At 61.3% G+C, this 56,222-nt stretch carries 51 protein-coding genes and 3 tRNA genes (1 of these 54 only partly in view); 36 read left to right on the top strand and 18 right to left on the bottom strand.

Annotated features, from left to right (window positions below):
• The first annotated feature begins 30 nt into the window (after positions 1 to 30).
• The 7 genes from thrS to ihfA all read left to right on the top strand — a co-directional run bounded on the left by thrS (position 31) and on the right by ihfA (position 7,399).
• Positions 31 to 1,929, top strand: coding sequence for a threonine--tRNA ligase (thrS, locus tag F8A90_RS12265; RefSeq protein ID WP_166018713.1), 1,899 nt, complete (start codon positions 31 to 33; stop codon positions 1,927 to 1,929).
• A gap of 34 nt (positions 1,930 to 1,963) precedes the next feature.
• Complete coding sequence (gene infC / locus F8A90_RS12260; RefSeq protein ID WP_082388253.1) at positions 1,964 to 2,503, top strand: translation initiation factor IF-3; 540 nt, start codon at positions 1,964 to 1,966, stop codon at positions 2,501 to 2,503.
• A 100-nt stretch (positions 2,504 to 2,603) separates the two neighbouring features.
• Positions 2,604 to 2,798: a 50S ribosomal protein L35 gene (gene rpmI, locus F8A90_RS12255; protein WP_043335648.1), complete on the top strand. Its 195-nt coding sequence runs from the start codon at positions 2,604 to 2,606 to the stop codon at positions 2,796 to 2,798.
• A gap of 45 nt (positions 2,799 to 2,843) precedes the next feature.
• On the top strand, positions 2,844 to 3,197 hold the full coding sequence (rplT, locus tag F8A90_RS12250) for a 50S ribosomal protein L20 (protein ID WP_043335644.1): 354 nt from the start codon (positions 2,844 to 2,846) through the stop codon (positions 3,195 to 3,197).
• A 358-nt stretch (positions 3,198 to 3,555) separates the two neighbouring features.
• Entirely contained in the window at positions 3,556 to 4,575 is a 1,020-nt protein-coding gene (gene pheS, locus F8A90_RS12245) for a phenylalanine--tRNA ligase subunit alpha (RefSeq protein WP_166018712.1), read from the top strand.
• Between the two features lie 56 nt (positions 4,576 to 4,631).
• Positions 4,632 to 7,016: a phenylalanine--tRNA ligase subunit beta gene (gene pheT, locus F8A90_RS12240; protein ID WP_200017325.1), complete on the top strand. Its 2,385-nt coding sequence runs from the start codon at positions 4,632 to 4,634 to the stop codon at positions 7,014 to 7,016.
• Positions 7,017 to 7,042: 26 nt separating this feature from the next.
• Entirely contained in the window at positions 7,043 to 7,399 is a 357-nt protein-coding gene (ihfA, locus tag F8A90_RS12235) for an integration host factor subunit alpha (RefSeq protein ID WP_107336300.1), read from the top strand.
• A gap of 113 nt (positions 7,400 to 7,512) precedes the next feature.
• Here the strand turns inward: ihfA and F8A90_RS12230 are convergent, their stop codons facing one another.
• The gene (locus tag F8A90_RS12230; RefSeq protein WP_200017324.1) at positions 7,513 to 8,907 is read right to left on the bottom strand and encodes a TrkH family potassium uptake protein; all 1,395 of its coding nucleotides are present in this window, start codon (positions 8,905 to 8,907) and stop codon (positions 7,513 to 7,515) included.
• A complete protein-coding gene (locus tag F8A90_RS12225; protein ID WP_200017323.1) occupies positions 8,904 to 9,557 on the bottom strand; it encodes a potassium channel family protein in 654 nt (217 codons plus the stop codon). The genes F8A90_RS12230 and F8A90_RS12225 overlap by 4 nt, the downstream gene beginning before the upstream one ends.
• A gap of 448 nt (positions 9,558 to 10,005) precedes the next feature.
• Between F8A90_RS12225 and F8A90_RS12220 the strand changes: the two genes are divergently transcribed.
• Complete coding sequence (locus F8A90_RS12220) at positions 10,006 to 11,469, top strand: sodium-dependent transporter (RefSeq protein ID WP_200017322.1); 1,464 nt, start codon at positions 10,006 to 10,008, stop codon at positions 11,467 to 11,469.
• A 146-nt stretch (positions 11,470 to 11,615) separates the two neighbouring features.
• On the opposite strand, the gene lapB is transcribed toward F8A90_RS12220, so the two are convergent.
• The 3 genes from lapB to F8A90_RS12205 form a co-directional block, all read right to left on the bottom strand.
• The gene (gene lapB / locus F8A90_RS12215) at positions 11,616 to 12,794 is read right to left on the bottom strand and encodes a lipopolysaccharide assembly protein LapB (protein WP_043335632.1); all 1,179 of its coding nucleotides are present in this window, start codon (positions 12,792 to 12,794) and stop codon (positions 11,616 to 11,618) included.
• Positions 12,795 to 13,100 carry a lipopolysaccharide assembly protein LapA domain-containing protein gene (locus F8A90_RS12210; protein WP_054555462.1) on the bottom strand — a complete coding sequence of 102 codons (306 nt, stop codon included), beginning with the start codon at positions 13,098 to 13,100 and terminating at the stop codon, positions 12,795 to 12,797. It lies immediately after the preceding gene.
• A gap of 254 nt (positions 13,101 to 13,354) precedes the next feature.
• Entirely contained in the window at positions 13,355 to 13,651 is a 297-nt protein-coding gene (locus F8A90_RS12205) for an integration host factor subunit beta (protein ID WP_043335630.1), read from the bottom strand.
• Between the two features lie 269 nt (positions 13,652 to 13,920).
• Here F8A90_RS12205 and F8A90_RS12200 point away from each other — a divergent pair, with 269 nt between their 5' ends.
• Together F8A90_RS12200 and F8A90_RS12195 are read left to right on the top strand one after the other, a co-directional pair.
• Positions 13,921 to 14,196, top strand: a complete 276-nt coding sequence (locus F8A90_RS12200; RefSeq protein WP_043335628.1) for an FAD assembly factor SdhE — start codon at positions 13,921 to 13,923, stop codon at positions 14,194 to 14,196.
• A complete protein-coding gene (locus tag F8A90_RS12195) occupies positions 14,156 to 15,031 on the top strand; it encodes a hypothetical protein (RefSeq protein WP_200017321.1) in 876 nt (291 codons plus the stop codon). The genes F8A90_RS12200 and F8A90_RS12195 overlap by 41 nt, the downstream gene beginning before the upstream one ends.
• A 41-nt stretch (positions 15,032 to 15,072) precedes the next feature.
• Here F8A90_RS12195 and nadB read toward each other — a convergent pair whose 3' ends face one another.
• The 3 genes from nadB to F8A90_RS12180 form a co-directional block, all read right to left on the bottom strand.
• Positions 15,073 to 16,782 (bottom strand): L-aspartate oxidase, encoded by a 1,710-nt coding sequence (gene nadB / locus F8A90_RS12190; protein ID WP_200017320.1) that lies wholly within the window; start codon positions 16,780 to 16,782, stop codon positions 15,073 to 15,075.
• Positions 16,779 to 18,086 carry an FUSC family protein gene (locus F8A90_RS12185; RefSeq protein ID WP_166018705.1) on the bottom strand — a complete coding sequence of 436 codons (1,308 nt, stop codon included), beginning with the start codon at positions 18,084 to 18,086 and terminating at the stop codon, positions 16,779 to 16,781. The genes nadB and F8A90_RS12185 overlap by 4 nt, the downstream gene beginning before the upstream one ends.
• Positions 18,087 to 18,485: 399 nt before the next feature.
• Entirely contained in the window at positions 18,486 to 19,418 is a 933-nt protein-coding gene (locus F8A90_RS12180; RefSeq protein WP_200017319.1) for a peroxiredoxin-like family protein, read from the bottom strand.
• Positions 19,419 to 19,488: 70 nt separating this feature from the next.
• Here F8A90_RS12180 and F8A90_RS12175 point away from each other — a divergent pair, with 70 nt between their 5' ends.
• The gene (locus F8A90_RS12175; protein WP_200017318.1) at positions 19,489 to 20,880 is read left to right on the top strand and encodes a class II fumarate hydratase; all 1,392 of its coding nucleotides are present in this window, start codon (positions 19,489 to 19,491) and stop codon (positions 20,878 to 20,880) included.
• A 104-nt stretch (positions 20,881 to 20,984) separates the two neighbouring features.
• Here F8A90_RS12175 and glpD read toward each other — a convergent pair whose 3' ends face one another.
• A complete protein-coding gene (gene glpD, locus F8A90_RS12170; protein WP_200017317.1) occupies positions 20,985 to 22,487 on the bottom strand; it encodes a glycerol-3-phosphate dehydrogenase in 1,503 nt (500 codons plus the stop codon).
• A 645-nt stretch (positions 22,488 to 23,132) separates the two neighbouring features.
• The gene (locus F8A90_RS12165; RefSeq protein WP_200017316.1) at positions 23,133 to 23,924 is read right to left on the bottom strand and encodes a DeoR/GlpR family transcriptional regulator; all 792 of its coding nucleotides are present in this window, start codon (positions 23,922 to 23,924) and stop codon (positions 23,133 to 23,135) included.
• A 471-nt stretch (positions 23,925 to 24,395) separates the two neighbouring features.
• Between F8A90_RS12165 and glpK the strand changes: the two genes are divergently transcribed.
• From glpK to F8A90_RS12135, 6 genes are all read left to right on the top strand, one after another.
• Positions 24,396 to 25,928 (top strand): glycerol kinase GlpK, encoded by a 1,533-nt coding sequence (glpK, locus tag F8A90_RS12160; RefSeq protein ID WP_200017315.1) that lies wholly within the window; start codon positions 24,396 to 24,398, stop codon positions 25,926 to 25,928.
• A 2-nt stretch (positions 25,929 to 25,930) separates the two neighbouring features.
• Positions 25,931 to 26,653, top strand: a complete 723-nt coding sequence (locus F8A90_RS12155) for an MIP/aquaporin family protein (protein WP_052384798.1) — start codon at positions 25,931 to 25,933, stop codon at positions 26,651 to 26,653.
• Positions 26,654 to 26,869: 216 nt separating this feature from the next.
• Positions 26,870 to 27,592, top strand: coding sequence for an MIP/aquaporin family protein (locus tag F8A90_RS12150; protein ID WP_166018589.1), 723 nt, complete (start codon positions 26,870 to 26,872; stop codon positions 27,590 to 27,592).
• Positions 27,593 to 27,930: 338 nt separating this feature from the next.
• Positions 27,931 to 28,007: transfer RNA gene (locus F8A90_RS12145), tRNA-Val, on the top strand.
• A gap of 37 nt (positions 28,008 to 28,044) precedes the next feature.
• A tRNA-Val gene (locus F8A90_RS12140) sits at positions 28,045 to 28,121 on the top strand.
• A gap of 50 nt (positions 28,122 to 28,171) precedes the next feature.
• Positions 28,172 to 28,248 (top strand) — tRNA-Val (locus F8A90_RS12135).
• An 84-nt stretch (positions 28,249 to 28,332) separates the two neighbouring features.
• On the opposite strand, the gene F8A90_RS12130 is transcribed toward F8A90_RS12135, so the two are convergent.
• From F8A90_RS12130 to F8A90_RS12110, 5 genes are all read right to left on the bottom strand, one after another.
• Positions 28,333 to 29,307, bottom strand: a complete 975-nt coding sequence (locus F8A90_RS12130) for an alpha/beta hydrolase (RefSeq protein WP_200017314.1) — start codon at positions 29,305 to 29,307, stop codon at positions 28,333 to 28,335.
• A 164-nt stretch (positions 29,308 to 29,471) separates the two neighbouring features.
• Positions 29,472 to 29,960, bottom strand: coding sequence for a GAF domain-containing protein (locus tag F8A90_RS12125; protein WP_200017313.1), 489 nt, complete (start codon positions 29,958 to 29,960; stop codon positions 29,472 to 29,474).
• A 202-nt stretch (positions 29,961 to 30,162) separates the two neighbouring features.
• Complete coding sequence (locus F8A90_RS12120; RefSeq protein WP_200020017.1) at positions 30,163 to 30,981, bottom strand: MetQ/NlpA family ABC transporter substrate-binding protein; 819 nt, start codon at positions 30,979 to 30,981, stop codon at positions 30,163 to 30,165.
• A 160-nt stretch (positions 30,982 to 31,141) separates the two neighbouring features.
• Complete coding sequence (locus tag F8A90_RS12115) at positions 31,142 to 31,795, bottom strand: methionine ABC transporter permease (protein ID WP_200017312.1); 654 nt, start codon at positions 31,793 to 31,795, stop codon at positions 31,142 to 31,144.
• Entirely contained in the window at positions 31,776 to 32,819 is a 1,044-nt protein-coding gene (locus tag F8A90_RS12110) for a methionine ABC transporter ATP-binding protein (RefSeq protein WP_200017311.1), read from the bottom strand. Before F8A90_RS12110 ends, F8A90_RS12115 begins: the two co-directional genes overlap by 20 nt.
• Before the next feature lie 623 nt (positions 32,820 to 33,442).
• On the opposite strand from F8A90_RS12110, the gene F8A90_RS12105 reads away from it, so the two are divergent.
• From F8A90_RS12105 to F8A90_RS12045, 13 genes are all read left to right on the top strand, one after another.
• Positions 33,443 to 34,054, top strand: coding sequence for a riboflavin synthase (locus F8A90_RS12105; protein ID WP_054557313.1), 612 nt, complete (start codon positions 33,443 to 33,445; stop codon positions 34,052 to 34,054).
• Positions 34,055 to 34,353: 299 nt separating this feature from the next.
• Entirely contained in the window at positions 34,354 to 35,655 is a 1,302-nt protein-coding gene (locus F8A90_RS12100) for an NCS2 family permease (protein WP_107336316.1), read from the top strand.
• Positions 35,655 to 36,200, top strand: coding sequence for an adenine phosphoribosyltransferase (locus tag F8A90_RS12095; protein ID WP_166018584.1), 546 nt, complete (start codon positions 35,655 to 35,657; stop codon positions 36,198 to 36,200). The genes F8A90_RS12100 and F8A90_RS12095 overlap by 1 nt, the downstream gene beginning before the upstream one ends.
• A gap of 171 nt (positions 36,201 to 36,371) precedes the next feature.
• Positions 36,372 to 36,869 (top strand): xanthine phosphoribosyltransferase, encoded by a 498-nt coding sequence (gpt, locus tag F8A90_RS12090; protein ID WP_043335607.1) that lies wholly within the window; start codon positions 36,372 to 36,374, stop codon positions 36,867 to 36,869.
• 1 nt (position 36,870) lies between these two features.
• On the top strand, positions 36,871 to 37,569 hold the full coding sequence (gene ung, locus F8A90_RS12085; RefSeq protein WP_200017310.1) for a uracil-DNA glycosylase: 699 nt from the start codon (positions 36,871 to 36,873) through the stop codon (positions 37,567 to 37,569).
• Between the two features lie 39 nt (positions 37,570 to 37,608).
• On the top strand, positions 37,609 to 38,292 hold the full coding sequence (locus F8A90_RS12080; protein ID WP_166018582.1) for a glycosyltransferase family 25 protein: 684 nt from the start codon (positions 37,609 to 37,611) through the stop codon (positions 38,290 to 38,292).
• Positions 38,293 to 38,311: 19 nt separating this feature from the next.
• Positions 38,312 to 39,151 (top strand): polysaccharide pyruvyl transferase family protein, encoded by an 840-nt coding sequence (locus tag F8A90_RS12075; protein WP_233593314.1) that lies wholly within the window; start codon positions 38,312 to 38,314, stop codon positions 39,149 to 39,151.
• 127 nt (positions 39,152 to 39,278) lie between these two features.
• Positions 39,279 to 39,887, top strand: coding sequence for a sulfotransferase family 2 domain-containing protein (locus F8A90_RS12070; RefSeq protein WP_200017308.1), 609 nt, complete (start codon positions 39,279 to 39,281; stop codon positions 39,885 to 39,887).
• Positions 39,888 to 39,958: 71 nt separating this feature from the next.
• Positions 39,959 to 41,173 (top strand): glycosyltransferase family 4 protein, encoded by a 1,215-nt coding sequence (locus F8A90_RS12065; RefSeq protein ID WP_200017307.1) that lies wholly within the window; start codon positions 39,959 to 39,961, stop codon positions 41,171 to 41,173.
• Positions 41,174 to 41,349: 176 nt separating this feature from the next.
• Positions 41,350 to 41,979, top strand: coding sequence for a sulfotransferase family 2 domain-containing protein (locus tag F8A90_RS12060; protein ID WP_200017306.1), 630 nt, complete (start codon positions 41,350 to 41,352; stop codon positions 41,977 to 41,979).
• Between the two features lie 196 nt (positions 41,980 to 42,175).
• The gene (gene upp / locus F8A90_RS12055) at positions 42,176 to 42,805 is read left to right on the top strand and encodes a uracil phosphoribosyltransferase (protein WP_043335602.1); all 630 of its coding nucleotides are present in this window, start codon (positions 42,176 to 42,178) and stop codon (positions 42,803 to 42,805) included.
• 121 nt (positions 42,806 to 42,926) lie between these two features.
• Complete coding sequence (locus tag F8A90_RS12050; protein ID WP_200017305.1) at positions 42,927 to 44,213, top strand: uracil-xanthine permease family protein; 1,287 nt, start codon at positions 42,927 to 42,929, stop codon at positions 44,211 to 44,213.
• 189 nt (positions 44,214 to 44,402) lie between these two features.
• Positions 44,403 to 45,626 carry a glycosyltransferase gene (locus F8A90_RS12045; RefSeq protein ID WP_233593313.1) on the top strand — a complete coding sequence of 408 codons (1,224 nt, stop codon included), beginning with the start codon at positions 44,403 to 44,405 and terminating at the stop codon, positions 45,624 to 45,626.
• 138 nt (positions 45,627 to 45,764) lie between these two features.
• Here F8A90_RS12045 and F8A90_RS17750 read toward each other — a convergent pair whose 3' ends face one another.
• From F8A90_RS17750 to F8A90_RS12030, 3 genes are all read right to left on the bottom strand, one after another.
• Positions 45,765 to 46,496: a helix-turn-helix domain-containing protein gene (locus F8A90_RS17750; protein WP_442778868.1), complete on the bottom strand. Its 732-nt coding sequence runs from the start codon at positions 46,494 to 46,496 to the stop codon at positions 45,765 to 45,767.
• 105 nt (positions 46,497 to 46,601) lie between these two features.
• Positions 46,602 to 48,878, bottom strand: coding sequence for a sensor histidine kinase (locus tag F8A90_RS12035; protein WP_166018576.1), 2,277 nt, complete (start codon positions 48,876 to 48,878; stop codon positions 46,602 to 46,604).
• On the bottom strand, positions 48,875 to 50,452 hold the full coding sequence (locus tag F8A90_RS12030) for a sigma-54-dependent transcriptional regulator (RefSeq protein WP_200017304.1): 1,578 nt from the start codon (positions 50,450 to 50,452) through the stop codon (positions 48,875 to 48,877). The genes F8A90_RS12035 and F8A90_RS12030 overlap by 4 nt, the downstream gene beginning before the upstream one ends.
• Positions 50,453 to 51,060: 608 nt before the next feature.
• Between F8A90_RS12030 and F8A90_RS12025 the strand changes: the two genes are divergently transcribed.
• From F8A90_RS12025 to F8A90_RS12000, 6 genes are all read left to right on the top strand, one after another.
• The gene (locus F8A90_RS12025) at positions 51,061 to 51,984 is read left to right on the top strand and encodes a substrate-binding domain-containing protein (RefSeq protein ID WP_200017303.1); all 924 of its coding nucleotides are present in this window, start codon (positions 51,061 to 51,063) and stop codon (positions 51,982 to 51,984) included.
• A gap of 26 nt (positions 51,985 to 52,010) precedes the next feature.
• Positions 52,011 to 52,685, top strand: coding sequence for an ABC transporter permease (locus tag F8A90_RS12020; RefSeq protein WP_233593312.1), 675 nt, complete (start codon positions 52,011 to 52,013; stop codon positions 52,683 to 52,685).
• 120 nt (positions 52,686 to 52,805) lie between these two features.
• Positions 52,806 to 53,618: an ABC transporter ATP-binding protein gene (locus tag F8A90_RS12015; RefSeq protein WP_200017302.1), complete on the top strand. Its 813-nt coding sequence runs from the start codon at positions 52,806 to 52,808 to the stop codon at positions 53,616 to 53,618.
• Between the two features lie 152 nt (positions 53,619 to 53,770).
• A complete protein-coding gene (mobA, locus tag F8A90_RS12010) occupies positions 53,771 to 54,487 on the top strand; it encodes a molybdenum cofactor guanylyltransferase (RefSeq protein WP_233593311.1) in 717 nt (238 codons plus the stop codon).
• 516 nt (positions 54,488 to 55,003) lie between these two features.
• Positions 55,004 to 55,603, top strand: coding sequence for a molybdopterin-guanine dinucleotide biosynthesis protein B (gene mobB / locus F8A90_RS12005; protein ID WP_200020012.1), 600 nt, complete (start codon positions 55,004 to 55,006; stop codon positions 55,601 to 55,603).
• Positions 55,600 to 56,222, top strand: the beginning of a protein-coding gene (locus F8A90_RS12000) for a molybdopterin molybdotransferase MoeA (RefSeq protein ID WP_200017301.1). 829 nt of this gene lie beyond the right edge of the window; the window shows 623 of its 1,452 coding nt (coding positions 1–623); its start codon is at positions 55,600 to 55,602; the stop codon falls past the right edge of the window. Before mobB ends, F8A90_RS12000 begins: the two co-directional genes overlap by 4 nt.

Genomic DNA, 56,222 nt, shown 5'->3' with positions numbered 1-56,222 from the left:
AGGGCCACCACTGAACGCAAGGAATTCTTCATGCCTATCGTTACTCTGCCTGACGGCAGCCAGCGTACCTTCGATACCCCGATTTCCGTGATGCAGCTGGCCGAGTCCATCGGCCCCGGTCTTGCCAAGGCCTGTGTGGCCGGCAAGATCAATGGCGTCGAGGTCGATGCCGCTGACATGATCACCGAAGACGCCAACGTCGCCATTCTCACGGCGCGTGATGCGGAAGGCCTGGACGTGATTCGTCACTCCTGCGCGCACCTGATCGGTCATGCCGTCAAGCAGCTCTACCCGGAGGCCAAGATGGCCATCGGCCCGGTCATCGATGACGGTTTCTATTACGACATCGATTTCGGCCGTTCGATCACCCCGGAAGATCTCGAGACCATCGAGAAACGCATGAAGCAGCTGATCGACAGCGAGTACGATGTGGTGCGTGAGTATGTCTCGCGTGACCAGGCCATGGCCGCCTTTGATAAGCGCGATGAGCCGTACAAGCAGGAGATCATCGAGGGCATCGGCGAAGGTGACACCATCCGCCTTTACCACCACGAAGAATACACCGACATGTGCCGCGGCCCGCACGTGCCGAATACCCGCCACCTCAAGCACTTCCAGCTGCTCAAGCTGGCCGGTGCCTACTGGCGTGGTGATTCCACCAAGCCGATGCTGACCCGTATCTATGGCACCGCCTGGCCGGACAAGAAGCAGCTCAAGGCCTACCTCAAGCGTCTCGAGGAAGCCGAGAAGCGCGATCACCGCAAGCTGGCCAAGAAGCTGGATCTCTTCCATATGCAGGAAGAAGCGCCGGGCATGGTGTTCTGGCACCCGAATGGCTGGACCATGTACCAGGTGCTCGAGCAGTACATGCGCCGTATCCAGCGTGCCAACGGCTACCAGGAGATCAAGACGCCGCAGGTGGTCGACCTTTCGCTGTGGAAGAAGTCCGGGCACTGGGGGCATTACAACGAGCTGATGTTCACCACCGAGTCCGAGAAGCGCGAATACGCGGTCAAGCCGATGAACTGCCCGTGTCACGTCCAGGTCTTCAATCAAGGCCTGAAGAGCTACCGTGATCTGCCGCTGCGTCTGGCCGAGTTCGGCTCCTGCCATCGCAACGAGCCGTCCGGTTCTCTGCATGGCCTGATGCGTGTGCGTGGCTTCACCCAGGATGACGCCCACATCTTCTGTACCGAGAATCAGGTCGAGTCCGAGGCCGAGGACTTCATCCGTCTGACGCTGGAAGTCTATCGTCAGTTCGGCTTCGAAGATGTCGAGCTGAAGCTCTCCACCCGTCCGGAATCCTTCATCGGTGAGCCGGAAGCGTGGGACAAGGCCGAAGCCGGTCTGCAGGCAGCACTGGATGCGACTGGCCTGCCGTGGGAGCTGCAGCCGGGTGAGGGCGCTTTCTATGGACCAAAGATTGAATTCTCTCTGCGAGATTGTCTGAATCGTGTCTGGCAGTGTGGTACTCTACAGCTCGACTTCAATCTGCCTGAGCGTCTCAGTGCCCAGTTTGTCGATGAAAGTGGAGAGCGTCGCATGCCGGTCATGTTGCACCGCGCGATTCTCGGCTCCTTCGAGCGCTTCCTCGGCATCCTGATCGAGCACCACGCAGGCGCGATGCCATTCTGGCTCGCCCCGGAGCAGGTTGTCGTAATGAATATCACGGATTCCCAGGCAGAATATGCCAAGGATCTGGTCTCCCGCCTCGAGAAACATGACATCCGTGTCAAAGCAGACTTGAGGAACGAGAAGATCGGCTTTAAAATCCGTGAGCATACTCTGCAGAAGGTTCCTTACCTCATCGTCGTTGGCGACAAGGAAGTGGAAGCTGATGCAGTAGCTGTCAGAACCCGTTCCGGTGAAGACCTCGGCACCATGAAAGTTTCAGAGTTCATGGAACGCCTGAAGGAAGAACAGGTCTGACAGTAACGAATTTCAGCCAAACGGAGACGCAACGATCAAGCGGAATAATCAGCGCGGACGCCCCCAGGAAAAGCGGGCTCCCATCAATGACCGTATTCGTGCGGACGAAGTCCGCCTCATCGACGCAGATGGCGAGCAGGTTGGCGTAGTGTCAACCAAAGATGCGCTTGTCAAGGCCGAAGAGGCAGGGCTCGACCTCGTCCAGATTTCCAATGCCGATCCCATCGTCTGCAAGATCATGGATTACGGCAAGTTTCTTTTCGACGAGAAGAAACAGAAGAATCTGCAGAAGAAGAAGCAGAAACAGATCCAGGTCAAGGAAGTCAAATTCCGTCCTGGTACCGATGAGGGCGATTATCAGGTCAAGCTGCGCAACCTGACTCGCTTCATCGAAGGCGGAGACAAGGGTAAGGTTACCTTGCGCTTCCGTGGTCGCGAAATGGCGCACCAGGACATCGGCCGTAAGCTGATGGAACGGATCGCCGGCGATCTCTCGGAGCTCGTGACCGTCGAGTCCTTCCCGAAAATGGAAGGCCGTCAGATGATCATGATTCTCGCGCCGAAAAAGAAGTGATCCATAGGCAGTAAAACGGACATTTCAGGGTCACGCCTGCGGGCGTGGCTCTTTTTGTCGGCCCTGGATTTTCTCAAGAAACCGAGCGGAGTTAATACTCATGCCGAAGATCAAGACTAACCGCGGCGCTGCCAAGCGCTTCAAGAAGACTGCCAACGGCTTCAAGCACAAGCAGTCCTTCCGTAGCCACATCCTGACCAAGAAGTCGACCAAGCGTAAGCGTCAGCTGCGTGGCATGAAGCAGGTTCACGCTGCAGACAAGGCGCTGATCCAGCGCATGCTGCCGAACCTGTAAGCCGTCCTTACCTCGGTCCAACTTTCTTAATATCAGGAGTACGCTATGTCCCGCGTCAAGCGTGGCGTCGTCGCACGTCGCCGTCACAAGAAGATCATGAAGCAGGCCAAGGGTTACTACGGAGCGCGTTCACGCGTCTTCCGCGTAGCCAAGCAGGCTGTCATCAAGGCCGGCCAGTACGCTTACCGTGACCGTCGTGTCCGCAAGCGTCAGTTCCGTGCCCTGTGGATCGCGCGTATCAACGCTGCGGCCCGCATCAATGGCATGTCCTACAGCCGCTTCATCGCTGGCCTGAAGAAGGCCAATATCGAGATCGACCGCAAGGTCCTCGCCGATATCGCGGTTCACGAAAAAGCTGCCTTTGCTGCCATCGTCGAGAAGGCCAAGGCTGCTCAGTAAGTGACCGGATCAGATATCGCCCAGACCCGGCGAGCCGCTCAGGCGGCGAATCGGGCAGTGACTGTCGAATGCTTGCATTGGGCAACTCAGGCGGTATCGAGATGACGTGTTACGTCACAGGGGAAGAGCAGCCGCTCTTCCCCTGTTTTTGTTTGGCCTGCCGTCAGAGAATCGGCGGTGGGTCAGCAGTGACATGAACGGGATTGGCCGCGTTGTGGGCCGGTCTCTGGCAAGGGCGCGATCGTCTGTGTGACTCACCGCAGGCGGAGCGCTCTCCCTGCCGACCCTCGGGTCGGCGCGACTTCCATTGGTGGCGGACATTGCCGCGCCAGTGACTCAAGCGATCGGAGCTGAACGGATGGAACATCTTTCCACCCTGGTGGACGAAGCACGCACCGCGATCCAGGCGGCCGAAGACGTCCAGACCCTCGACGAGGTACGGGTACGTTTTCTCGGCAAGAAGGGCGAGATCACCGCACTGCTCAAGGGCCTCGGCAAGCTGTCCCCCGAAGAGCGTCCCAAGGCCGGTGAGACCATCAACGAAGCCAAGCAGCTGCTGAGTGGCGAGTTGGATGCACGTCGCAATACGCTGGAAACGGCGGCGCTCAATGCGCGTCTTGCCGCTGAGCGCGTCGATGTGACCCTGCCGGGCCGTGGTGAGCCGGTAGGCGGCCTGCACCCGGTCACCCGCACGCTTGAGCGTATCGAAAGCTTCTTCTCGCACATCGGCTACGGTGTGGCCGAAGGGCCGGAAATCGAAGATGACCATCACAACTTCGAAGCGCTGAACATTCCGTCGCACCACCCGGCGCGCGCGATGCATGACACCTTCTATTTCGATGCCACGCGTCTTCTGCGCACCCATACCTCACCGGTGCAGGTGCGCAGCATGAAGGCCAGCGAGCCGCCGCTGCGTATCGTCTGCCCGGGTCGCGTCTATCGCTGCGATTCCGATCTGACCCACACCCCGATGTTCCATCAGGTCGAGGGGCTGCTGGTCGACGAGAATGTCAGCTTCGCTGACCTCAAGGGTACCGTCGAAGAATTCCTGCATGCCTTCTTCGAGCGTGATGACCTGGAAGTCCGTTTCCGTCCGTCCTACTTCCCGTTCACCGAGCCATCCGCCGAAGTCGATATCCAGTGCGTGATGTGTGCCGGTGACGGCTGTCGTGTCTGCTCCCACACCGGCTGGCTTGAGGTGATGGGGTGCGGCATGGTGCATCCGGAAGTCTTCCGTCACTCCGGTATCGATAGCGAGCGCTTCCGCGGCTTCGCCTTCGGCATGGGCGCGGAGCGTCTGGCGATGTTGCGTTACGGCGTCAACGACCTGCGGTTGTTCTTCGAGAACGACCTGCGTTTCCTTCGCCAGTTCAGCTAGGCACTCATTCACGTATCGCGCCTTGAGGGCGTGAACTTACGGAACAGGACAGCAAGATGAAATTTTCCGAACAGTGGCTGCGTGAGTGGGTGTCGCCGGAACTGAGCACCCAGCAGCTGGCCGATCAGGTCACCATGGCTGGTCTGGAAGTCGATGGTATCGAACCGGTCGCCGGTGAGTTCACCGGTGTGGTCGTGGCCGAGGTCAAGGACAAGCAACCGCATCCGGAGGCCGATCGCCTCAATGTTTGCCAGGTGGATGATGGCAGCGGTGCGCTGGTGCAGGTCGTGTGTGGTGCGCCGAATGTCGCCGCTGGCCAGAAGGTGCTCTTCGCTCAAGTCGGCGCGAAGCTTCCGGGCGACTTCAAGATTCGCAAGGCCAAACTGCGCGGTGTCGAATCCCGCGGCATGATCTGTGGTGCCTCCGAGCTGGGCCTGGAAGCCGAGGCCTCCGACGGCATCATGGTGCTGGCCGCGGACGCGCCGGTGGGCCGTGATGCCCGCGAATTCCTGAATCTTGATGACAATGCCATCGAGGTCGATCTGACCCCGAACCGTGGCGACTGCCTGAGCGTCAAGGGGCTGGCGCGCGAAGTCGGCGTGCTCAACCGTCTTGCCGTCACGGCGCCGAGCATCGCGCCGGTCGCCGCCCAGATCGATGACACCTTCCCTGTCACCGTCAGCGCGCCAGAGGCCTGCCCGCGCTATCTGGGGCGTGTGGTGCGTGACGTCAACGTCGCCGCGACCTCTCCGCTGTGGCTTGAAGAGCGTCTGCGTCGCAGTGGTATCCGCAGCATCGACCCCGTCGTCGATGTCACCAACTACGTGCTGCTCGAGCTCGGCCAACCGATGCACGCCTTTGATCTGGCACGCCTGAACGGTGGTATCGAGGTGCGTATGGCAGCGGCTGAAGAGCCACTGACGCTGCTCGACGGTCAGGAAGTCGCGCTGCGTGACGACACCCTGGTCATCGCCGACGAGAAGGGCCCGCTGGCCATCGCTGGCGTGATGGGCGGCGAAGGCAGTGGCGTGAACGCCGAGACGCGCGACATCTTCTTCGAAGCGGCCTTCTTCGCGCCGTTGAGCGTCGCTGGCAAGGCGCGCAGCTACGGCCTGCACACCGACAGCTCGCATCGTTTCGAGCGTGGTGTGGACGCACAGCTGCAGCGTGACGCCATCGAGCGCGCGACAGCCCTGCTGCTCGAGATCACCGGTGGCAAGCCGGGCCCGATCATCGAGGTCGCCAGCGATGCAGAGCTGCCCAAGGCCGCTGTCGTCAGCCTGAGCGGCGCCAGTGTCGAGCGCACGCTGGGCATGGCACTGCCGGATGCCGAGATCGTCGAGATTCTCGAGCGTCTGGGCATGCAGGTTGCGGCCGATGGCGACAGCCAATGGCAGGTAACGGTGCCGAGCTGGCGCTTTGATGTCAGCATCGAGGCTGACCTGATCGAAGAGCTGGCGCGCATTCATGGTTACAACAATCTGCCGGTCAGCCGCCCGAACGCGCGCCTGGCACCGGCCGTGGCCAATGAGACCACCCAGCCGTTGACCAGCCTGCGCCGTCAGCTGGTGGCGCGGGGCTATCAGGAAGCGATCAGCTACAGCTTCGTCGCCCCTGAGCTGCAGAAGACGCTGGACCCGCACGGCGTGGCGCCGGCACTGGCCAACCCGATTTCCAGCGACATGGCCGTCATGCGCAGCTCGTTGCTGCCGGGGTTGGTCAAGGCGCTGAGCCACAACCTCAATCGTCAGCAGTCGCGCGTGCGCTTGTTCGAGACCGGTCTGGTGTTCCGTGGTGAGCTGGACTCCCTCGAGCAGACGCCGATGATCGGCGGTCTGATCACCGGCGCCCGTCTGCCGGAAGGCTGGAATGGCGGTCGTGACAAGGTCGATTTCTTCGATCTCAAGGGCGATGTCGAGGCACTGCTGGCACTGGGCGGCAATCTGGGTGCCTGGCGCTTCGAAGCCGCCGAGCATCCGGCACTGCACCCGGGCCAGTGCGCTCAGCTGTTCTTCAATGGCGAGCCGGCGGGCTGGATGGGTGCCCTGCACCCGGCGGCGCGCGCTGAGCTTGGCCTGAAGGTCGAGGTGTTCGTGTTCGAGATCACGCTGGCCGCTGCCTGTGCGGGTCGTCTGCCGCGCTTCGCACCGCTCTCCAAGTATCCGGAAGTACGTCGTGATCTGGCCTTCGTGGTCGAGGAGGGCGTGCACGTGCAGTCGCTGCTCGACGCCATCCGTTCGCAAGCCGGTGAATGGCTGACGGACCTGCGCCTGTTTGACGTCTATCAGGGCCAGGGGGTAGCCGATGGTCACAAGTCGCTCGCCCTGGGCTTGACCTGGCAGCATCCTTCGCGCACGCTGAATGATGAGGAAATCAATCAGTTAGTCGATGCGATCGTCACCGATGGCCACACACGTTTCGGGGCGGCGCTGAGAGCATGAGTCGCCACTTGAACGAGGGAGCGGACATGGGAGCGTTGACCAAGGCGGAACTTGCCGAGCATCTGCACGCAGAACTCGGCATGTCCAAGCGCGAAGCCAAGTCGATGGTAGAGGTATTCTTCGACGAGATTCGCGGTTGCCTGCGGGAAAATGAACAGGTGAAGCTGTCCGGTTTCGGCAACTTCGATCTGCGTGACAAGCGCGAACGTCCGGGGCGCAATCCCAAGACAGGCGAGGAGATTCCGATCTCCGCGCGTCGCGTGGTGACATTCCGCCCAGGTCAGAAGCTCAAGGCCCGAGTGGATGAGTACGACGGCGAGACGCACGCACATCAGCGTCTTGAAGAGCATGATGACCACGATGATCATGATGATGATCACTGAGGCCATTGCCTGATATCACCCGCCGCTCCCTGAGCGGGTGACCATGCTCACGAAAGCCCCGACGTCCTGCGTCGGGGCTTTCGTCGTTCTGAGGCGTCGTTTGTCGTATGTCATCAGCCGATCGAGAGCTCGGTGCGCGCATAGCTGATACCGGGACGGCTGCGGGTCGCCAGCAGATAGCCGAGGGCGAGTGGTCCGGTGCGGCCCAGCAGCATGGTCGCGATGATCAGCAATTGTCCGCCGGGCGAGAGCTCGGGTGTCAGTCCGTGACTCAGGCCGACAGTGCCGAAGGCCGAGACGGTCTCGAAGGCCAGCGTCAGGAAGGCGTGGTCCGGGTCGGTGATGGTCAGGCCGAACAGCATGCTGAAGATAAGCAGCATCGCCGCCAGCGCCACGGCGATCGACTTGAATACGGTGTCATCCCCGATGCGGCGGCCATGCAGGGTGGGGGAGGGCGCACGGCGCAGGAAGGCGCGTGTGGTCAGCAGCAGCACCACGAAGGTGGTCAGCTTGATGCCGCTGGCCGTCGAGCCGCTGCCGCCGCCGATGAACATCAGCGCCATGGTCCACAGGGTCGAGGCTTGTGTCATCTCGCTGGAATCGATGACGCTGAAACCGGCAGTGCGCGGTGTGATGGCCATGAAGGCGGCGGCGAGCAGGCGTTCGCCATGACTGGCCATGGCGCCCAGCGTGCCGGGGTTGCGCCACTCGAGCGCCAGTATCACCACCAGACTCAGCAGGTTGAGCGCCACGGTGGCCTCGATCACCAGACGGGTCTGCACCGAGAAGCGCGATGGTCGCAGCAGCACCCGCCAGCCATGTTCGCGGCGTCGCTCGCGCAGCTCGCCGATGACGGCAAAGCCGATGCCGCCGGTCATGAACAGAATGCCGATCACGCCACTGGTCAGGGGATTGGCCGCCTCGCGCATCAGGCTGTCCGGCCATAGGGTGAAGCCGGCATTGTTGAAGGCCGAGACCGAGTGGAAGAGGCTGAGCCAGAGTCCCTCCTGCCAGCCGTACTCGGGCACCCAATCCAATGCCAGCAAGGAGGCGCCTGCCAGCTCGAGCGTCACCGCAAAGGTGGTGATGATCTTGAGCAGGCGGCCTATCTCGCGTGAGCTGCTGCGATTGAGCGCCTCGCGCAGCAGGCTGGTCTGATGCATCGGCAGGCGCTGGCCCAGCATCACCAGCGACAGGGCGGCGATGGTCATGAAGCCGAGGCCACCGAGCTGGATCAGTATCAGCACGACGGCCTGCCCCGCGAGGGTGAAGTCGCTGAGTGGCGTGACGGAGAGGCCGGTGACCGTGACGGCAGAGGTGGCGGTGAACAGCGCCGACAGCCAGCTCAAGCCTTCCTGATGCATGCCGGGCAGTTTCAGCAGGCAGGCACCCAGCATGCCGAGGCCCAGAAAGCCGCTCAGCAGAATCTCCGGCGGCGACAGATGGATGATGGGCCCGCGTGGGCTGCGGGTCAGGGGGCGGAGATAGCGCCGGTAGCGCTGCCTCATAGATGCGCTCCCAGTTTGCGCAACGCGCTCAGCTCGCCGATCAGGACCAGGTGGTCGCCGGCGGAGAGTCGCGTGTTGCCGGAGGGTTGGCGATCGAGGGTCTTGCCCTTGCGCAGCGCGATCACGCTGATGTCGTCATCGATGGGCAGCTGATCGAGCTGCTGGCAGTCATCGCCCAGTCGTGCACTGACCTCCAGCTCGACCACGAACTGGTGATCGCCGAGATGGATGAAGTCGACCATGGCATGGTAGGCGAGGCTTTCCGCCACGCGCACGCCCAGGTCGTACTCCGGATGCACGATGTGATCGACACCCAGGCGGCTGAGCAGCTTGTGGTGCGCGTCCGAGGTGGCCTTGACCCACAGCTCCCTCGCGCCGAGCTCCTTGGCCAGCAGCGCGCAGATCAGGCTCTGTTCCATCGAGTCGGCCAGATCGATCAAGACGGCGTCGTACTGCTCAAGCCCCAGCTCCTGCAGGGCATGTTCATCGGTGGGGTCCGCGATCACGGCTTGAGTGAGCAGGTCTGCCACGGCATTGAGGCGCTTCTCATCGGCGTCCACGCCGAGCACTTCATGGTCATGGCGCCTGAGTTCCCGCGCGACGGTGCTGCCGAAATAGCCCAGTCCGATAACCGCGAATTGACGATGCATGACGACTCCTTGTCTGCGCTGCTGGGTGAGGCCAGACGTTCTTTGTCCAGGCATTCTTCGACCAGGCATTCTCCGACCAGATGTTCTTCGACCAGATATGCGTTGGCCGGGTCGTCTTGGTCGGCGTCTCTTGAAAGAGCCTACTCCAGTGATGTGGTGATGTCGGGTTCTTTTGCGGCACCGTACATCTCAGACGAGGTGACTTGTCAGATCTGGGAGGCAGGTATCGTTTCAAATGTTACCAACTTCAAGTATCTAATGTAGAGTAACTGCCGTCGTGTGGTGATGGTGTCTCCCCAGAGGATTTGTGAAGGAATCGCGGTGATTCTCGATGGGAATCGCGGACGAACATGCTTCACATCAGTAAAATGGTCTGTGTGAGCACCCAAGACGGCCAGGCGTTGCGTCGATCACCACTGGCTCACAACAATAACTCGTAAGGTATTCCATGACGGCAAGACAGCAACCCAAGAATCTCTGGATCAGTCGCTGGGGCTTCATCCTTGCAGCAACCGGTTCCGCGGTAGGGCTGGGCAATATCTGGAAGTTTCCCTATATCACCGGTGAGTACGGCGGTGGCGCCTTCGTGCTGGTGTATCTGGCCTGCATTCTCGCCGTAGGCGTGCCCGTGATGATGGCCGAGATCGCCTTCGGGCGGCGCGGGCGCGGCAGCCCCATCGAGGCGATTGCCAATCTGGCGCGTGAAGCGGGAGCCAGTCCCCTGTGGAAGGTCTTCGGCTGGATCGCGATGCTGGCCGGCTTCATGATCCTGTCGTTCTATGTCGTGGTGGCGGGGTGGTCGTTCAGTTACCTGTGGAAAATGGCCAGTGGCGCGCTGTCCGGACACAGCGTCGCGGAGCTGGGTGCCATCTTCGAGGCCGGCAACGCCAACCCCTGGGCGCTGGGTGGCTGGGCCACGCTGGTGACGGTGGTGACGATGCTGATCGTCGGGCGCGGGGTGCAGGAAGGTGTCGAGAAGAGCGTGCGCTGGATGATGCCGGGCATGGTGATCATGCTGCTGATCATGATCGGCTATGCCCTGACCTCGGGCAACTTCTCGAAAGGCTTCCACTTCCTGTTCGATTTCGATGTCACCCGCTTGAGCAGTGAAGGGGTGCTGGCCGCGCTGGGACATGCCTTCTTTACCCTGTCGCTGGCCTCCGGCGCCATCCTCACCTACGGCTCCTACCTGCCGTCGGGCACTTCCATCGCCCGTACCACCTTCACGGTGGCGATTGCCGATACCCTGGTGGCGCTGATGGCGGGTCTGGCGATCTTCCCGATCATCTTCGCCAATGGCATGGACCCGTCCTCCGGGCCGGGGCTGATCTTCATGAGTCTGCCGGTGGCCTTCAACCAGATGCCCTTCGGGCAGCTGTTCGGGGTGCTGTTCTTCGCCATGCTCTCGATCGCCGCCCTGACCTCCGCCATCTCGATGATCGAGGCGACCGTCGCCTGGCTGAGCGAGAACCGCAACATGAGCCGCACCAAGGCCTCATGGCTGGCCGGTAGCGTGCTGTGGCTGGTGGCGATGTTCGCCATGTTGTCGTTCAATCTCGGCGCGGACTGGACGCTGGCCGACAAGCACTTCTTCGACTGGCTCGATTACCTTACCTCACGCTGGATGATGCCGATCGGTGGCATCGCCATGGCACTGCTGGCCGGCTTCGTCTTCAAGAGCAGCATGCTGCGTGATGAGTTGAACCTGAGCGACGCCGGCTATCGTCTGTGGCTGTTCATGATCCGCTATGTCAGCCCGGTCTGTATCCTGGCCATCTTCGTCGATGCTCTGGGTGTTGCAACGCTGTCATTCGGCGACTGGCCGTATTTCGTGGCCGTCATCCTGGTGGCCTGTCTCGTGGGCGAGCTGCTCTCGCCGCGCCTGCGCGAGCGTGCCACCGAACAGGGCTGATGTGATCGGTAGCGTCAGCTCGATGGCGCTGCCCGGAAGTCATCAAAGCGGCATGAAAAAGCCCCCTGCAGCATGCTGCAGGGGGCTTTTCGTTCTAGTGTCTATGCGCTGTCTGTCTGCTGGTAGCTGTGTGCCAGTTGGCGCCGTTACTCGCCTTCCAGACCGGTGATCGGCTTGACCGTGCCCCAGTGGCGGCACTTCGGGCATTGCCAGAGTAGCATCGAGGCTTCGAAGCCACAGCGATGACAACGATGGCGAGGGCGTGCCTGGATCAGTTGCTGGGTGTGGCGCTTGAGCAGATTGAAACGCTCGGTCTCGCGCTCGTCAGCATCCAGCAGGTAGAGATCGAGCAGGTAATCGACGCCACGCAGGCTGGGGTGGCGATGCAGCTGCTCACTGGCGAAGCTGGCGGCGGCCTCGACACCCTCGCGGCGCTCGATCAATTGCGCAAGGCTGATGACCGTCGTGGTGTAGGGTGCGCGCTCGACTTCCTGATGCAGCAGGCGTACCAGGCCACTCTCATCATCTAGCATGCGAAAGGCGTTGCCCAGTGGCTCGAGGATGATGGGGGTGAAGCCGGTATCCTGACGTGGAATGCGTTGCAGCAGGCGGATGCACTGCTTGTAGTTGGCATGATCGAATTCGATCTCGGCCAGCATCCAGTTGGCGCGTACGCATTTCTCATCGGTGGAGAGCGCCTGCTTGAGGCGCTTGCGGGCCATCGCCTGGCTACCTTCGGCGATATCCAGCGCGGCCAGTTCGCAGTGCCAATGGGCTGCTGCGCGCCGGATACCGCCTTCCTGACGCAGGATGGCGTGGGCGACTTCGAGTGCGGCCTCCCATTCGCGTTCCCGTTCGAGTAGGTCGATCAACAGGCGGCGGCCGGCACGCCGATGGCTGTCGTGCTGCGCCTGCTTGAGGAGGGTTTCCAGCAGCTTCTCGGCGCGGTCATAGACACCGCTGCGCATGAAGTCGCGGGCCAGTTCCAGCTGGACACGCTCGCCCTGTTCGCTATCCAGGGCAGGGCGGGCCAGCAGGTTCTGGTGAATCTTGACGGCACGATCGACTTCGCCGCGACTGCGATAGAGATTGCCCAACGCGATGTGGGTATCGACGGTGTCGCTGTTGACTTCCAAGGCCTGAACGAAGGTTTCGATGGCGCGATCAGGCTGCTCGTTGAGCAGATGATTGAGGCCGACGAAGTAGTCGCGGGACAGGGTGGCAGGAGCCGGTGCTTGTTCATCGGGGCGACGATCACGCCGCCCCAGCCAGAATCCGATGGCGATGGCCGCCATCAGCAATCCCAGCAATATCAGATCAGGCATTTATGCCACTTCCTTGATCTCCTGGATGCGCAGTTGGTCCAGTTCCTTGCGTTGCTGCTGGTTGCGACGCTGGGCACGGGTCAACAGCGTGCGCAGGCGCAGGTACATGCCTGTCATCGCGACCATGCCAAGCACGACGCCGACGGCCAGCGAGAACAGCAGCCACATGGAAAGGGACGCAGCAGGCAGCTCTACCCAGATGAGGTCGAGGGGCACGGCTTGCTGGTTGTGAACGGCGAAGAGAATACCGACCAGCAGGACGATCAGCAGGATCACGGCCAGAACGAGACCTTTTAGCCAACGCATAACGGTTTCCTTGTCATGAAATGCAGTCGTGAATCATCTGGGAGCGAGTGTATCACTGCCCATCGTGCGAGTCTTGGCGGCGACGCCGTGAGGTGGGTGGCTGTCGTCTCTGGCATGACGGCTTGGGCAGATGTCGGCCGGCGCTGAGACAGCCGGCCCCGTCACGCCGGGTCTTCATCTGCGGGCAGCGCTGTCAGTCAGCTGCGCCGTCTGTAGTGCTGTCGCCTCAAGCACTGTCAGTCAGTCGCCTATCGTCAATACCCCAGGGCGCGACTGGCATCGACCTGTTCGCGCAGCTCCTTGCCGGGCTTGAAGTGGGGGACGAACTTGCCATCCAGATCCACCGGCTCACCGGTCTTGGGGTTGCGCCCCAGTCGTGGCTCACGGTAGTGCAGCGAGAAGCTGCCGAAACCGCGAATCTCCACGCGACCGCCGTGGGCCAGGGCGTCTGTCACATCATCGAGGATGATGCGAACCGCGGCCTCTACATCCTTGAGCGACAACTCAGGCTGTCGCATGGCTATCTGTTCGATCAGCTCGGACTTGGTCATCGGATCTCTCCATGCCTGCGCCTTTCTCGCGAAAGGCGTTCGTGATGCGGCAGCCGGGCGACCTCTTGTCACCGGACAGGCACACGCATCCTTGTGATTGTTATCTCCTCAGCATAATGGGCAAATCCTGAGAAAACAACGCACTAGGGACATCATTGCCGATCACGGCACGGATTGCCAATTCCTGCCCGAGCAACGGGTCAACGGATGCCGCTGACGCCCCCCTCGGGTATACTGCGCGCATTGATGTGACGACTGAGGTTCAGGCAATGGAAGATGTGATTCGCAAGCGGCTTCATTGGCATTCGCGTCGCGGCATGTGGGAGCTCGATCTGCTGCTGTTGCCGTTTCTGGAGCAGCGTTTCGACGCCTTGAGCGAAGACGACAAGGCGCTCTATGTGCAGCTGCTGGCCGAAGAGGACCAGGACCTCTTCGTGTGGCTGATGAAGCGCGACCCGTGCGGCAATGCCGAGTACCAGCGCCTGATCAATATGGTGATCGCCAATGCCGAGAATGGCGAGCGCGATCAGTTCAAGGGCCTCTAGACAGGCGTTCGCGACCCACGCCAGCCTGCGTGTCGGGCTGTTGGCGGCGAGTCTCGCCTTGTGGGTCTGGCTTGCCGAGCTGGCGACTGGCCAGTTCATTGTCAGTACGTGGTGGACCTGTCAGTGGCAATATCTTCGCAATGCCCTGCCTTTCGAGGCGGGGCATTGTGCGTTTGAGGGGGGCGCTCAGCTGCCGGATGGCATCATGGCGCTGCTGAGCGTGATGGGGCTGGGCTGGCTGTTGCAGGCTGGCGAGCTGGTGTCGTGGTGGCGCCAGGCTCGGCGGCGTCTCAAGGACCCCGAGGCGCGAGTCTGGCTGGCCCTGGGGGGCAGCCTCTGCGCCGATGCGGCGCTTGCCAGCGGTGGCCAGCCACCGGAGAACGAGGCTGAAGCCGAGACCGAAGCAGAGAGCGAAGCCAGCGACATCGCGCCTGCGTCAGAGGCGCGCCATCGTCACCCGGAGATGCAGCTCTGCTGGTGGTGGGCCGATGGTGCCTCACGCAGCTGGCAGCCCGTCAATGTGCGCTGCCTATGGTGCTCACCGCGCCTGATCGGGCTCGAGATCTCGCCGCGGGGTGTTGGGCCACCGGGGATGGGGGCTCAGGGTTTGAGGCAACCGGGCTTGAGTCAGCCGGGCTTGAGACAGCAGGGCGCGGACCAGCAGCCCCTGAAAACGCAGCGGGTATGGCTGTGGCCGGATAGTGCTTCCAGCGAAGACCTGCACCAGCTGCGCCTGTGGCTGCTGTGGCCACCCTTGCCACATGGCTTGCCGCGTCAGCCGCCGTCGTTGGAGACCCTGCGGCGCGTCGCTGCCCAGGGCTCCCGCCCAGGCTGAGCTTGCTCATGGTTCTTCTCATGGCGTTTCGCATGAGCCGCTCAGGTCGCGGCCGCAAAGGCCGAGAGGCGAATGACGCTATCGCGGGCGCGCGGCGCTGGCATCGGGAAGTCGCGAATGAAGTGCAGGCCACGTGACTCATGGCGCTGATGGGCGCAGAGCAGCAGCAGCGGTGCCAGCGTCAAGGCCTGATAGAGCGCTAGATGATCGAGCCCTGCACGCGGCGCTGAAGCTTGCCTGTGCGGCTCGATGGTCTGCGCCGTTTGCCCCGCCTCGAGCGAGACCCACTGTGCTATCTGCTTCAACGCCTCCCTCAGGCCGTGCTGGCTGCGCTCGATGCCCGCCTGCAGACTCATCAGCTGGCGCAAGCTGTGCAGGCGCGTGCGCGCCTCATCGGCACTCAGACGCATCACGCAGCGCCAGACCTGACCATTGTCTGCAAGCTGCGTGAGCAGGGCGGCGTGTTGCGGCATCAGCGAGTCGAGCGTGCTCATCAGGCGTGGCTCGTCGGCGCGGCGCGGCTGCCCCAGTGCTTCACCACAGGCTCGCGCCTGCACAAGGCACTCGAGAAGCGAGTTGCTGGCCATGCGATTGGCGCCGTGCAGGCCCGTGCAGGCGACTTCGCCGATGGCCCACAGGCCGGGCAGGTCGCTGGCACCATCCAGCCCGGTGGCGATGCCGCCGCAGCTGTAGTGGGCAGCAGGAACGACGGGAATCGGTGCATGACGAATATCGATCCCGCGCGCCAGGCAGTGCTCGGCGATGGTCGGGAAGTGATGCTCGATCGCCTCGGCCCCCAGCGCGCTGATATCCAGACAGACATGCTCGAGGTCATGCGTACGCATCTCGGCGAGGATGGCACGTGCCACGACATCACGCGGCGCAAGCTCCAGGCGCGGATCATGATCGGCCATGAAGCGATGCCCATCCGGGCGCAGCAGCAGTCCCCCTTCGCCCCGCACCGCCTCGGAGATCAGGAAGGGCGTCCCATCAGGGTCATACAGGCAGGTGGGATGAAACTGCTGGAACTCCAGGTTCATCAGGCTGGCCCCGGCGCGGGTCGCCATCGCCATGCCATCACCGACGCTGGCGCTCGGGCTGGTGGCGTGAGCGAACAGGCCGCTGGCACCGCCGGTGGCCAGTACCAGATCATTGGCCGCCAGCCACTGACGCTGGCCCGTGCCGTCCATCACCCACAGGCCACTGGCGTGGCCAGCGTTGACCGCGATGTCCACGGCCAACAGGTCCTCGAGAATTTCGATGTCCGGGTGAGCTTCGACATGGGCACTGAGCGTATCGAGCAGCGCCCGCCCGGTGGCGTCGGCGGCGTGAATGATGCGGCGGCGACCATGCCCCCCTTCACGGGTGAGGTGGAAGGGGTAGCTGGCGTTGGCATCGGCCGGGGTGAAGGGCACGCCAAGCGCGATCAACCATTCGATGGCTTCCCGCGAGTGACCGACGGTGAAGCGCACCGCACGCTCGTTGCACAGGCCATCGCCGGCAATCAGGGTGTCGGCGACATGGGACTCCACATCGTCCTCGGGCGCCAGTACCGCCGCGATACCGCCCTGCGCCCAGCGGCTGGCACCCTGTGCCTCACGCGCCGGACGCAACAGCGTGACGCGGCGGGTGCGCGGGCCGGGGGGCAGGCGATTGGCGAGGCTGAGTGCCAGGGTCAAACCTGCCGCGCCGCCACCGACGATCAGCACGTCGTGCCGGCTTGCGGGAGTCACTCCGGATACTGAGTTCATGTGTCTTTCCTGGCAGTCTCATCGCCGGTCGAGTCCGGCTGGCGCCTGTCGTGGTGGTCTGGCTCATCACGGCTGCTGTCGTCACTGATGCTGTCATCACCCGCCGGCGCTCTGCCGACCGAAGAGTGTTGCTCGCCAGCACTGTTCTCGCGTCTGGTGGGAGCTGCCGTATCGCCCGGTGTCGGGTCTTCCGGCAGGAACAGACGGCGCGCATCACTGATTAGGCCATGGCCCGGCAGACGGCGCTGAAGGCGCTGACTCGGCAGACGCTCCAGCAAGGCCAGGCGCTCGCCCAGGGCTTCGGTCAGGCGTGCCAGCTCGCGGTTGAGCCACAGATAGCCTGCCGGGCTGAACAGCGCGCGGCCTTTGCGGCTCTCGACATTGCGGACATCGGCATAGCGTTGCAGGTCGAAGGGCGTCACCGTCAGTTCGATGCTCTGGCCGGTGCGCACCTGGAAGGCCAGGGTCCCCAGGGCGCGGGCCAGACGGTGCTGAGCATCGCGCAGGCCATCCAGCCCCTCGATGAATTCATGTCCTTCGCGGGTATTCCAGTGGGTTTCCTGCAGCAGTTCGATGGTCGAGATCATACGGCGCTCGAAGGACAGGATTTCCTCGATGTCGGCACGATTGATGCGGCCTTCCTGAGCGACGGCATCGACCAGCCCGCGCTGTTTGACCAGTTGTGCCGAGGTGGCACGCACCAGCGCAAGCCCCTCATTGACGCCTTCACGCTCGGCCTTGGTATGGCCGTGGTAGAGGCGTGCCAGCTTGTCGAGATTGTCGGCCAGCAGGAAGCGGAACACGTCTGTCGCCTTCTGGGGCAGCAGCACCATGCTGACCACGATGCTGATCAGGGTCCCCAGCACCACATTGAAGACACGCCACAGCCCGATGCCGAGATCATGATTGCCATCACCGATCACCATCAGCAGGGTGACGCAGAACAGCAACGAGCTGTAGCCATAGCGGTTGCTGAAGGTGGCATTCAGCGCCAGGGCGATGCCGACGATGCTCCAGAAGGGCACCACGCCCGGCAGCGGCTCGGCGACCAGAATCAATATCAGGCCCCACAGGCCGCCAAGCAGAGTGCCGACCAGTCGTTGCCAGCCCTTGTCGATGACACCGCCGACGTGAGGCAGATTGCCCATGACCATCACGGTGCTGACCAATGCCCAGGAACTGTGCGGCAGGCTGAACAGCTCGATGATGGAAAAGCACAGCGTCAGGGCGACGGTCACGCGCAGGATGTGCAGGCGCTGGCGGTGCAGGTAGGTGAAGTAAGGGTTGTGCGAGAACCATTTCATCGGGCGTATCTCACTGTGCTTGTCATGAGGAAGAGGCTACCCGAGGGCGAAAGGGGTCAGTCATCGTGACCGAGAATGAGGTGAACATCTGGAGCGACAGGGTCCCGTTGCTGGAGAAGATGAGGTGATGGTCGACATTGATGGAGATGCAGTGGAGGCGTGGTATCTCCACTGCGCTGCTGATCCAGTCTCGAGGTGCTTCAAGGCTGCGGTGGCGCAGGACCACGGTGGTTCAAGACTGTAGTGATTCAAGACTGCCGTGGTTCAAGACTGCCACGGTTCAAGACTGAAGTGGTTCAAGACTGCCGTGGTTCAAGGCTGCTGCCTCTCACGCGGCAGATATTACCCCAGACGCCGGCGATGGCAGGCGTCTGGTAGCCTCAAGTGCCTGTGAGGGTGTCAGGCGAGCTCTTTCAAGGCATTGACGATATCTTCGGGTTCCGAGCGTATCCGGTAATCGACATCGACGTAACGCCAGCTCACGGTTCTGTCTTGTGCGATGACGAACGTCGCCGGGATAGGCAATACACTGCCATCACCGTTGTTGATGGCATCCAGATCAAGTTCACGGTCCACGCGCATATGTTCCATCAGATAGTCCGGCACCTTCCACGCGACGCCATAGCGAGAGGCGACCTCTGCGTCCTGGTCTGACAACACGTGGAACTGCATCTCATCGATCTCGGTGGCGGAGAGCGAGTCATCCGGCACCTGTGGGCTGATGGCGACCAACTGTGCGCCGTGAGCGCGAATGTCATCGAGTCGCTCATTCAGGGCTCTCAGTTGCAAGCTGCAGTAGGGGCACCAGTCACCACGATAGAAGGTGACCACGACCGGGCCTGATTCGAGCAATTCCTCGAGAGACACTGACTGGCCTGCGGCGTCGGGCAGCGCGAACCCGGGTGCCTTCTCACCTACGGAGAGAGCATTCGCACCCTGTTGCAAAGCCTTGGCGTTTTCGATGATCTCATCGACATTCTTCATGAAATCAGGCTTGGCCTGGCGCCCAGCTTCAACCTTCGCTTCAGTCTGCTCTTTCAGGCTTTTCATGCTGTCCTCGCTAAGGTGGTAGTGGGCCGCTGGAAAGGGCCAGCCATAGGCCCTCGTACGCTCGGTAGTGTAACCGAGGCCCCGTCTTGCGTAACAGAGGATTGGTGACAGGCCATCTCGCAAGCGTGCGTCCTCGCCGTTGCAGGGCGGGTGATGACGGAGCCCGGCGATGAATGTGCAATTGTTATTGATAATCACTACCATCAAGCGGCTTGATTGGTATCCTATGCGTCCCCAAGTGATCATCAGGGGATTGACGCTGGCGATCAGGTCATTGATCAATTATTGCCAGCCGCCCATCAGTGACGCCAGCCAGGTGCGACGTCATATGCAACAGCACAGGGAGACAAGCATGAGCAGCCAGACCCGCCGTGAACGCGACAGCATGGGGGAACTCGAAGTGCCGGCCAGCGCACTCTATGGTGCCCAGACTCAGCGAGCGGTCGACAACTTCCCCGTCAGTGGCCAGCCGTTGCCTGCTGCCTTCATTCGCGCCGTAGCGCGCATCAAGCTGGCCGCCGCCGAGGTCAACCGTGACCTGGAGCTGCTGGATGACGTGCGTGCCGAGGCGATCATCAAGGCGGCGCGTCAGATCATCGATGGCGAACATGCCGATCAATTCCCGGTCGATGTCTTCCAGACCGGTTCCGGCACCTCGACCAACATGAACGTCAACGAGGTGCTGACGCAGCTTGCCAACCAGCATCTGGGCGACAAGGACGTGACCGTCGGCGCCAATGACCACGTCAACATGGGGCAGTCGAGCAATGATGTCATCCCGACCGCCATTCATCTGTCCGCCGTCATCGCCGTCTCTGATACCCTGTTGCCGGCGCTGCGTCATCTGCATGACGTGATCGCTCGCAAGGCCTCTGAGGTGGACGACGTCGTCAAGACCGGCCGCACTCATCTGATGGATGCGATGCCGATTCGCATGAGTCAGGAGCTGGGCGCCTGGCAGGCACAGGTCGGGCAGGCCATCGAGCGTATCGAGCAGGTACTGCCGCGCCTCGAGCGCCTCGCTCAGGGCGGCACTGCCGTGGGTAGCGGTATCAACGCGCATCCGGAATTCGCCGAGCGCATCGCCGACCGCCTCTCGCATCAGACCGGTCATGCCTTCCGCCCGGCCGAGAGCTTCTTCGCGGCGCTGTCCTCTCAGGACACGGCAGTCGAGCTTTCCGGCCATCTGCGTACCTACGCCGTGGCGATGATGAAGATCAGCAACGACCTGCGCTGGATGAATTCCGGCCCGCTGGCAGGGCTGGGCGAGATCGAGCTTGAGGCTCTGCAGCCGGGCAGCTCCATCATGCCGGGCAAGGTCAATCCGGTGATTCCCGAGGCGGCCGCCCAGGTGGCGGCGCAGGTGATGGGCAATGACGCCACCATTGGTATCGCCGGGCAGAGCGGCAACTTCCAGCTCAATGTCATGCTGCCGCTGATCGCCAACAACCTGCTGTCCTCGATCACCTTGAGTGCCAACGTCAGCCGCCTGCTGGCGGACAAGGCCATTGCCACCTTCAACGTGCGCCAGGACAACATCGAGGTACCGCTGGCCAAGAACCCGATTCTGGTCACGGCGCTCAATCCGGTGATCGGTTACAACGAGGCGGCGCGAGTAGCCAAGGTGGCCTATCAGGCCGGGCGTCCGATTCTGGATGTGGCCGAGGAAGAGACTGAGCTGTCTCGTGAGGAGCTGGAGCGTCTGCTCGACCCGGCCAAGCTGACGGCGGGTGGTATCCAGTAAGTCGGTATTCCATAAACAGAAAGCTCGCCGGTCCTTCAACAAAAAGCCCGCCCCTCCTTGCCGGAGGGGCGGGCTTTTTTCGCTGCTGGCTCAGCCAGTTTTCATCAGGCGGCGCGTGCCAGCAGGCGTTCATTGAGGTAGTGGCCGATGCGCGTCTTCTGCTCATCGCTCAGGCGCAGCGTCAGCTTGGTGCGGCGCCAGACGACATCCTGCACCTCACGCGCCCATTCGTGCTCGACCAGGTAGTCGATCTCGGCGGCGCTCAGGCCTGCGCCGAAGTCCTCGCCCAGCTCCGCCTCGCTCTTCTTACCGTCGAGGAAGTGCAGGCACAGGCTGCCGTAGCTTGAGGCGAAGCGTCTGGCGCGTGCTTCGCCGAGGAACGGGTAGTCGCGCTGCAGCTGGCGGGTGAAGGCTGCGCGGCTCTCGATATCGCCACCGGGCAGGGCCTTCTTGTGGGTCCACGGCTCGCCCATGCTCGGCAGCAGCGGCTTGAGGTCTTCAAGTGCCGATTCGGCCAGCTTGCGATAGGTGGTGATCTTGCCACCGAAGATGGACAGCATCGGCGCGCCGCTGTCATCCAGATGCAGGGTGTAATCACGCGTCATCGCGGATGGGTCGGCCGATTCGTCATCACACAGCGGGCGCACGCCGGAGAAGGTCGAGACCACGTCATCGCGGCCGAGCTTGCGCTTGAAGTGATGGTTGACCACCTCGAGCATGTAGTCGGTTTCATCGCTTGAGCAGGCCACTTCGGAGGGGTCGCCCTTGTAGCGCACATCGGTGGTGCCGATCAGGCTGAAGTCTTCCTGATAGGGCAGCACGAAGACGATGCGCTTGTCCTTGTTCTGCAGGATGAAGGCGCGGTCATCGGTGTTGATGCGCGGCACGATCAGGTGGCTGCCCTGGATCATGCGGATGCCGTAGCGCGGCGTGCGTTCGGTAGCGCCCTTGATGAAGGACTCCACCCACGGCCCGGCGGCATTCACCAATGTGCGGGCGTGACGGGTGAAGGTCTCACCGCTGTCGATGTTCTCCAGTGTCAGCTCCCAATGCCCGTTCACGTCGCGTGCCCCGACGCAACGAGTGCGCGTCATGATCTCGGCGCCCTGCTCGCGTGCCTGCAGCGCATTGGTGATGACCAGACGGGCATCATCGACCCAGCAATCCGAGTATTCGAAGCCTTGATTGATCTCGCTGACCAGCGGGCTCTGCTCACCGAACTTGAGGCCCTTGGAGGCTGGCAGGGTCTCGCGCTTGCCGATGTGGTCATACAGGAACAGGCCCGCACGAATCATCCACGCCGGACGCAGATGCGGCTGGTGCGGCAGGATGAAGCGCAGCGGCCAGATGATATGCGGCGCCTTCTTGAGCAGTACCTCGCGCTCCTGCAGGGCCTCGCGTACCAGGCGGAATTCGTAGTGCTCCAGATAGCGCAGGCCGCCGTGGATCAGCTTGCTGCTGGCGGAGGAGGTCGCACTGGCGAGGTCGTTCTGCTCGCACAGGGCCACGCTCAGGCCGCGGCCGCTGGCATCGTTGGCGATACCGGCGCCATTGATGCCGCCGCCGATGATGAAGAGGTCAAGAATTGCATCGTTGTCGCGGGACATGGGCTGCTCCTGCACGTGCCCGGCGCTACCGGGTGGGGCGAATGAGTCTGCACCGGCAAGGTGCGCGATAATGGGTTTTCGAAAGTGAACATAGCTTAGCAAAAGTCGAACATCAAGAGGATTCTTCTGCGCTCATGGCTTTCGAAAGTGATCATTTGAGCGAGTGTCAGGCAACCGAGGATTGCCTGATATTCAACCTGTTGTCTTGCCGATGTTTTTTCTCAGTCTCTGATCATGGCGTGACATTTTCATGAAGCGCCTGGCTGTCATGTTGCCGCGCGTGCGGCGCAGACGATGCCGCAGTGAATGATCAAGCGTCATGACACCTCATGCGGAGACGACGCAGGGCAGCTGGGCATCGGGCAGACAGCATAAGGGTGGCTCTCGTGGGCCGCGAGGGTGTATCGGTGTGAGTGGGCAAGGGGGCAAGGGGGCAAGGGGGCAAGGGGGCAAGGGGGCCAGGGGGCCAGGGGGCCAGGGGGCCAGGGGGCCAGGGGGCCAGGGAGGGGGATAATAAGTAGAAGGGCGAGAGCCGGGCCAGACTGCTCGTCGGCGTATTGCCTGGCCCCTTGATTGCGCGATGACCCGATTATGAGATGAGTCGGTTGCGAGACGACTCGTCGGCTGGATGACGCGTCCTGGCGCTCAAGCGTCGCCAGTCTCGTCAGACGACTCGTCACCGGCGACATGCAGCGCGACTTCGTGCTGACGCATCAGGGTCAGGATGCTTTCCGGGGGCTGGATGTCGGTGAAGAGCGCATCAAGTTGGCTCAGATTGCCCTGACGCACGACCGCATTGCGCTGGAACTTGGAGTGATCCGCGATCAGGAAGACCTGGCGTGAGTTGTGGATGATCGCCTGGGCGACACGCACTTCCTGATAGTCGAATTCCAGCAGCGAGCCATCTTCATCGATGCCGCTGATGCCGATGATGCCGAAGTCGACCTTGAACTGGTTGATGAAGTCGATGGTGGCCTCGCCGATGATGCCGCCATCGCGGGAGCGCACCATGCCGCCGGCGACGATGACATTGAAATCCTCCTTGTGCTGGAGGATGGCCGCCACGTTCAGGTTGTTGGTGATGACCTCAAGCCCGTGGTGATCACACAGCGCCTCGGCCACCATCTCGTTGCTGGTGCCGATGTTGATGAACAGCGAGGCGTGGTCGGGAATCTGCTTGGCCAGGGCCGCCGCCATTCGCCGCTTGGCGCCCAGGTTCAATGTCTTGCGGGTGCTGTAGGCGGTACTGACGGTACTGGACTCAAGCCCCGCGCCCCCGTGCACGCGCTTGAGCGCACCGGCCTCGGACAGCTGATTGAGGTCGCGACGAATGGTCTGCGGCGTGACCTCGAAGTGACTGGCCAGCTGCTCGATGGAGGCATAGCCCTGACGCGTGATCAGTTCGACAATGGCGCGATGGCGCTTTGGCTGCATCATCCTGTCCTCTTGTTGTCAGCGGCTTGCGGACCGTGAGTTCACTTCATGTCAGCAAGTGCGCATCACGGTTGCCGTTGGGGAGTGGGGTCGTCCAGTGAGGTTACATCCTAATCCAACAGGGGGGCGTCAGTGCAATTTGACGAATGGCGTCAAGGTGTTGCGAAGCTGCAACAGGCCATGTCGGCGCATTGGGCATGAGACCAAGGTACAATGATATTGATTGGTAATACGTTTGTGATAGCGCGCATTTGGCGCTAACGTTTGCAGCGATATTCGAAGACGAACATTTCGTGTTCGGTTGTGATGGTTCAAGAGAAAGTGTTCTCGCTGCGCCTGCCAAGCGCGAAGAGGACAAAGCCAACCCGCTTTCTCCTGTCGCCCTCACATGATACCCGAGCCAATATAGTGAAGTACCGCAGTCTCCGCTGACGTGTACTCTCAGAAGCAGCCTCGAAGCCAAGGACAGTCATAATGTCTAGCCCCAAGCCAGAGAAAGACTCTCGCGTCGATGGACCCACGCGCATTCTCGCGATCGACCAGGGTACCACCAGCTCCCGCGCCATCCTGTTCGATCGTGAAGGGACGGTGACAGGTCTGGCACAGGAAGAATTTCCGCAGCATTTCCCGGACAGCGGTTGGGTCGAGCACAACGTCGATGATATCTGGGGGTCAGTGAAGCGCACCGTGCGTCAGTCGCTGATCAATACCAATGTCGGCGCCGAGCAGGTGGCCGCCATCGGGATCACCAACCAGCGTGAGACCACCATCGTCTGGGACCGCGAGACCGGCGTGCCGGTCTACAACGCCATCGTCTGGCAGGACCGCCGCACCCACGAATACTGCCGTGAGCTTTCCGATGCCGGTCATGGTGACATGATCCAGCAGAAGACCGGCCTGCTGATCGACCCGTATTTCTCCGCGACCAAGCTGCGCTGGATTCTCGAGAATGTCGAAGGCGTTCGCGCGCGTGCCGAGAAGGGCGAGCTGGCCTTCGGTACCGTCGACAGCTACCTGATCTGGAAGCTGACCGCTGGCAAGCGTCACGTCACCGATGCCACCAACGCATCGCGTACTTGCCTGTTCAACATCGTCGATCAGTGCTGGGACAGTGAGCTGCTGGAGCTGTTCGGCATCCCGGAATCCCTGCTGCCGCAAGTGCTGGATTCCAGTGATGATTTCGGCATCACCGATCCGCAGCTGTTCGGTGCGGCGATGCCGATTCGCGGCGTGGCCGGCGATCAACAGGCGGCGCTGGTCGGTCAGGCCTGCTTCACGCCCGGCATGAGCAAGAGCACCTACGGCACTGGCTGCTTCATGATCATGAACACCGGCGAGAAGATGGAGCTGTCGCGCAATCGTCTGCTGACCACGGTGGGTTATCGCCTCAATGGCAAGCCGACCTATGCCATGGAGGGCAGCATCTTCGTGGCGGGTGCTACCGTGCAGTGGCTGCGTGACGGTCTGAAGCTGTTCTCGGATGCCTCCGAGACCGAACCGTTGGCGCGGGCGGCCAAGGCCGACCACGGCGTCTACATGGTGCCGGCCTTCACTGGCCTGGGGGCACCGCACTGGGACCCGCAGGCGCGTGGCGCGATTCTGGGGCTGACCCGTGGCACCGGCATCACCGATATCGTGGCGGCCGGTCTGCAGTCAGTCTGTTATCAGACGCGTGACCTGCAGGAGTGCATGCTGGATGACGTGGCCATCAACTGCGCGAATCTGCGCGTGGATGGCGGCATGGTCAGCAATAACTGGGTGATGCAGTTCCTGTCTGACATGCTGGGCGTGAAGGTGGATCGTCCGCGCGTGCTGGAAACCACGGCGCTGGGCGTCGCGTATCTGGCTGGCCTGCATATCGGCTGGTATGACAGCCTGGATGAGATCAGCGAGCTGTGGCATTGCGAGCGTACCTTCGCGCCGGAAATGGCGGAAGAGCAGCGTGAGCGCCTCTACGCCGGCTGGTTGGAAGCGGTAGAAAGAGTGAAAAGCGACGGAGGCCACTGAGCATGTGGACCGATGTCATGACGGGCGAGTTTCTCGGCTGTCTGTTCCTTATCCTGTTCGGCGGTGGCGTGGTCGCCAATGTGGTGTTGTCTGACACCAAGGGCAATGGTTCCGGTTGGATCGTGATCACCACCGGCTGGGGCTTTGCCGTGATGATCGGCGTGTTCGTGGCCGTCTCGACCGGTTCGCCCCAGGCGGACCTCAACCCGGCGGTGACCCTGGCCAAGTATCTGCTCGGGGTACATGCCACTCTCATGGATGTGGCGCGGCATGTCATCGCGCAGATGCTGGGCTGTTTCGCCGGTGCCGTGATGGTGTGGCTGGCCTATCTGCCGCATTGGAAGCGTACCAGCGATGCTGGCCTCAAACGGGCAGTGTTCTGCACGGATCCGGCAGTTGAATGTCGTCTGGGCAATATGCTCAGCGAAGTGATCGGTACCGTGGTGCTGATCTTCGGTATCGGTGCCATCGTCGGTTCAGGCACCATCAGCGCTGGCCTGCTGCCGTATCTGGTCGGCATGCTGGTGTGGGCCATCGGCCTCTCGCTGGGTGGCGCGACCGGCTATGCCATCAACCCGGCGCGTGACCTGGGGCCGCGCATCGCACACTCCTTGTTGCCGATCCACGGCAAGGGCGCCTCCGGCTGGGGCTATGCCTGGGTGCCGATCGCCGGTCCCCTGGCAGGGGCCTTGATCGCAGCCTCCATGTGGCATCTGCTGCTGTAACAAATCCTTGCCGCAATCTGCTGGTGAAGTTCCCTGCACCTGTGGCACTGTAACCAGTCTTCGCCCCGTCCCTCGACGGGGCGAAGTCATTTCGGGTCTTCGCCTTTTCTTGCCATCACTTGGCGATAGCATCACTCCATCGTCATGGGGCGCGTTCGTGCGGGCGAGAGATGGCGGTAGACGACTGACAGGGGGCAAGTGGCGGAGGTCATCAAGATGTGGACTGACGTCATGACGGGCGAGTTTCTGGGCACCACCTTCATGATTCTGCTGGGGGGTGGCGTGGTCGCCAATGCGATGCTCAGGGGCACCAAGGGAGCGGGTTCCAGCTGGCTGATGATCAATGCCGGCTGGGGATTTGCCGTGATGGTCGGGGTGCTGGTCTCGACCTCGACAGGGTCGCCCTATGGCGATCTCAATCCGGCGGTGACGATGGCGAAATACCTGTTGGGCGTGCATACCGATGAGCTCAAGGTCGCCAGGATGATGCTGGCGGAGCTGCTCGGCTGCTTCATGGGAGCGGTGCTGGTGTGGGCGGCCTATTACCCGCACTGGGAGGTGACCCGAGACCCGCTGCGCAAACGCGCGGTCTTCTGTACTGACCCGGCAGTGGCCAACAAGACGGCCAATGTCATCAGTGAGGCGATCGCGACAGTGGTACTCATCTTCGCCATCGGCAGCATGGTCAACAGTGAGCTGATCACGGATCGGGTATTGCCGTATCTCATCGGCGCGCTGGTGTGGGCCATCGGTCTGTCACTGGGTGGCCCGACCGGCAATGCGATGAATCCGGCGCGTGATCTGGCGCCGCGCTTCGCGCATTGGGTGTTGCCGATTGCCGGCAAGGGCAGTTCGGGCTGGCAGTATGCCTGGGTGCCCATCGCTGGCCCCTTGCTGGGGGCTGTATTGGCAGCTGTGCTGCGTCGGGTCTTTTTCTAGCAGTCCAGGCCCTGCAGCCAGTCATTGCCGTATCTGTGCGCTGCCAGCCAACCTTGTATCGTTCGACAAGAGCGGCTGGCGGTGCCGGGCCGGACAAGTAAATGGGTGAGTCCTTTCAGGCCTGGCCATGATGACGTGCCTCGCTTGCGTGCCTTGCGCGCCGCGAACCATGGCCGCTCTTTACCCGCGCTTTTTACCTGATCCTGGCAAGGTAGATTGGCGAGAAAATTTTTTATCATCAGGGGGTTGCATCAAAACAGGAGTTGCGTAGAATACGTCCTCGCTGACAGGGCAAAGCACTTCGCATCACACTGCTTCGCTTTTCAGCATGCTGACATAGGACCATAGCTCAGTTGGTTAGAGCGCCACGTTGACATCGTGGAGGTCGGCGGTTCAAATCCGCCTGGTCCTACCAGCATCGGCACTGATGGCAACATCACGCCACTTGATTCAGGACCATAGCTCAGTTGGTTAGAGCGCCACGTTGACATCGTGGAGGTCGGCGGTTCAAATCCGCCTGGTCCTACCAAGCCGTTCCACGGTATGTTTCAAGTGCTTTTGTGTCATCTGCCACACTTCAGGACCATAGCTCAGTTGGTTAGAGCGCCACGTTGACATCGTGGAGGTCGGCGGTTCAAATCCGCCTGGTCCTACCAGATTCCAGAAAACGCCCGGCTCATCGAGTCGGGCGTTTTCGTGTGCGTGTCATGAAAGTCTGCCGCAGGACTGGTGTGCGCCGCTCAGGCAAGCGTAGCGTCGAGGAATTCGCGTGCTTCCTTGAGAGCGGCATTGGCAGCGCTCAGCAGTGGGGCGAAACCGACGAACACATGCGGCATGTTCGGCCACAGGCTGAGCGTGACAGGTGAGCCACAATCCTGCGCCTGCGCGGCGTAGCGACGACTGTCATCGAGCAGGATCTCCGCCTCACCGCACTGGATCAGCGTCGGAGGCAGGTCAAACAGATTTCCCTCCAGCGGCGAGATGCGCGGATCGCTCATGTCGGTGCCGTCCTGCACATAGGCCATGCTCACGAAGGGCAGCAGATTGGGGTCGAGGATCGGGTCCACCTCGGCCTTGCGCGACAGCGAGGCGCTGCCCCAGCTGAGGTCGGTGGCGGGCGAGAAGGCGATCACTGCATCCGGCAGCCGTTCGCCTGCACTCTTGAGTGCATTCAGGGCCGCCAGTGTGAGGTTGCCGCCCGCGCTGTCACCGGCCAGCAGCAGGTGGTCCTGCGGGTATTCGTCACATAGCCAGCGCCACGCGGCCAACACGTCCTGCAGGCCGGCCGGGAAGGCGGCCTCTGGCGCGAGACGATAATCCAGGGTGTAGGTCTCGGCGCGTGCCGCACGGCCCAGACGGCTGGCCAGCGGGCGGTGACCGGCAGGTGAGCCTGCGATCCAGCTGCCACCATGTACATACAGCAGGTGACGCGGGCGCGCTGGTGCGTCATCGGGTGCCGGCAACACCTCACAGACACGCTCTCCCTCGCCGCCTGGCACCATCGCGAGGCGCGGTGTCACGCCGGTGTCGAGAATGCTGGCGTCGGCGGCGAAGTAAGCCTCAAGCAGGGTGCGCTTGGCGCCGAGGTCATTGCCGGTGCGCGCCGTGAACGCCTTGATGCGCTCGAGATGCTTGATGACCTGCTCAAGCCCGGCATGGGCGTCATCGTGATTCTGGAGAGAAGCTTCTGCATGAGGAGGTGCGGTCGCTGGCATGTTCTGCTCCTGTCAGGTCAGAGGAATCTTCACGTTACACCTCGTCAAGGGTTACGCAAGTGGCAGGGTGGCACAACGCAAACCGCCCGCGGTGCGGGTAAGCACGGCGGGCGGCAGGGCATGAAACTGCAGGCAAGCCGACCTCTTCAGACAGGCTGACCGATTCAGACAGGAACGCTGTCGAAATCGCTGGAGGCGATGAAGATCTCGACCAGGCGCTCGATGCCGGCCTGGTCTTCCTCTTCGAAGCGCTCAGGGCTTGGGCTATCCAGATCCAGCACACCCCACAGCACTTGCTGGCCGTCCTGCTCGATGAGCACCGGAATCACCAGCTCGCTGCGCGAAGCGGCATCACAGGCAATATGGCCCGGGAAGGCGTGCACGTCCGCGACACGCTGGGTGGTGCGCTCGGTGGCGGCGGCGCCACACACGCCCTTGGTGAAGGGAATCGGGTGGCAGGCCGGCTGACCTTGGAACGGTCCGAGGTGCAGAACCTGCGGCTGACGTTGCACATAGAAGCCTGCCCAGTTGAGGTTCTCCACCGTCATGTTGATGAAGGCAGCCGTCTGGGAGGCGTTGGTCAGCCAGTCGCGAGTGTCGAGAATGGCGTCCAGCTGGCGCGCCAGCAGTGAATAGTCGGGACGAGTGGCCATGAGGGCTCCTGAGGGATGGATAAGGTGGCGAGATGGCGCAAGGATGCGGTCGCGGGTCGCCTGTTTCAAGCGCGCTCTGCGTGTGCTTCTGCGCCGCCTCGGTAGCTGAACGTGATGGGGTGGTTCATCAATCAGATGCAAAAGCGCCGACCAGTGGTCGGCGCTCTGCGTTCAGGTGTCTGTCAATGACATGGGCTGAGTCTTACTTCCAGCCCGGCACCGCCGCGCCCTTGAACAGCTCTTCGGCCTTGGCTTCGACTTCCGGCGTCTGGTAGGCCTTGACCAGCTTCTGCACCTTCTCGCTGTCTTCATCACCCTGACGTACGACGATCAGGTTGACGTAGGGGGACTCGGCGCCTTCACGGATCAGCGCGTCTTCCGGCGCGAGGCCAGCCGGCTGTGCGAAGGTGTTGTTGATGAAGGCCAGGTCAACGTCCGGCAGGATGCGCGGCAGCTGGGCAGCTTCGATTTCCTTGAACTGGTAGTCATGCGGGTTCTTGGCGACGTCGATCGGGGTCGCTTCGAGATTGCTCTTGTCGGTCAGCTCGATCATGCCCAGGTCGTGCATCAGGATCAGGGAGCGGCCTTCGTTGGACGGGTCGTTCGGCAGGGCGATGGTCGCGCCGTCCGGCAGTTCGCTGATGTCCTCGTACTTCTCGGAATAGGCGCCGATCGGGTACACGAAGGTCTTGCCGGCGCTGGCGAACTTGTAGCCACGCTCACGCACCATGGATTCCATGTACGGCTGGTGCTGATAGGCATTGGCGTCCAGCGAGCCATCGGCCAGAGCGGCGTTCGGAGACACGTAGTCGGTGAACTCCGTGATCTCGACGTTCAGGTCGTACTTTTCCTTGGCGATCTCGGCCGCGACCTTCATCACCTCGGTTTCCGGGCCTGCGACGGTACCCATCTTGAGGGTGTTCTCGTCGGATGCGTCATTGCCGCAGCCAGCCAGCAGAGTGGCGCCGAGCAGGGTGGCGGCACCGGCAAGGCGCAGCGGGGAAGAAAGCGTGGTCAGCATGTTGCGCATCGATGTTCTCCTTGTGACCCAGCGTGACCGGCGAGGTCCGCGGGATATTATGAGTGACGGCTCATTGAGATGAACCGCCACGATACCGAAAGCCGTGTGGTTTGTAGATCGATCGCCACTGGTAGGTCAGTCGCCGCTCATGCAGCGACGCTTACTTGTGGTTCGATTTGCGCACCAGGTGATCCCCCAGACTCTGGAAGCCTTGCACCATGACCACCAGGATGACGACTGTCACCAGCATCACCATCGGGTCGAAGCGGTTGTAGCCGTATCGGATACCGAGATCGCCCAGGCCGCCGCCGCCGACGGTGCCGGCCATGGCGGAATAGCTGATCAAGGTGACCACGGTGATGGTCAGGCCATTGATGATGCCGCCGCGTGCTTCCGGCAGCAGCACCTTGGTGATGATCTGCATCGGCGTGGCGCCCATGGCCTGTGCGGCCTCGACCAGCCCCGGGCCGACTTCATTCAGCGCGCCTTCGATCAGGCGGGCGACGAAGGGAATGGAGGCGATGGTCAGCGGCACGATGGCGGCATTGGTGCCGATCGAGCTACCCGCGATCAGGCGCGTCAGCGGGATGATCGCCACCATCAGGATGATGAACGGCACCGAGCGACCGATGTTGGTGATGATGCTCAGCGCGTTGTTGAGTGCCGGTCGAGCGAGAATCTGACCGGGGCGCGAGGTGTAGAGTGCTACGCCCAGCGGAATGCCGAGTGCCGCGGAGATCAGGCCTGCCACCGCGACCATGTAAAGCGTCTCGAGGGTGGAGGTGAGAACGAGTTCAAGTAGTGCGGGTGACATGGCCGAGCACCTCCACTTTCAGGTCGTGGGATTCGAGATAATCGAGCGCTTGCCGGGTCTGGTGGCTGTCGCCCATCAGTTCGGCGATCATCAGGCCGAGAGTGCGGTCCTGGATGGACTCCACCTTGGCCTGCAGGATGCTGACATCCACCTGGCATTCACGCGCCAGTCGCGAAATCAGCGGTGTGGACACGGCATCACCACTGAAGGCCAGACGGACCACCGGATGGGTGTGAGGCCCTGCGCTGGCTTCGAGGCGATCGACCAGCGCGCGCGGCGGCTCCAGTTCCAGGAATTCATTGAGGAACTCGCGACCCAGTCGGGTCTGCGGCGCGGTGAAGAAATCGCCCACCGGCGCCACTTCCACCAGCTCGCCACCACTGATCAGGGCGACCTGATCACAGATGCTCTTGACCACTTCCATCTCGTGGGTGATCAGCAGGATGGTCAGGCCCAGCTTGGTGTTGATGTCCTTGAGCAGCTCAAGGATGGAAGCGGTGGTCTGCGGGTCAAGCGCCGAGGTGGCCTCGTCGCACAGCAATACCTTGGGGCGGCTGGCCAGCGCACGGGCGATGGCCACGCGCTGTTTCTGACCGCCGGACAGCTGGGCAGGATACTGGCCAGCCTTGTCGCTCAAGCCGGTCAGCTCCAGCAGTGGCTCGACGCGCTGTCTGATTTCGTCTTTCGAGACGCCAGCCAGCTCCAGCGGCAGCGCCACATTGGCGAAGACCGTGCGTGAGGAGAGCAGATTGAAGTGCTGGAAGATCATGCCGATCTGATGACGAGCGCTGCGCAGGGCGGACTCGTCGAGCTCGGTAAGTTCCTGGCCATCGACGACGACGCTGCCGGCGGTGGGGCGTTCGAGTAGATTGACGCAGCGAATCAGGGTCGACTTGCCGGCACCGGACAGGCCGATGACGCCGGTAATGGCGCCCTGAGGAACCGTGAGGCTGGCATCCTTGAGCGCGACCACGGCCTTGTCACCACTGCCGTAAGTCTTGGAGACGTTCTTGAGTGTGATCATGGGGGTCCGAGTGGTTAAGGCACCATCCGGATTGCGGGCGAAGGTCTGTAGAGGACAGAACGTTCTGCCTGCGTCTGCGCACATGGCAGACAGCGAAGAGGGGAGCGATCCAGTGGGGAGAAAAAAGACCACCCAAGACGGGTGGCCATCAACGCTGGACACACCCTTTTAGCAGAACTTGCACCCCGTGAGACCAGCTCTCGTGGTGGGCGCCCGCAATCCGGGTACAAATCGGCGCCAAACAGATTTGAGGCGCATTCTATCAGTCACCTTGGGGGTGTCAACGACTTTGGTCTTGCGCTGGCCGTTTATTCGAACTGTCGTTCGATATGGCAATTCGGCGATACGCTCTGTAAGCCATTTCTTACAAGAATCTTGTCGTGACGAGGGTTCCAACCACCAATGACGGCTTTCCTGTCTTGACGGTCAGCCGGGCAAGACTTGCGGCCCGTACTGGCTGCTCTGTGTTCACGCAGCCCAACGGCCGGCATCGCCAGCATGTCGGCGGGAAGTCCACCATGCTAGGATTTCGGCTGGGCATGCCAGTTATCTCGCTGCTGCATGCCGTCCCTTATTCATGGCTTCTCGACAGCAAGAAGCAGCAGTGCAAGGAAAGATCACGCATGTTCACGGGTATCGTACAAGGCATGGCGGAAGTGGTGGCCATTGAAGAACGCACTGACTTTCGCACGCATCAAGTCCGATTGCCGGCGGGGTTGGAGGCGGGGCTGGAGCTGGGGGCCTCGGTGGCCCATAACGGTTGCTGTCTGACCGTGACGGCACTTGAGGGTCAACTGGCGAGTTTTGACCTGATGCGCGAGACGCTGCGTCTGACCAATCTGGGTGAGCTCGAGGTGGGCAGCGTCGTGAACGTGGAGCGAGCGGCACGCTTCGGCGACGAGATCGGCGGGCACTCCATGTCTGGTCATGTCATGGCGATGGTGACCATCGATGCCATCGAGGCCACCGCCGACAATCGTCGTATCTGGTTCCAGGCGCCGGCCGAGCTGATGCGTTTCCTGTTCGACAAGGGCTACGTGGGACTTGACGGTGTCAGCCTGACGATCGGCGAGGTGCAGGGCACACGCTTCTGCGTCAATCTGATTCCGGAGACCCTGGAGCGGACCCTGATGGGAGTCCGTGCCGTCGGTGATCAGGTCAACCTTGAAGTCGACCCGCAGACCCAGGCCATCGTCGAGACCGTCGAGCGGGTCATGGCCTCCCGTCTGGCATGAGGCTTGCAGGTCTGCAGCGGATCAACTCATTGGCATGACGCCAGAACTCGTCTGACTGGTCAGGAAATATGCCGGGAATGCTCGATTCGCTGCAGACCTTTGGGTACCATGTTGCGCCTTTCGATGCCCTGCCGCTGGCGGGGCATCGTGGTTCAGGCAGGCTGAACAGGGGAAAGCTTCATTCATCGCCCTGTGCGGCATACCTGTCCGAGCGAGTTCGTCTTGATCTGCTGATTCTGACAATCACCGACCACTGCGCCTTGCCGGACAGGCACTGCTCAAGGATAGGGGCTACCTCAATGCTGGAACGTCTTTTCAAGCTCTCCGAGCACGGTACCAATGTGCGTACCGAAGTCATCGCAGGATTTACCTCCTTCCTCGCGATGGCCTATATCATCTTTGTGGCCCCCTCGATGCTGGCCTCCACCGGCATGGATCACGGCGCCGTGTTCGTCGCGACCTGTCTGGCGGCAGCCATCGGCTGTCTGATCATGGGCCTCTATGCCAATTACCCGATCGCGCTGGCACCGGGCATGGGGCTGACGGCCTTCTTCACCTATACGGTCGCCGGTCAGATGGGCGTGCCCTGGCAGGTCGCGCTGGGCGCGGTCTTCCTGTCCGGGGTGAGCTTCTTCCTGCTCTCCGCCTTCAAGATTCGCGAATGGATCATCAATGCCATTCCCGCTTCGCTGAAGACCGGCATCGCCGCGGGCATCGGCCTGTTCATGGCGATCATCGCCCTGCAGGGCAGCGGCATCGTCGTCGACGCCCCGGGCACACTGGTCACGCTGGGTGACCTGTCCTCGCCGGCGGCCATGTATGCATTGCTTTCGTTCTTCCTGATCGTCGCACTGTCCTACCGCAAGGTGATCGGCGCGGTGATGATCGGCATACTGCTCGTCACGCTGCTGGCGACCCTGACCGGCAACAACGATTTCCACGGCTTTGCCTCGATGCCGCCTAGCATGCTGCCGACGCTGGCGGAGCTCGATATCGCTGGCGCCTTCAATCTGGGCATGGTGTCGATCATCTTTGCCTTCCTGTTCGTCGACCTGTTCGACACCTCGGGCACGCTGATCGCCGTCTCCCAGCAGGCTGGCCTGACCAATGAGCGTGGCCACCTTCCGCGTCTGGGGCGGGCCTTGATGGCAGACTCCAGCGCCACCATGGTCGGCTCTGTGATGGGCACCTCGAACGTGACCAGCTACATCGAATCCGCCACCGGCGTGGCGGCCGGCGGTCGCACCGGCCTGACGGCTGTCGTCGTGGCCGGTCTCTTCCTCGTCAGCCTGTTCCTGTCGCCGCTGGCGACCTCCATTCCGGCCTTCGCCACTGCCGGTGCGCTGCTGTATGTCGCTTGCCTGATGACGGGCGGTCTGGCACGCATCGACTGGAACGACATTACTGAAGCGGCACCGGTGGTGATCGCCACCCTGGTGATGCCGCTGACCTACTCGATTGCCAACGGGATCGCGCTGGGCTTCATCAGCTACGCCGTGATCAAGCTGTTCTCCGGCCGTTATCGTGATCTGAGCCCGGGGCTGGTGATTCTCGCCATCCTGTTCGCCTGCAAATACCTGTTCCTCGACGGAGCCCTCTAATGAGCATCTACAGCGACTACATCAAGTCTGTCATCCGCACCGTGCCGGACTGGCCCCAGCCGGGTGTCAACTTCCGTGACATCACGCCGGTACTGCAGAATTCCGCCGCGTTCCGCAAGCTGATCGACTCCTTCGTGCATCGCTATCAGGAGATGGAAATCGACGCCATCGCCGCCATCGATGCACGCGGGTTCATCATCGGTGCACCGTTGGCCTATGAACTGGGCTGCAGCTTTGTGCCGGTGCGCAAGAAGGGCAAGCTGCCGTTCAAGACCATCAGCGAGACCTACACGCTGGAATACGGTGAGTCTACCGTCGAGCTGCACTCCGATGCCTTCCGTGAAGGTGATCGCATTCTGGTGATGGACGACCTGATCGCCACCGGCGGCACCATGCTGGCGGCCTGCAAGCTGATCGAGCGCACTGGTGGTGTGGTCGTCGAGACGGCAGCCATCATCGATCTGCCGGAAATCGGCGGTTCCGCGCGCATTCGTGAAGAAGGCCACAGTGTCTTCGCGGCGTGCAGCTTTACCGAATCCGAGTAATGTCGGCTTGACGCGATGGCCCTGTCTTCTGGCAGGGCCATCGTCGTTGCTGCGGGCAACGAATCTCAGGCCCTCGTCTGCGCTCTAGCGTGGCTGAGTGGATCTTCCCCTTGTGCGGTGGCGCGCCAGCCACCATGCTTTCCTTCTGTTTCGTCATTGCGAGTGACCCACATGTCTTCCGAACGCTACCACGACCACTTCATCGTCTCCTGGGACCAGCTGCACCGTGATGTGCGCGCGCTATGTCACGACCTCAGCGGTCGCGATTTCAAGGGCATCATCGCCATCACCCGCGGTGGCCTGATTCCGGCCGGCCTGATCGCTCGCGAACTGGGTATCCGTCACATCGATACCGTATGCATCAAGAGCTATCACGACCACATGGAGCAGGGTGGTCTGGAAGTGGTCAAGGGCGTCGACCACGACGGTGACGGCTGGCTGCTGGTCGATGACCTGGTCGACACCGGCAACACCGCACGTGCGGTGCGTGACATGCTGCCCAAGGCGCACTTCGTGACCGTCTATGCCAAGCCGGAAGGGCGTCCGCTGGTCGATGGCTTCATCACCGAAGTGCCGCAGAACTGCTGGATCCAGTTCCCGTGGGACATGGGCATCGCCTACGTCGAGCCGATCGCCGAGCAGCTCAAGAAGCAAGAGAGCGATAGCTGACATGCCGTTGGAGACTGCCGCGACTGGCCGCTCCGAGGTGTTGCCTGCCGATTGGCAGGCGCATCTTGGCCAAGAGTTCCAGGCTGACTACATGCAGCGTCTGCGCGACTTTCTGCGCGCCGAGAAAGATGCCGGCAAGGTCATCTATCCGCATTCCGATGATTGGTTCCGTGCCTTCTGGTTGACGCCGCTCTCCAACGTCAAGGTGGTGATCCTCGGCCAGGACCCGTACCACGGTCCGGGCCAGGCGCACGGACTGTGCTTCTCGGTACGTCCCGGCGTACGCCCCCCGCCTTCGCTGAAGAACATCTACAAGGAACTGGCCACCGATGTCGGCTTTGAACCCGTCGATCACGGCTTCCTGGAAAGCTGGGCGAAGCAGGGTGTCCTGCTGCTCAACAGCGTGCTGACCGTCGAGCAGGGCAAGGCCGCCTCGCATCAAAAGCAGGGGTGGGAACAATTCACCGACCGCGCCATCGACGTGATCAACCAGCACTGCCAGGGTGTCGTCTTCCTGCTCTGGGGCAGTCATGCCCAGAAGAAGGCCCGCGCTGTAGACACCCAGAAGCACCTGGTGCTCCACGCGCCGCACCCATCCCCCCTCGCAGCGCACCGCGGTTTCTTCGGTTCTCGCCACTTCTCGCAAGCCAACGCCTGGCTGGAAGCACGCGGGGAAGAGCCGATCGACTGGCAGCTATAATATACAATTGTGACAAGTTTCTAGGGAAAGCCGCCAAGGATGAACAAGAGTCAACAGACACTCGAGGTGGATGGGGTATTTTGTATCAGCCTCAAAGAGCGGGAAGACCGCCGGGAACATCTACAGAAAGAGTTTTTACCGCTAGGCTTGGATATCGAGTTTTATCTTGCCGAGCGTGATGTGGATAATCCTGAGCGTGGATGTTACGAGTCACATCGTACCTGCGCAGCAATGGCCATGGAGAGAGGTTATCAACGAGTCTTGATCCTTGAAGATGATGCTACTCTTGCCATGCCGGCTGAAAGTGTAATAGCACGTATCAATTGTTTCTTGAAAATACGAAACCCGGAAATTTTTTACCTTGGTGGCATGCTGGGAAGGATGTGGTTGATTCCTTTTGCGGGCGTGGTTAGAGCCAAGCTGACGGGAGGGCATGCCTATATGCTGTCTCGTAAAGGTATGAAGAAGATCATTGATAAGCCTTATTCAAAAAAAGCGGTAGATAGTTTCTACGCGACTGAATATAAGGCTTATGCCGTTTATCCTCTTTTTTGCGATCAGCTTCCAGAATCGGATGTCAAAAGTGATATCGCTGATTATCGAATTGAAACGAAAGGGGGAGGCAGCTACAAAGACGATGAATACTGGAATCTCAATTCAAGAAAGCAGGAAGTAGCGTTGCGTAGGGATATGTGGAGAACCTTATGTGGACGATGGCTTTAATGTTTCAGGAGATGGTCAATTGAAAGCATACTGGTGGCGATCGGCGAATGGTGGATGTAATTTTGGTGATGAAATCACATCTATCATTCTGGATAGACAGTTTCATATCGCTCATTCCATCTCGAATGTCGATGAGGCAGATTTGATCTCTGTTGGCAGTATTTTAAATAAGCTCGTCAACAATAAAGCGATTTCTTCACGAAATAGAAAGATTCATGTTGTAGGGTCTGGGCTTATTTCTCCATATGTCAAACATGCCTCTTTGTTCAAGCGAATGAAGCCAATGGGCAGGACATTTGGCAAATCTGTTGTTATTCATTCTGTACGTGGGTATATGACTCAGCAGGTGCTCACTTCATTGGGAGAAAAAGAATATCCTGTCGGTGATCCAGGTCTCATGCTCCCTTTGATTTATGATACAGATCCAGACAAGACTTATAGAATAGGATTTATTCCTCATATCTCGACTATTGATAGTCCGGAGTGGGAAAATGTGTGTGCTCGTGTAGGTGACAGTATAATAATAGATTTCCGCACGGATGATCTTGAATCTATTGTTACTCAGATAAAATCCTGCGAAATCATTGTAAGTCAGAGTCTACATGGCTTGATCATAGCGGATGCCTATGGAATCCCGAATTGCTGGTTCTATGATGGTCCTCTCCATTCTGGAGGTAAGTTCAAATTTTATGATTATTTCTCCTCTGTTGGCCGTAGCTTTACCCTGAGGTTTTGTTCTTTCAATGAGATAAATGCTGCCGACATCAATAGGTACGCGGATAAAATCGATCCTAATGTCATATGCAGCTTGCAGTCGGATATAGTCAAGAGTTTTGAGGAAGCCTTGCATCAAATATAAACTTGTATTGATCAATTATATTTTACTGATCCCGCTAGAAATGTAATGTGTATGTACTTGCATACTCTATGCAATATTCCTCCTTTTTCGTAGGCGAGAATGATCTTCTCGGATATCAGGAGGGGGAATGCGCAATAAAGCAGGTGGTGAGTTTCGAAGGTGTTTCAATAAGAATAAGTGTATCTTTGTCGGAGTGCCAAGAGTAGGAAGTGAATCTATCTTCTTGGCTCTGGGGGATGAGTACGTTAAGAATAGGGAGTATCATGATTACCGGTTTTATCAGAAAATAGATCCCTCTCTTTTTAATCAATATTTTAAGTTCGCTTTCGTTCGTCACCCACTGGATAGATTGTTTTCGGCTTATCAGTATTTAAGGCATTCTGGTAACCATAGTCAGAGCCACAAAGTGCTATCTGAAGAGCTACGACAATATCCAACTTTCGATGCGTTCGTCCTGAATGGCTTGACTGAAGAAAAATTCAAATCTCATTCGCTTTTTATTCCTCAGTCGCATTTCATTGTTGATGATAATGACAGGGTGATAATGGACTATGTGGGTAGATTTGAGAATTTTGAGGAAAGTTTAAGTCATGTTCTTAGTCACCTTGGCATTAAACAAGGTCGAGCGCACAACAAGCGATGGCTGACAAGCTGTTCAATAAAGTGTGATGAGAGTACTGTCAATGTTGTTCGTGATTTTTATTCAAGAGATTTTGATAATTTCAATTACGAGTAGTCAGAACCAACACCGTCGATGATGGATCTGCCAACGCTATTCATTTCAGGATAATATATTTTGATCTTAATATGAGTAAAGTCCCTGTGTCCATGGTATTGCAAGGGCCTCGTGCGGGGCATCTCATCAGCCTCAAGAATCTGGGCGGGGCTGAGCGGACCTTCACCAACTTCTTTCGAATGGCCGCACGTGAGCGAGATCATCATGTGCTGCTGCAGACGCCCGAAATTCATCCGATGCTGCAGTCTGAATATGTGGACTTTGCCGGTCGGGTGCATGACATAAAGCGTTATTGCGGCATCAAGCTTCCTCGGCAGTTGCCTTGGCTCCGCGATACCTGCCAGGCGCGCATGCTGAATGACGAAGAGGTGCAGGCAATCGTGGTGTGGAACAAGCTGCGTAACCATCCGCTGCATTTCCCCGGTCACATCAGTCTCATTCACTACGAGCATGGCTCTGCCTGGTTCGTGGAGCCCACCTCTGATATCACGGACTATCTCTCTCGCCTCGATGGCATCATATGCAACTCCTTTGCAGCCAGTCGCATGTTGCAGTTGTCGCTTGGCATCAGTGAGTCCTTGCCATGTCGGGTGGTGCGCAATTCCATCGTACTGCCGCAGGTAGCCTCCGATCATCCGGTCGAGCGGTTCAGGATCGGTTTCGCAGGTCGTTTGACCGGACTCAAGGCGCCGGTGATCGCCATCGAGGCGTTGCGAGAGCTCAAGGCGAGTGTCCCCCATGCGGAGCTTTGGATCGCCGGCGAGGGAATATTGGAAGATGCCTTGAAGTCACTGGTCGTGAAGTGGGGGCTCGAGGAGAGTGTTCACTTCTGTGGTCTGTTGAATGACATGAGTGATTTCTATCCCTGCCTCGATGCCTTTGTGTGTCCTTCCTGGCGTGAACCTTTCGGTAATGTGGTGCAGGAAGCGCTGGCGCATGGTGTGCCTGCCATCGTCGGTAATGTGGATGGATTGCCGGAGCAGATCTCCCCGGGAGTCAATGGTGAAATTCTGTCGCCAAGCAGGCCCCGCGAATCGCTGGCTATCTATGGCGAGGATTTCATTACCGGTCCGGACAGAGTCTATAGCCCGGAGCAAGACGCCATCGTAGTCGCACAGGTGCTCGAACCGAGTGAAATCGCTCAGGTGCTGAAGCAATGGGCAGCAAGCCCGCAGCAGCGTAGAGAGATGGGCGCAGCTGCGCGCGCGATCGTTGCGAAAGATTTCTGCCAGCAGAAATACTGTCAGGGTATCGGCGACTTCATTGCTGAGGTGGTGGCTGGGTGACCATTGCTGGCGATATCGGCCGCAGGTCAGCCACCTTCATGGCTGGCCTGTCTTGCCTCGCCATTGCCCTTTGACGAGTGTACTGAAGTTTCCTTGCACTTTATTCCGGTAAGCTGAAGCCACAATGGATTTTTCGTACATTGGGGGGCTGTCATCAGTGGCTGGTGACGAACCACATGAACAGGATTGATATGATGTGGCGAAGCAATGACTTTCCTTATCGCAAACACTTTACGCGTAACAAGTGCATCTTCATTCATATTCCCAAGGCTGCCGGAACATCAGTCCTCGCCGCCTTGGGGAAGACGAAGGAAAAAGGGCGTGATCATGTCTCCTGGCAGGTTTACAAGAAGGCCAGTTCCAGAAAATTCGCCCGTTATTACAAATTCACCTTTGTCAGAAATCCCTACGATCGTGCCCTGTCAGCGTATCGCTATATATTAAGTGGTGGCAATCAAGGCAAGCAGGATCTCGCCATTGCCAAGGAGATGGCGGAATATTCAGATTTTGATGATTTTGTCGCACGTGGCTTGTGGCAAGGCGCTTTTCGTAGTCACCTCCTGTTTCTCTCGCAATCCTCTTTTGTCATGGATGGAAACGAGACCTTGATGGTGGATTTTCTGGGGCATTTCGAAACCCTGGACAAGGATTTCCAGCAGGTTGCCAACAAGCTGGGCATCAACGGCGAGATTGCACATCGCAACAAGGGGAGTGGGGAGGCGGGGGACGGCATGACAGCGGCGACCCGCGAGAAGCTGGCCATTCTCTATGCACAGGATTTCGTCAACTTCGGTTACACGCCTTGAGCAAGTGGCAGGCGGGAGGTCGCCAGTCCATTTGCGGCGCTTTCTCTGCTGTAACCTGAAGGCGAGAGCCTTAACTTGTAAGCCTGCTTCCGCTAGAATGCGCTCAATTTACCAGCCTTCCCGCTGCTATCGTCCGAGCCGGCGGGGGTAGTGCTGCGTATCGTTTGCACCATCTTCTGTCCCAAGAGGTATTTCCATGAGCGTCCATGCCATCAATCATCCACTGGTCCAGCACAAGCTCGGCCTGATGCGTGCAGCAGGCATCAGCACCAAGAGCTTCCGTGAGCTGGCCAGTGAGGTCGCCAAGTTGTTGACCTATGAGGCAACCCAGGACCTGGAGCTGGAAACTACCACCATTGATGCCTGGAGTGGCAACGAGCTGGATGTCCAGACCATCAAGGGCAAGAAAGTGACCATCGTCCCGATCCTGCGTGCCGGCCTGGGCATGCTGGATGGCGTGACGGATCTGATCCCCCCGGCACGCATCAGCGTCGTGGGTCTGTACCGTGATGAAGAGACGCTGGAGCCGGTGCCGTATTTCGAGAAGTTTGTGTCAGACCTCGACGAGCGTCTGGCCATCGTGATCGACCCGATGCTGGCGACCGGCGGTTCCATGATCGCCACGCTGGACATGCTCAAGGCCAAGGGCTGCCAGCAGATCAAGGTCATCGTGCTGGTCGCGGCACCGGAAGGGATTGCCAAGGTGCAGGAGTCCTACCCGGACATCGAGATCTACACCGCCTCCGTCGATGACCGTCTCGATGAGAACGGTTACATCGTGCCGGGTCTCGGCGATGCCGGTGACAAGATCTTCGGCACGCGCTGAGCGCCCGCCAGTGATGACAACGCCCTGCGCATCCGCGCGGGGCGTTTTTGTATCTGTCTGACCTGTCTGAGCAGTCAGGATCAGGCGGTTGATTCCTCCGCTTGTGAAAAGAAGTGCTTCCATGTCGTCTTCATCACCGTCCTCTGAAACCTCCTCTCCCCATGAGTCGTCTGCCCATGTGTCCTTGCCGGAACAGGAAGGGTTCTCGCTGACGACTCTCATCACCGGCGCGCAGATGCTGTTCGTTGCCTTTGGTGCGCTGGTACTGGTCCCGCTGCTGACCGGACTCGACCCCAACGTTGCCCTGTTCACGGCCGGTGTCGGCACCCTGGTCTTCCAGTGCGTGACCAAGGCCAGCGTGCCGGTCTTCCTCGCCTCATCGTTTGCCTTCATCGCGCCTATCCAGAGCTCGGTCGCGAACTTCGGCATTCCTGCCACCATGGGTGGTTTGTTCGTCGCGGGACTGGTCTATGTATTGCTGGCGCAATGCATTCGCCTCAAGGGTGTCGGTATCGTGCATCGCCTGCTGCCGGCCGTGGTGGTCGGTCCGGTGATCATGGTCATCGGCCTGGCGCTGGCACCGACGGCGGTGCAGATGGCCACCGGCGAGTTCAGCGACAACATCTCGCATGCCCAGGCGCTGACATTGTCATTGGCCAGTCTTGGCGTGACGCTGGTGCTGTCGATCTTCGGGCGTGGCATGTTGCGCCTGGTGCCGATCCTCGGCGGTATCCTGACGGGATATGTACTGGGGCTGTTGATGGGAGTGATCGATCTCTCGCCGGTGCATGCGGCTGAGTGGCTGGCGCTGCCCAGCTTCACTGCACCGACCTTCGAATTTTCCGCCATTCTGTTCATGATTCCCGTCGCCATCGCGCCTGCCGTCGAGCACATCGGCGACATGGTGGCGATCGGCTCGGTGACACGGCGCGATTACCTGAAAAAGCCGGGGCTGCATCGCACGCTGCTCGGTGACGGCCTGGCGACGTCGGCGGCGTCACTGTTCGGCGGTCCGCCCAATACCACCTATTCCGAAGTGACCGGCGCGGTGATGCTGACTCGCAACTTCAATCCGCGCGTGATGACGGTCGCGGCCTGTGTCGCGATCTCGCTGGCCTTCATCGGCAAGGTCGGCGCCGTGCTGCAGACGATTCCCACGCCGGTGATGGGCGGCATCATGTGCCTGCTGTTCGGCTCGATCGCGGTGGTCGGCATGAACACGCTGGTGCGCGCGGGGGATTCACTGACCGCACCGCGCAATCTGGTGATCGCCTCCTTGATCCTGGTGTTCGGGATCGGTGGCATGCAGGTCGGTGGTGGTCAGTTCACGCTGCAGGGCGTGAGCCTGGCCGCCATTCTGGGCATCGTGCTCAACCTGATTCTGCCGCCGGCGAAAGAGGGGGAATGATTATCATCTGATGAGTGGTGGCAGGGAACATTTCCGCGAATGACGGTTCAGATAAATGCAACTCCCGTGTGCTGAGCGACTGGCACATGGGAGTTGCATTTTTCGTTTCCCACCAGACGCCAGCTATCGTTTTCGCATGTCTTGCACGCGGCACAAAGCGGTACTGGCGGACATTCGAAGGAGTGATGCTTGCGTACCCTGGTCGTAGTGAGAAGCCTGAAAATGGGTGGCATGGAGCGAGTGGCGGTCAATCTTGCCGACAGTCTGGCCGCGAATGATCACGAGACGCATATGGTCATCTGGCGCGGTCGTGATCAGGTGCTTGAGCCGCAGGATACCAGCGTTCAGCAGCACATCGTGCCGATTCAGCAGCGCGTCCAGCGCTCAGTCGGCGGCGCCCTGACGACACTGGCCTCACGTCTGGTGCTCAATCCCGTGATCCGTCGCTCCAATTTCGTGTGGGTCGGCAAGGCCGGGGGCGAGGAATTCGCTGCTTGGCTCGAGGAATTCGAGCAGGAGCACGGCAGGGTTGACCGCATCATCTTCCGTGGCCTGGGGACCTTCGAGCAGGTGTGGGGGTTCAAGGATTCCCGAGCACGTTACGTGCTGGAAAATCGCGTCAACTTTACCGGCCCGCAGTGGAAGCAGCGCATGTTTGCCCGCTGTCTGCTGGAGGACAAGCATCTGGTGGCGGTATCTGACGATGTGGCGCAAGGGGCCCGAGACATTGCTCGCCAGCATGGGGTGACACCGGCGCATATCGAGACGATCGTCAATGCCTGCCCGATCTCCCGTATACGCGAGCAGGCCGCCATGGATGAGCCGGATATCCCCGCTGAGCCCTTCATTCTCAATGTGGCGCGTCTGGTGCCGCAGAAAGACCATGCCCTGTTGCTCGAGGCTTATGCCCTGGCCAATCCGAAGGAGCCGCTGGTGATCGTGGGGGCGGGCAATTGCCGGGAAGCCCTGGAAACCCAGGCTGAGAGGCTTGGCATCGCCGAGCGGGTGATCTTCGCCGGTCAGCGTGACAACCCCTATGCCTGGATGCGTGCCGCCAAGCTGTTCGTGCTCAGCTCGCGTGTCGAGGGCATGGGGATCGTACTGATGGAGGCGCTTGCCTGTGGCACACCGGTCGTATCGGTGGATTGCCGTGGCGGGATACGCGAGATCCTCAAGGGCGAGCTGGAACACGCCATCGCGCCGCATTCCGCCGAAGGCCTCGCGCGCCGCATGAACGAATTGTTGGCAGAGGAGGGCTATCCGATTCGCGAGGAATGGTTGGCAGATTTCTGCCCGCACACCATGGTGGAGCGTTTCCTGGCCGAGCCGGCCACCAATGATCCCTGGGATGAGGTGCGCGAGCAGTCGCCTGATGCTGCGGGCCGCCCTCACTCCCGCGCTGCAAGAATCTAGCGACGTGCGTTACACCAACTCGGTCGAGCTGGCTTGAGTCTTGTTGGTCAGGGTCATATCGGCCCGGTTATGCTGGCTTGGGTCGTGCTGGCCTGGGTCGTGCTGGCAGGGCCGAGCAGCTCTCGAGCGAATGCCTGGCTAGCGACTCTGTGCGATGCATAACCACTGGCAGCTTTGGGCTTCATCAGCGCCCGAGGCTTCATGATTGATACCTTCACCGCTTGCGAGTTCATCGCTTGCGGCTTGTGACGCATCAGGCTTGCGCCAATACAGTTGATAGCGCTCCCCGGCATGCAGTCGCGCAGCATCACCGCATTCGAGAAGTGCCTCCTGGCAGGCCGCCGTCGCGGGGAACTCGATGCGCAGTGCGCCGTGCGTGACCAGTACCAGGCTGTCATGCGCGGCCTGCAGATAGGCGCTGCACTCCGGTGCGAGGCTGCCCAGCTCGACGTGGGGTTGTGGCGTTGTCTGCCGGGATTGATCAATGCGTCGCAGGCTGAGACCCGGTCCACAGCCCGCGATCGGTTCATGCTCGCTGTCACGCAGGATGCGTGGCGGTTCGACGGGTATCTCATCGCTGAAGAAGTCGCTCAGCGAGATCGGAAATACCTCGAGAATCTTGTTCAGCGAGCTGACGGAAGGGCTGACCGCGTCCTGCTCGACCTGCGAGATGGTCGAATTGGTCACCTGGGCACGCTTGGCCAGTTCGCGCTGAGAGAGGCCATGACATGTGCGCAGTTCGCGCAGCCGCTTGCCCAGCGTGCGAGGCGCTGCCATTTCCTCGTCTGCCATTTTCTCGTCATCAGTGGGCTGCGCTGCCTTGCCGGCAGTGAGAGGTTCGGGGGCAGTAGGGGAGCTATCGTGCGACATCAGTGGTGCCTGATTGAGTGAGCATGCGCGCAGGCTAGCACGCGGGCGGGAGTCCGTGGCAGTGCCCCTCGCCAAGGCCAAGTATGCTCATCTGCCGCCTGTGGCTCAAGGCGAGCGACTGCTGCCCCCGGCGCTGAGCGTCTCGAGCAGATGGCGCCCTTGATCATCCTCATGATGCCGGCGTGCGATGCACGGCAGCCACAGGCAGAAGGTGGCGCCACCACCGGGGGTATCTTCCAGCCATAGCCTGCCCCCCAGCTGGGTGATCAAGCCCGATGAGACGGATAGCCCGATGCCCGAGCCATTGGCACGCGTGGTGAAGAAGGGCGTGAAGATGCGCGACTTCAGATGCTCCGGCACGCCTGCGCCGTGGTCGATGACGCGTATCTCGACTCCCGCCACGGGGGCGAGCTCTGCTCCTGACGCTTGCACTGAGGCTGATACTGTCGCTGAGGCTGACGTATCCGGACGGCTGTCTGGCTCGCCGTTCATTTCGGCCAGCGCCGCATCACGATCACGGCTGGTGATGCACAGCGTATCCGGCGCAGGCGCCATCTCGATGGCGTTGATCAGCAGGTTGACCAGCACCTGGGTCAGTTGGGCGCGATCGGCCTCGATCAGGCGAGTCGCCGCCAGCTCATGCTGCAATTGATGGCCATGATGATCCAGCGCGTGCCTGACCAGCACCTCGACACTGTGGATCGCCTCATCGGGATGAATCTGGCTGAGGTGAGGCGCGCCGAGTGACGGCGTCAATGAGTTGCCGTCGCCAATGTCGTTGGAGGCGAGCGGGTCGCGCGCGTACTGACGCAGGTTGTCGACCAGCGCGCGAATGCGCTCGACCTGATGGATGATGGTGGCGATTTCCTCGCGCACCGGCTCGGCCTGTTCACCGAGAATCACCTCGATCAACTCGACATGACCGAGAATTACGGCAGCGGGGTTGTTGATCTCGTGGCCGATACCCGCCGTCAGTTCGCCCAGCGCTGCCAGTTTCTCGCGGGTCAGCAGGCGCGCACGCGCTTCACGCAGCAGGCGGACGTGTTCCTCCAGTGCCTGACTGCGTTCTCGCAGCGTGGCGGTCTGGGCGCTCAGATCGCGGGTGCGATCCTCCACCTGGGCTTCCAGCGTCTGGGCCGCGAGCTGTATCTCGTGGCGGTGCGCTTCCAGTCGCGCCAGCATGGCGTCGAATTCCTCGGCCAGTTCATCCAGCTCATCACCGTGCCGTTGCGCCGGCCCCAGCGAGGACAGCGGACCTATGCGCAAGCCTTCCTGTGAGGGGGTATCACGCACGGCATGCACCACACGGCGAATCTGTCGGATCGGCTGCATCAGGCGCTCGATGCTGCTCCACACCAGCAGTACCCCCAACAGGCTGACCGCGATCAGCACCAGGCTGATATGCGTCAGCGTCTCGCGATAGAGCCGCGCGTAGGGCGCCTGCGGATAGCCTGCGTAGATCATGCCGATCCGCTGACCATCCAGAGAATCCAGCGGGGCATAGGCGGCCACGAACCAGTCACGAACCACGAAGGCACGATTGATATAGCGCTCGCCATTGCCGATCACCTGACGCTTCACCTCCAGCGATGCGCGTGTGCCCAGTGCACGCTCGCCGCTGGCGTCGGTGACATTGGTGGCGATACGGACATCATCGAGAAACAGGGTGATGGTGCCGGTGCCATCTTCCGGCAGGGTGCCGGGGCCATAGAGTAGATCGCGGATCTCATCGACCAGACGCGGGTCGCGATTGAGCAGGCGGCCCGCATCCAGCGCGCCCAGCAGCTTGCCCTCGCCATCGAGGATGGGCACCAGCGCCCGCAGCAGCATGCCGCGGTTTTCCTCGCGACGGGCACTGGGTTGTGCGTAGGGCGTCTGGCGCAGCGCAAGGCGCGCGCGCTCGGCAAGCGCAGGATCCAGCGTCGCCAGTGAATCGCTGGACAGCATGTCGAGGCCATCCAGGCTTTCGCCGCGCGCCAGTTGCGGAATCAGCGCAGCGACGCCGGGCGTCTGGCGCAACTGCTCGGTGGGCAACCAGCGCAGCCAGTCGGCGTTGAGGGTGTCCCGCATGGTAACCAGGCGCGGCACCAGGCGTGGCAACAGCTGCGCGGTCTGCTCATCGGGTGCCACCAGCTGGCGCAGGTTGCGACGCATCGCTTCCAGGCCATCACGCAGGCGCTGATGCTGGCTCTGTAGCGTGCGGCTGGCGACATCGAGATCGCTGCGCACGTTCATGTACAGCTGGCGGTCGGTATAGGCTGTGGTCCAGTAGGCGGTCAGGCCGACCAGCGCCAGCATCAGCGCCAGCAGCGGCGCCAGTGTCAGCAGCAGCAGCCTGCGCCGCAGCGAACCGGCGAAGTAATGGCGCAGGCGCTTGATCATGCGCTGCCGTCGGCTCCGTAGGGAGTGGCAGACGCAGTGGAGGTGGCGGGTTGATCGCTCTCAGTACCGCTCCCAGCATCACTCTCAGTGCCATTCTCAGCGCCGCTGTCCTCACTGATTTGCTGCTCGGCGCGCCAGGTGGTCAGCTTGCGATCCAGTGTCTTGCGCGAGATGCCCAGTTGTCGGGCGGCGGCTGACTTGTTGTTGGCATGTCGCTCCAGCACTGCGCACAGATGGGCCTTTTCCACCGCATCCAATGACCACTCGAGTGGATAGCCGCTGCTGGCGGCCTCTTCCTTGGTGGAGGTGGTCGCGTTCCCGCTGCCGTCCCATGCCAGGTGGCCTGATGCCTGTTCGGCCTGCGCGTCGGCCGGCAGGGTATCGCCGGGCAGGCGGCCGAGCAGCAAGGCGCGTTCGATGACGTTCTTGAGTTCCCGTACATTGCCGGGCCAGGAATAGTGGCACAGGCGAGTGAGATCAGAGTGCTGCCAGGGCACGGCGGGGAGATTGAGTTCGCGCGACAGTTGGCGCGAGAAGTGCTGGGCCAGCGCCGGGATGTCCTCCGGGCGCTCGCGCAGGGCCGGCAGCGTCAGGCTCAGCACGTTGAGGCGATAGTAGAGATCTTCGCGGAAGCGGCCTGCGGCTACCTCCGTTTCCAGTGTGCGGTGGGTGGCGGCCACGATACGCACATCGACTGCCTGTTCCTGCTCGCCGCCGACGGGGCGCACGCGGCGCGTTTCCAGCACCCGCAACAGCTTGGCCTGCATCGCCAGGGGCATCTCGCCGATTTCATCCAGGAACAGCGTGCCGCCATCAGCGAAGCTGAACAGGCCATCACGGCCTCGATGCGCGCCGGTGAAGGCCCCCTTGAGGTGGCCGAACAGCTCGCTCTCCAACAGCTCCGGGCTGATGGCGCCGCAGTTGACCGGCACGAAGGCGCCGCGCCGACCGGACAGGCGATGCAGATCACGCGCCGCCAGCTCCTTGCCGGTGCCGGATTCCCCCAGGATCAGCACCGGCGAGGGCGCAGGGGCAACGCGTGCGATGATATGCGCCAGCTCCTGCATGGCAGGGCTCTCGCCCTTGAGGCTGGCCTCTTCCTGCTGATGGCGGGCATTGTCGCGACGGAGCAGGAAGTTTTCCCGCGTCAGCTGGCGGCGCTCGAGGCAGCGGTCCAGCGCGGCCTGCAGCTGTTCGAGACGAAACGGCTTGATGATGAAATCACAGGCCCCGGCCCGCAGTGCGCGCACAGCGGTCTCGAGATCGGCGTAGGCCGTCATGAAGATGACATCGCTGACCGATGAGGGCGCAAGGGCTTCATCCCAGTCAAGGCCATCACGCCCCGGCAGGCGAATGTCGAGCAGGATGAGGTCGAAGTGGAGACGCGAGCGCAGGGCTTCGGCCTGCTCGACACTCTCGGCGCATTCGATCAGCGCGAAGCGCGAGGACAATGCCTTCTCCAGATAGCGGCGCATGCCTGGCTCGTCATCGACGATCAGTACCGAGGCGGTGGGGAGGGGGTCGCTGCCGCTACGCCGGGTCTCACGGGGTGTGGAGGGGGCGTGGGCAGTCATGGCGTTCCTCGGGTCAACAGGGCAGTAATAATGGTCGCAGGGGAGATCATCTCTATCATGCGGGCATTGTGGCGTGCTGCTCACTGGTAATCTAGCGCTGGATGGCACATTGCTGCCTCTTTCTGCTTGCGCTTGCCACAGGCGAAGCCTTGCAGCCTTGTCAGCACGCGGCGCTGGCGGGCAGGGTTGGCAGGCTGTCCCGTTGTGCTACGCAAGGCCCGGCGATGATGGGTCAATTGGGGCGTCATGGGTCAGCGGTGGTCGTGCCTGGAGTTATTGTCAGTATTTTCCCTGCCCTTCCGGCAGTGCTATACCAGCATCGCCATCCGCCCCGCCAGGGTTAGCGACAAGGATAGCGACCTCAGCAGGGCGACAGGGACGTCAGCAGGCGGGAGCCGGCAACTCAGCCTGCTGGAGAAGATTCCGGTATCATCGCCGGCTGTCTTGCGTGCCAGCCCATGTATCAGTCCGATGCCAAAGCTCTGAAAGCCTCTGATGGATGACAGGTCTTGTCACGAGAGCGCTTTCGGCATGTCGTTTGCAGAGTCAGCATTCACGTTGATGTCATCAATACCGTCACGCCATAAAAATATTCAGGGAGCATCCCCATGCTGCAACGCCATACATTGTCTTCTCGTCGCCTGCTGGCCACTCTCGCAGGCCTGTCATTCGGTGCGCTGAGCATTCTGCCGGCCCAGGCGGCCGACGACATCATTCGTCTGGCCACCACGACCAGCACCTACAACTCAGGCCTGCTCGATCACCTGCTGCCGGAGTATGAACAGGCCCACGATGTCACCATTCAGGTCATCGCGGTCGGTACCGGCAAGGCGTTGCGCATGGGGCAGGACGGCGATGTGGATCTGGTGATGACCCACGCCCCGGGTGCCGAGCGCAAGTTCGTCGATGCCGGCTACGGCATCGAGCCGCATGGCGTGATGTACAACGACTTCGTGCTGCTCGGCCCCGAGTCGGACCCGGCGGCCATTGACGGCATGCAGGATGTGGATGCGGCACTGGGCAAGATCGCCAGCGCCAATGCCGGCTTCATCTCGCGCGGCGATGATTCCGGCACCCACAAGAAGGAATTGGCCTTGTGGCAGAGTGCCGATGTCACCCCTGACTTCTCCGGCTACAAGGCCGTCGGCCAGGGCATGGGCAAGGTGCTGAGCATGGCCAGTGAACTGCAGGACTACACCCTGAGTGATCGTGGCACCTGGCTTGCGATGGAAGACAAGCTGGAGCTTGAGATTCTGGTCGAGGGCGATGCGCGCCTCTTCAACCCCTATCAGGTGATTCTGGTCAACCCGGCCAATCATGACGGGCTCAATACCCGTGGTGCGCGTGAGCTGGCCGAATGGCTGATCTCCAGCGAAGGGCAGCAGGCAATCGATGATTACCGTCTCAAGGGCAAGGCGCTGTTCCATGCCAGCCACGGCGAGACCGGCTTCGATGCTCGCCAGACAGCGGACCGCGCCTCTGAGCGCACGCCGGTGAAGGCGCAGGACGCACAGGCTGAGCCGCGTTCGTGAGCTTGTGGCAAACCACGCAGGAGGCCTTGAGCCTCCTGCTGAGCATGGATGGCGCGCTGTGGGAGATCATCGGCGTGTCGTTTCGTGTCTCGCTGATGGCGATGCTAATCGCGGTGCCACCGGCACTGTTGATCGCCTTCGTGCTGGTTCGCTGCGCCTTCCCGGGGCGCTGGCTGCTGATCTCGCTGATCAATACCCTGATGGCCGTCCCCACCGTGGTGGTGGGGCTGCTGCTGTTCATCCTGTTGTCGCGCGCTGGCCCGCTGGGTGATTGGCATCTGCTGTTCACCCAACCGGCGATGGTGATCGGGCAGATTCTGCTCGCCCTGCCGATTCTGGTGGTGATGCTGCATGCCGCGTTGGCGGGGGTCGACAAACGTGCCTGGGAGACAGCCTTGCAGCTGGGGGCGTCGCGCCGGGCGGCGCTCTGGCGGCTGGTGATGGAGGCCCGTTTCGGCGTGATGGCGGCGTTGGTGGCCGCGTTTGGTAGAATCATCGCTGAAGTGGGTTGCGCCATGATGGTGGGTGGTAACATTGCCGGTTTCACGCGCAATATCACCACGGCCATCGCGCTGGAAACCCTCAAGGGCGAGTATGCCCAGGGGGTTGCCCTGGGCATGGTATTGCTGGTGCTGGCACTGGCGCTCAATCTGATGCTGGGGGTGTTGCGCGGTCGCGGTCAGCTGGCGGTGCAGGCCTGACCTCAGGCCCCGCCGCCAGTCGCGTTCTGCTCCCCCAGTATGAAAGCCGCCTGCCAACCCGTTGAGACAAGCACACGCCAGCACTGATCGCGTCAGGCTGAATCGTCGTATGGAGTCATGATGTTCCCCCCTAGTTCTTCGTCCTCGTCTGTTCCCCCGGGCGACCCCTCCAGCCCGGTGACGGGGGCTGGCTTCGCGCAAGCCTCGCCGTCTGTTGCCCGGGCACTTGATGCTGACGCAAGCGTTGCTCCCCTGTTGCGCGTGCGTGGCCTCGAATATCGCTTGCCGTCTGCGGCGCAAGTCTCCGGCGAGGGCGTCGAGGCGCAAGGGCGCCTGTTATGGCATGTGGCGGCGCTGGATTGGGTACCGACCCCAGCGTCCGGCTGGGTGCACCTCAAGGGTGACAACGGTAGCGGCAAGACCACGCTGCTGCGCGTGCTGGCCGGCATGCAGTCAGCGACCGGCGGCAAGCTTGAATGGCAGACCCGTGACGCTCATCCGGTGCGCTACCTGCATCAGCAGCCGTATCTGTTCGATACCAGCGTGGCCGGCAATCTGGTGCTGGCGGCTCGCTGGCAACCCGAGAGCGGCTCTGCCGGGCAGCAGCGTGATCAGGTCGAGGAGATGCTGCGCTGGAGCGGGCTGAGCGATCAGGCCCGTCAGCCGGCCCGCTCCCTGTCGGGTGGCGAGCGAGCGCGACTGGCATTGGCGCGCGCCTGGTTGTCGCGTCCGCCGGTGCTGTTGCTGGATGAGCCTGCCGCCAATCTGGACCAGGCCGCTGTCGAGCAGTTGGCGCTGCGACTGGAGCAGATGTGCCAGCAGGGGTGTGCGGTGATCCTGTCCTCACATCAGGACAATGCCTTGAGTCAGGGCTCGAGTGAGCGCTGGACGCTGAGCGCTGCCAGCCTGCACACTGAGCCCTCAGCGGGCTGAGTTGCCTTCAATAGCTGAGCCTTCGGCTAGGCGCCTCAAGCTTCAGAGCTGAGAAAGCCCTGTTCATCAGCCGCTTGCACTGGATGCCCTGCCAGCGGCCCTGCTGCATGATATTACCTGCGCCTTTGCGCACTCGACCGGGATACGCCTTCATGCCGAGCTCCAATCACACCTCTGACGCCATGCCACTGCCGAGCGATGCCGAGCAGCTCAAGGCCTCGCTCACGTCTGCCAATATCACCGGGGTGGTGCTGGCCGGCGGCCAGGCGCGGCGCATGGGTGGCGTCGACAAGGGGCTGGTCACGCTCAATGAGGTGCCGCTGGTGGCGCATGTACTGGCGCGGCTGACCCCTCAGGTGGGCGAGCTGCTGATCAATGCCAACCGCTCGCACTCCGAGTATGCCGCCTATGGGCATCCACTGGTCGAAGACAGCGAGCAGGGCTACCACGGTCCCCTGATGGGCATGGCCAGTGCGCTGGCGGCAGCGCGGACGCCCTGGGTGATGATGGTAGCCTGCGATGTGCCGCATCTGCCCAATGAACTGGTCGAAACGCTGAGCGTGGCGTTGATCGACCAGGCCAACGGCGATCAGCTGGAAGGCTTCAGTGTCGAGGGCGGTCACGCGGTCGATGCCGGGCCCGCGCTGCTGGCCGTGGCGGCAGACGAGTTTCGTTACCATCCGGTGATCTGTCTCATGCATCGTGGCCTGCTGCCGTCTCTGCAGGCGGCGCTGGCCGCTGGCGAGCGCAAGATCGACCGCTGGTTCGATCAGCATGTCTGGCTCAAGGTGCAGGCGGGCAGCGAGCAGGACTTCGCCAACCTCAATACCCTTGAAGAATGCCGTGAGATGGAAGCCGGCTCGCGCTGAGCGCGCTTCATTCCTGACGTTCCTAGCGTGTCATCCGTTCCCGCTTGCACGCCCAAGGTGTGTCATTGTGATGCAAGTAGTCATCGCCGGGAGCGTCTCTTCAGGAGTCTGGCGGCTTATTGTCTTTGCCTGTCAGGATTTGATGGCCTTGGGGTTGCACCTTTCACGTGTCGTGTCTGGCGGTTCTGGCGGGTATCTTGCCACTCAGCGTCGTTGCCCCCATTGAACCCTTGTTCATGTCGAGCCGTTCCCCATTGAAATGAGCGCCATGCGTGTTCACCTTCATGGCATCCGCTCAGCCCGCAGCAGTCATCGTCATCTTTTCCCTTGCGGGCGCGGGAGCGCTGCGGTGAACCCGTCGATAGGCCGCCATACGCCGGAATCACCAAGAGAACCTTCATGCCTGAGTCTTCCTCCACGACTGACCAGCGTGCTGATACCGCTGTCAGTGCTGAACATTCCTCCCCCCGCAGTGATGCTCCCACGTCGCGTGGTGATATTTCTCATGAGGTCGGGATGTCGCCCGCCTGGCAGGCACGTCTGGCGGCGTCAGCGTGTCCGCTGCTGGGCATCGCGGCCTGGAGCGGCACCGGCAAGACCACGCTGCTCGAGCAGCTGCTGCCCGAGTTGAGCGCGCGCGGCCTCCGCGTCGCCGTGATCAAGCATGCGCATCATGCCTTCGATGTCGATACGCCGGGCAAGGACAGCCATCGTCTGCGAACGGCCGGTGCCGTGCCGATGCTGGTGGCATCTGCTAAGCGCTTTGCGCTGATGATGGAGACGCCGGACCAGGCGGAGGCCGATCTGGAACAGCTGGTGGCGCAGCTCGAGGGGCTGGAGGTGGACCTGATTCTGGTCGAGGGCTTCAAGCAGTGGCCGCTGCCCAAGCTTGAACTGTACCGCGAGGCCGTAGGCAAGCCGCTGAGAGCCCCGGAGGACCCCTGGATTCATGCGCTGGCGACACCGGCGGCGCAGCTGCCGACTCGTGAGGATGTGCCGCAGGACCTCAAGCGGCTGGATCTTGACGATCCTCAGGCGCTGGCCGCCTGGATCGCCGCCTGGCCGGTGCACTGGCGTCTGGAAGGCGGCAAGCCGCGTGGCGAGGTGGGCGCATGAGTCTGTCGTGTTTCGATCCACGTTTCGGCGAGCGCATGCTGAGTGTCGATGAAGCCTTGAGCGTGCTGGGAGAGAGCCTGGTGGGCGTGATGCGCACGCCACGCAGCGAACGTGTCCCCCTGGCGCAGGCGCCCGGACGTGTGCTCGCCGAGATGGTCATCTCGCCGCTGGATGTCCCGGCACAGACCAACGCGGCGATGGACGGCATCGCGATGGCGCGGGCTTCATTGCCAGACGCGGAGAGCGGCGAGCCTCTGAGCGATCGTGGCGAATTGAGCAATCGCTGCCAGCTGAGCGTAATCGGCAGCTCGCTGGCGGGCCATCCCTGGACGGGCCGGGCGCTCGCCGCGGGGGAGGCCATGCGCATCACGACTGGCGCGGCTCTGCCCACAGGCGCCGACACCGTCGTCATGCAGGAGCAGCTCGAGTATCACTCCGCGCAGAGCGAGGGAAGGGATGAAGGGCAGGGCGAGGGCTTGATTGAGAGCGAAGCAGGCGAGCGGGTGGTGATCGAGGGCGTGACCAGCATTCGCCGTGGCCAGAACGTGCGTCAGGCCGGAGAGGATATCGCGCGCGGCAGCCATGTGATGGCGCCGGGCCAGTGGCTGACGCCTGCCGC

Source organism: Cobetia sp. cqz5-12 (assembly GCF_016495405.1).
GTDB lineage: Bacteria > Pseudomonadota > Gammaproteobacteria > Pseudomonadales > Halomonadaceae > Cobetia.
Note: the sequence above shows the minus strand (reverse complement) of the source record. Positions and strands in the feature narration are given on the sequence as shown.

What these genes read in the sequence shown, in the direction of transcription:
- thrS (WP_166018713.1), top strand. Translation starts at nt 31, where the DNA reads ATGCCTATCGTTACTCTGCCTGACGGCAGCCAGCGTACCTTCGATACC.
- rpmI (WP_043335648.1), top strand. Translation starts at nt 2,604, where the DNA reads ATGCCGAAGATCAAGACTAACCGCGGCGCTGCCAAGCGCTTCAAGAAG.
- rplT (WP_043335644.1), top strand. Translation starts at nt 2,844, where the DNA reads ATGTCCCGCGTCAAGCGTGGCGTCGTCGCACGTCGCCGTCACAAGAAG.
- pheS (WP_166018712.1), top strand. Translation starts at nt 3,556, where the DNA reads ATGGAACATCTTTCCACCCTGGTGGACGAAGCACGCACCGCGATCCAG.
- pheT (WP_200017325.1), top strand. Translation starts at nt 4,632, where the DNA reads ATGAAATTTTCCGAACAGTGGCTGCGTGAGTGGGTGTCGCCGGAACTG.
- ihfA (WP_107336300.1), top strand. Translation starts at nt 7,043, where the DNA reads ATGGGAGCGTTGACCAAGGCGGAACTTGCCGAGCATCTGCACGCAGAA.
- F8A90_RS12230 (WP_200017324.1), bottom strand. Translation starts at nt 8,907, where the DNA reads ATGAGGCAGCGCTACCGGCGCTATCTCCGCCCCCTGACCCGCAGCCCA.
- F8A90_RS12225 (WP_200017323.1), bottom strand. Translation starts at nt 9,557, where the DNA reads ATGCATCGTCAATTCGCGGTTATCGGACTGGGCTATTTCGGCAGCACC.
- F8A90_RS12220 (WP_200017322.1), top strand. Translation starts at nt 10,006, where the DNA reads ATGACGGCAAGACAGCAACCCAAGAATCTCTGGATCAGTCGCTGGGGC.
- lapB (WP_043335632.1), bottom strand. Translation starts at nt 12,794, where the DNA reads ATGCCTGATCTGATATTGCTGGGATTGCTGATGGCGGCCATCGCCATC.
- F8A90_RS12210 (WP_054555462.1), bottom strand. Translation starts at nt 13,100, where the DNA reads ATGCGTTGGCTAAAAGGTCTCGTTCTGGCCGTGATCCTGCTGATCGTC.
- F8A90_RS12205 (WP_043335630.1), bottom strand. Translation starts at nt 13,651, where the DNA reads ATGACCAAGTCCGAGCTGATCGAACAGATAGCCATGCGACAGCCTGAG.
- F8A90_RS12200 (WP_043335628.1), top strand. Translation starts at nt 13,921, where the DNA reads ATGGAAGATGTGATTCGCAAGCGGCTTCATTGGCATTCGCGTCGCGGC.
- F8A90_RS12195 (WP_200017321.1), top strand. Translation starts at nt 14,156, where the DNA reads ATGCCGAGAATGGCGAGCGCGATCAGTTCAAGGGCCTCTAGACAGGCG.
- nadB (WP_200017320.1), bottom strand. Translation starts at nt 16,782, where the DNA reads ATGAACTCAGTATCCGGAGTGACTCCCGCAAGCCGGCACGACGTGCTG.
- F8A90_RS12185 (WP_166018705.1), bottom strand. Translation starts at nt 18,086, where the DNA reads ATGAAATGGTTCTCGCACAACCCTTACTTCACCTACCTGCACCGCCAG.
- F8A90_RS12175 (WP_200017318.1), top strand. Translation starts at nt 19,489, where the DNA reads ATGAGCAGCCAGACCCGCCGTGAACGCGACAGCATGGGGGAACTCGAA.
- glpD (WP_200017317.1), bottom strand. Translation starts at nt 22,487, where the DNA reads ATGTCCCGCGACAACGATGCAATTCTTGACCTCTTCATCATCGGCGGC.
- F8A90_RS12165 (WP_200017316.1), bottom strand. Translation starts at nt 23,924, where the DNA reads ATGATGCAGCCAAAGCGCCATCGCGCCATTGTCGAACTGATCACGCGT.
- glpK (WP_200017315.1), top strand. Translation starts at nt 24,396, where the DNA reads ATGTCTAGCCCCAAGCCAGAGAAAGACTCTCGCGTCGATGGACCCACG.
- F8A90_RS12155 (WP_052384798.1), top strand. Translation starts at nt 25,931, where the DNA reads ATGTGGACCGATGTCATGACGGGCGAGTTTCTCGGCTGTCTGTTCCTT.
- F8A90_RS12150 (WP_166018589.1), top strand. Translation starts at nt 26,870, where the DNA reads ATGTGGACTGACGTCATGACGGGCGAGTTTCTGGGCACCACCTTCATG.
- F8A90_RS12130 (WP_200017314.1), bottom strand. Translation starts at nt 29,307, where the DNA reads ATGCCAGCGACCGCACCTCCTCATGCAGAAGCTTCTCTCCAGAATCAC.
- F8A90_RS12125 (WP_200017313.1), bottom strand. Translation starts at nt 29,960, where the DNA reads ATGGCCACTCGTCCCGACTATTCACTGCTGGCGCGCCAGCTGGACGCC.
- F8A90_RS12120 (WP_200020017.1), bottom strand. Translation starts at nt 30,981, where the DNA reads ATGCTGACCACGCTTTCTTCCCCGCTGCGCCTTGCCGGTGCCGCCACC.
- F8A90_RS12115 (WP_200017312.1), bottom strand. Translation starts at nt 31,795, where the DNA reads ATGTCACCCGCACTACTTGAACTCGTTCTCACCTCCACCCTCGAGACG.
- F8A90_RS12110 (WP_200017311.1), bottom strand. Translation starts at nt 32,819, where the DNA reads ATGATCACACTCAAGAACGTCTCCAAGACTTACGGCAGTGGTGACAAG.
- F8A90_RS12105 (WP_054557313.1), top strand. Translation starts at nt 33,443, where the DNA reads ATGTTCACGGGTATCGTACAAGGCATGGCGGAAGTGGTGGCCATTGAA.
- F8A90_RS12100 (WP_107336316.1), top strand. Translation starts at nt 34,354, where the DNA reads ATGCTGGAACGTCTTTTCAAGCTCTCCGAGCACGGTACCAATGTGCGT.
- F8A90_RS12095 (WP_166018584.1), top strand. Translation starts at nt 35,655, where the DNA reads ATGAGCATCTACAGCGACTACATCAAGTCTGTCATCCGCACCGTGCCG.
- gpt (WP_043335607.1), top strand. Translation starts at nt 36,372, where the DNA reads ATGTCTTCCGAACGCTACCACGACCACTTCATCGTCTCCTGGGACCAG.
- ung (WP_200017310.1), top strand. Translation starts at nt 36,871, where the DNA reads ATGCCGTTGGAGACTGCCGCGACTGGCCGCTCCGAGGTGTTGCCTGCC.
- F8A90_RS12080 (WP_166018582.1), top strand. Translation starts at nt 37,609, where the DNA reads ATGAACAAGAGTCAACAGACACTCGAGGTGGATGGGGTATTTTGTATC.
- F8A90_RS12070 (WP_200017308.1), top strand. Translation starts at nt 39,279, where the DNA reads ATGCGCAATAAAGCAGGTGGTGAGTTTCGAAGGTGTTTCAATAAGAAT.
- F8A90_RS12065 (WP_200017307.1), top strand. Translation starts at nt 39,959, where the DNA reads ATGAGTAAAGTCCCTGTGTCCATGGTATTGCAAGGGCCTCGTGCGGGG.
- F8A90_RS12060 (WP_200017306.1), top strand. Translation starts at nt 41,350, where the DNA reads ATGAACAGGATTGATATGATGTGGCGAAGCAATGACTTTCCTTATCGC.
- upp (WP_043335602.1), top strand. Translation starts at nt 42,176, where the DNA reads ATGAGCGTCCATGCCATCAATCATCCACTGGTCCAGCACAAGCTCGGC.
- F8A90_RS12050 (WP_200017305.1), top strand. Translation starts at nt 42,927, where the DNA reads ATGTCGTCTTCATCACCGTCCTCTGAAACCTCCTCTCCCCATGAGTCG.
- F8A90_RS17750 (WP_442778868.1), bottom strand. Translation starts at nt 46,496, where the DNA reads ATGTCGCACGATAGCTCCCCTACTGCCCCCGAACCTCTCACTGCCGGC.
- F8A90_RS12035 (WP_166018576.1), bottom strand. Translation starts at nt 48,878, where the DNA reads ATGATCAAGCGCCTGCGCCATTACTTCGCCGGTTCGCTGCGGCGCAGG.
- F8A90_RS12030 (WP_200017304.1), bottom strand. Translation starts at nt 50,452, where the DNA reads ATGACTGCCCACGCCCCCTCCACACCCCGTGAGACCCGGCGTAGCGGC.
- F8A90_RS12025 (WP_200017303.1), top strand. Translation starts at nt 51,061, where the DNA reads ATGCTGCAACGCCATACATTGTCTTCTCGTCGCCTGCTGGCCACTCTC.
- F8A90_RS12015 (WP_200017302.1), top strand. Translation starts at nt 52,806, where the DNA reads ATGTTCCCCCCTAGTTCTTCGTCCTCGTCTGTTCCCCCGGGCGACCCC.
- mobA (WP_233593311.1), top strand. Translation starts at nt 53,771, where the DNA reads ATGCCGAGCTCCAATCACACCTCTGACGCCATGCCACTGCCGAGCGAT.
- mobB (WP_200020012.1), top strand. Translation starts at nt 55,004, where the DNA reads ATGTCGCCCGCCTGGCAGGCACGTCTGGCGGCGTCAGCGTGTCCGCTG.